Origin of the sequence: Ruegeria lacuscaerulensis, from assembly GCF_013034745.1 — a bacterium.
Lineage (GTDB): Bacteria > Pseudomonadota > Alphaproteobacteria > Rhodobacterales > Rhodobacteraceae > Ruegeria > Ruegeria lacuscaerulensis_B.
Window position 1 is genome coordinate 281,004 of record NZ_WQGP01000007.1, and the last position, 51,737, is coordinate 332,740.

The 51,737-nt window shown below is 56.0% G+C and carries 50 protein-coding genes and 1 tRNA gene (1 of these 51 only partly in view); 23 read left to right on the forward strand and 28 right to left on the reverse strand.

Annotated elements, in window-relative coordinates; all coding sequences use genetic code 11:
• Positions 1-106, forward strand: the 3' portion of a protein-coding gene (locus tag GOV79_RS15795; RefSeq protein ID WP_170790468.1) for a hypothetical protein. 3,263 nt of this gene lie to the left of the window's left edge; the window shows 106 of its 3,369 coding nt (coding positions 3,264-3,369); its start codon lies off the left edge, out of view; the stop codon is at positions 104-106.
• On the opposite strand, the gene GOV79_RS15800 is transcribed toward GOV79_RS15795, so the two are convergent.
• Genes GOV79_RS15800 through GOV79_RS15815 form a run of 4 tightly spaced genes read right to left on the reverse strand, consistent with a single transcriptional unit; the run spans position 103 to position 5,467 of the window.
• Positions 103-1,932 (reverse strand): TniQ family protein, encoded by a 1,830-nt coding sequence (locus tag GOV79_RS15800; RefSeq protein WP_170790469.1) that lies wholly within the window; start codon positions 1,930-1,932, stop codon positions 103-105. The genes GOV79_RS15795 and GOV79_RS15800 overlap by 4 nt on opposite strands.
• Positions 1,904-2,884 carry a TniB family NTP-binding protein gene (locus GOV79_RS15805; protein ID WP_170790470.1) on the reverse strand — a complete coding sequence of 327 codons (981 nt, stop codon included), beginning with the start codon at positions 2,882-2,884 and terminating at the stop codon, positions 1,904-1,906. The genes GOV79_RS15800 and GOV79_RS15805 overlap by 29 nt, the downstream gene beginning before the upstream one ends.
• Entirely contained in the window at positions 2,865-4,817 is a 1,953-nt protein-coding gene (locus GOV79_RS15810; protein ID WP_170408649.1) for a TnsB C-terminal domain-containing protein, read from the reverse strand. Before GOV79_RS15810 ends, GOV79_RS15805 begins: the two co-directional genes overlap by 20 nt.
• Positions 4,814-5,467: a hypothetical protein gene (locus GOV79_RS15815; RefSeq protein WP_170790471.1), complete on the reverse strand. Its 654-nt coding sequence runs from the start codon at positions 5,465-5,467 to the stop codon at positions 4,814-4,816. The genes GOV79_RS15810 and GOV79_RS15815 overlap by 4 nt, the downstream gene beginning before the upstream one ends.
• 121 nt (positions 5,468-5,588) lie before the next feature.
• On the opposite strand from GOV79_RS15815, the gene GOV79_RS15820 reads away from it, so the two are divergent.
• The gene (locus GOV79_RS15820; RefSeq protein WP_170408651.1) at positions 5,589-6,413 is read left to right on the forward strand and encodes a hypothetical protein; all 825 of its coding nucleotides are present in this window, start codon (positions 5,589-5,591) and stop codon (positions 6,411-6,413) included.
• 1,536 nt (positions 6,414-7,949) lie between these two features.
• On the opposite strand, the gene GOV79_RS15825 is transcribed toward GOV79_RS15820, so the two are convergent.
• Positions 7,950-9,494 (reverse strand): ShlB/FhaC/HecB family hemolysin secretion/activation protein, encoded by a 1,545-nt coding sequence (locus GOV79_RS15825; protein ID WP_170790472.1) that lies wholly within the window; start codon positions 9,492-9,494, stop codon positions 7,950-7,952.
• A 219-nt stretch (positions 9,495-9,713) separates the two neighbouring features.
• Positions 9,714-10,646: an SdiA-regulated domain-containing protein gene (locus tag GOV79_RS15830; RefSeq protein WP_170790473.1), complete on the reverse strand. Its 933-nt coding sequence runs from the start codon at positions 10,644-10,646 to the stop codon at positions 9,714-9,716.
• Between the two features lie 182 nt (positions 10,647-10,828).
• Between GOV79_RS15830 and GOV79_RS15835 the strand changes: the two genes are divergently transcribed.
• A complete protein-coding gene (locus GOV79_RS15835; protein WP_170493949.1) occupies positions 10,829-11,587 on the forward strand; it encodes a DUF4956 domain-containing protein in 759 nt (252 codons plus the stop codon).
• On the opposite strand, the gene GOV79_RS15840 is transcribed toward GOV79_RS15835, so the two are convergent.
• The 8 genes from GOV79_RS15840 to GOV79_RS15875 all read right to left on the reverse strand — a co-directional run bounded on the left by GOV79_RS15840 (position 11,588) and on the right by GOV79_RS15875 (position 16,943).
• Positions 11,588-12,457: a metallophosphoesterase family protein gene (locus GOV79_RS15840; protein WP_170790474.1), complete on the reverse strand. Its 870-nt coding sequence runs from the start codon at positions 12,455-12,457 to the stop codon at positions 11,588-11,590.
• Positions 12,458-12,518: 61 nt separating this feature from the next.
• Complete coding sequence (locus GOV79_RS15845; RefSeq protein ID WP_170790475.1) at positions 12,519-13,952, reverse strand: hypothetical protein; 1,434 nt, start codon at positions 13,950-13,952, stop codon at positions 12,519-12,521.
• Positions 13,953-13,971: 19 nt separating this feature from the next.
• On the reverse strand, positions 13,972-14,616 hold the full coding sequence (locus tag GOV79_RS15850; RefSeq protein ID WP_170418739.1) for a protein-tyrosine phosphatase family protein: 645 nt from the start codon (positions 14,614-14,616) through the stop codon (positions 13,972-13,974).
• 120 nt (positions 14,617-14,736) lie between these two features.
• Positions 14,737-14,910 carry a hypothetical protein gene (locus GOV79_RS15855; protein WP_157054209.1) on the reverse strand — a complete coding sequence of 58 codons (174 nt, stop codon included), beginning with the start codon at positions 14,908-14,910 and terminating at the stop codon, positions 14,737-14,739.
• A 42-nt stretch (positions 14,911-14,952) separates the two neighbouring features.
• Positions 14,953-15,258 carry a hypothetical protein gene (locus GOV79_RS15860; protein ID WP_170418736.1) on the reverse strand — a complete coding sequence of 102 codons (306 nt, stop codon included), beginning with the start codon at positions 15,256-15,258 and terminating at the stop codon, positions 14,953-14,955.
• Positions 15,259-15,310: 52 nt separating this feature from the next.
• Entirely contained in the window at positions 15,311-15,925 is a 615-nt protein-coding gene (locus tag GOV79_RS15865) for a hypothetical protein (RefSeq protein ID WP_157054210.1), read from the reverse strand.
• Between the two features lie 55 nt (positions 15,926-15,980).
• On the reverse strand, positions 15,981-16,343 hold the full coding sequence (locus GOV79_RS15870; RefSeq protein ID WP_170712383.1) for a hypothetical protein: 363 nt from the start codon (positions 16,341-16,343) through the stop codon (positions 15,981-15,983).
• Positions 16,344-16,643: 300 nt separating this feature from the next.
• A complete protein-coding gene (locus GOV79_RS15875; RefSeq protein ID WP_170790476.1) occupies positions 16,644-16,943 on the reverse strand; it encodes a hypothetical protein in 300 nt (99 codons plus the stop codon).
• Between the two features lie 570 nt (positions 16,944-17,513).
• Here GOV79_RS15875 and GOV79_RS15880 point away from each other — a divergent pair.
• The 3 genes from GOV79_RS15880 (at position 17,514) to GOV79_RS15890 (ending at position 19,393) form a co-directional block, all read left to right on the forward strand.
• Positions 17,514-18,029, forward strand: coding sequence for a DUF805 domain-containing protein (locus tag GOV79_RS15880; RefSeq protein WP_170790477.1), 516 nt, complete (start codon positions 17,514-17,516; stop codon positions 18,027-18,029).
• 73 nt (positions 18,030-18,102) lie between these two features.
• Positions 18,103-18,873 carry a hypothetical protein gene (locus GOV79_RS15885; protein ID WP_170790478.1) on the forward strand — a complete coding sequence of 257 codons (771 nt, stop codon included), beginning with the start codon at positions 18,103-18,105 and terminating at the stop codon, positions 18,871-18,873.
• Positions 18,857-19,393 (forward strand): hypothetical protein, encoded by a 537-nt coding sequence (locus GOV79_RS15890; protein WP_170790479.1) that lies wholly within the window; start codon positions 18,857-18,859, stop codon positions 19,391-19,393. Before GOV79_RS15885 ends, GOV79_RS15890 begins: the two co-directional genes overlap by 17 nt.
• A gap of 229 nt (positions 19,394-19,622) precedes the next feature.
• Here GOV79_RS15890 and GOV79_RS15895 read toward each other — a convergent pair whose 3' ends face one another.
• Together GOV79_RS15895 and GOV79_RS15900 are read right to left on the reverse strand one after the other, a co-directional pair.
• A complete protein-coding gene (locus GOV79_RS15895) occupies positions 19,623-19,997 on the reverse strand; it encodes a cupin domain-containing protein (RefSeq protein WP_170787451.1) in 375 nt (124 codons plus the stop codon).
• Between the two features lie 33 nt (positions 19,998-20,030).
• Positions 20,031-21,422 (reverse strand): alpha/beta fold hydrolase, encoded by a 1,392-nt coding sequence (locus GOV79_RS15900; RefSeq protein ID WP_170790480.1) that lies wholly within the window; start codon positions 21,420-21,422, stop codon positions 20,031-20,033.
• A gap of 185 nt (positions 21,423-21,607) precedes the next feature.
• On the opposite strand from GOV79_RS15900, the gene GOV79_RS15905 reads away from it, so the two are divergent.
• Entirely contained in the window at positions 21,608-22,021 is a 414-nt protein-coding gene (locus GOV79_RS15905; RefSeq protein WP_170787455.1) for a VOC family protein, read from the forward strand.
• Here GOV79_RS15905 and GOV79_RS15910 read toward each other — a convergent pair.
• Entirely contained in the window at positions 21,996-22,895 is a 900-nt protein-coding gene (locus GOV79_RS15910) for a GntR family transcriptional regulator (RefSeq protein WP_170790481.1), read from the reverse strand. The two genes, GOV79_RS15905 and GOV79_RS15910, sit on opposite strands and share 26 nt — an antisense overlap.
• Before the next feature lie 121 nt (positions 22,896-23,016).
• Here GOV79_RS15910 and mgrA point away from each other — a divergent pair, with 121 nt between their 5' ends.
• From mgrA to GOV79_RS15965, 11 genes are all read left to right on the forward strand, one after another.
• The gene (mgrA, locus tag GOV79_RS15915; RefSeq protein WP_170790482.1) at positions 23,017-24,045 is read left to right on the forward strand and encodes an L-glyceraldehyde 3-phosphate reductase; all 1,029 of its coding nucleotides are present in this window, start codon (positions 23,017-23,019) and stop codon (positions 24,043-24,045) included.
• Positions 24,021-24,974, forward strand: coding sequence for an NAD(P)-dependent oxidoreductase (locus tag GOV79_RS15920; RefSeq protein WP_331252669.1), 954 nt, complete (start codon positions 24,021-24,023; stop codon positions 24,972-24,974). The genes mgrA and GOV79_RS15920 overlap by 25 nt, the downstream gene beginning before the upstream one ends.
• Before the next feature lie 83 nt (positions 24,975-25,057).
• Positions 25,058-27,271: a hybrid sensor histidine kinase/response regulator gene (locus tag GOV79_RS15925; RefSeq protein ID WP_170790484.1), complete on the forward strand. Its 2,214-nt coding sequence runs from the start codon at positions 25,058-25,060 to the stop codon at positions 27,269-27,271.
• A 137-nt stretch (positions 27,272-27,408) separates the two neighbouring features.
• Complete coding sequence (locus tag GOV79_RS15930) at positions 27,409-28,515, forward strand: cytochrome-c peroxidase (RefSeq protein WP_237218041.1); 1,107 nt, start codon at positions 27,409-27,411, stop codon at positions 28,513-28,515.
• An 11-nt stretch (positions 28,516-28,526) separates the two neighbouring features.
• On the forward strand, positions 28,527-29,711 hold the full coding sequence (locus tag GOV79_RS15935) for a cytochrome-c peroxidase (protein WP_170790485.1): 1,185 nt from the start codon (positions 28,527-28,529) through the stop codon (positions 29,709-29,711).
• Between the two features lie 5 nt (positions 29,712-29,716).
• Entirely contained in the window at positions 29,717-30,286 is a 570-nt protein-coding gene (locus tag GOV79_RS15940; protein ID WP_170724694.1) for an arsenate reductase (azurin) small subunit, read from the forward strand.
• 17 nt (positions 30,287-30,303) lie between these two features.
• Positions 30,304-32,985 carry an arsenate reductase (azurin) large subunit gene (locus tag GOV79_RS15945; RefSeq protein WP_170790486.1) on the forward strand — a complete coding sequence of 894 codons (2,682 nt, stop codon included), beginning with the start codon at positions 30,304-30,306 and terminating at the stop codon, positions 32,983-32,985.
• Between the two features lie 144 nt (positions 32,986-33,129).
• Positions 33,130-35,334 carry a HEAT repeat domain-containing protein gene (locus tag GOV79_RS15950; RefSeq protein ID WP_170790487.1) on the forward strand — a complete coding sequence of 735 codons (2,205 nt, stop codon included), beginning with the start codon at positions 33,130-33,132 and terminating at the stop codon, positions 35,332-35,334.
• Positions 35,335-35,351: 17 nt separating this feature from the next.
• On the forward strand, positions 35,352-35,834 hold the full coding sequence (locus GOV79_RS15955; protein WP_170790488.1) for a plastocyanin/azurin family copper-binding protein: 483 nt from the start codon (positions 35,352-35,354) through the stop codon (positions 35,832-35,834).
• Entirely contained in the window at positions 35,827-37,071 is a 1,245-nt protein-coding gene (locus tag GOV79_RS15960; protein WP_170790489.1) for a molybdopterin molybdotransferase MoeA, read from the forward strand. The genes GOV79_RS15955 and GOV79_RS15960 overlap by 8 nt, the downstream gene beginning before the upstream one ends.
• Positions 37,072-37,180: 109 nt before the next feature.
• Positions 37,181-37,906, forward strand: a complete 726-nt coding sequence (locus GOV79_RS15965; RefSeq protein ID WP_170790490.1) for a response regulator — start codon at positions 37,181-37,183, stop codon at positions 37,904-37,906.
• Here the strand turns inward: GOV79_RS15965 and GOV79_RS15970 are convergent.
• From GOV79_RS15970 to GOV79_RS16000, 7 genes are all read right to left on the reverse strand, one after another.
• On the reverse strand, positions 37,903-38,421 hold the full coding sequence (locus GOV79_RS15970; RefSeq protein WP_170790491.1) for a GNAT family N-acetyltransferase: 519 nt from the start codon (positions 38,419-38,421) through the stop codon (positions 37,903-37,905). The genes GOV79_RS15965 and GOV79_RS15970 overlap by 4 nt on opposite strands.
• A complete protein-coding gene (locus tag GOV79_RS15975) occupies positions 38,418-38,972 on the reverse strand; it encodes a helix-turn-helix domain-containing protein (protein ID WP_170790492.1) in 555 nt (184 codons plus the stop codon). Before GOV79_RS15975 ends, GOV79_RS15970 begins: the two co-directional genes overlap by 4 nt.
• A gap of 114 nt (positions 38,973-39,086) precedes the next feature.
• Positions 39,087-40,103, reverse strand: coding sequence for an extracellular solute-binding protein (locus GOV79_RS15980; protein WP_170790493.1), 1,017 nt, complete (start codon positions 40,101-40,103; stop codon positions 39,087-39,089).
• A 190-nt stretch (positions 40,104-40,293) separates the two neighbouring features.
• A complete protein-coding gene (locus tag GOV79_RS15985) occupies positions 40,294-40,674 on the reverse strand; it encodes a hypothetical protein (protein ID WP_170775504.1) in 381 nt (126 codons plus the stop codon).
• 78 nt (positions 40,675-40,752) lie between these two features.
• Positions 40,753-41,154, reverse strand: coding sequence for a DM13 domain-containing protein (locus tag GOV79_RS15990; protein WP_170775506.1), 402 nt, complete (start codon positions 41,152-41,154; stop codon positions 40,753-40,755).
• A gap of 321 nt (positions 41,155-41,475) precedes the next feature.
• Positions 41,476-41,601 (reverse strand): type B 50S ribosomal protein L36, encoded by a 126-nt coding sequence (gene ykgO, locus GOV79_RS15995; RefSeq protein ID WP_005648635.1) that lies wholly within the window; start codon positions 41,599-41,601, stop codon positions 41,476-41,478.
• 90 nt (positions 41,602-41,691) lie between these two features.
• Positions 41,692-41,766, reverse strand: a tRNA-Val gene (locus GOV79_RS16000).
• 148 nt (positions 41,767-41,914) lie between these two features.
• On the opposite strand from GOV79_RS16000, the gene GOV79_RS16005 reads away from it, so the two are divergent.
• A complete protein-coding gene (locus GOV79_RS16005; RefSeq protein WP_170787480.1) occupies positions 41,915-42,775 on the forward strand; it encodes an N-formylglutamate amidohydrolase in 861 nt (286 codons plus the stop codon).
• A gap of 2 nt (positions 42,776-42,777) precedes the next feature.
• On the opposite strand, the gene GOV79_RS16010 is transcribed toward GOV79_RS16005, so the two are convergent.
• Both GOV79_RS16010 and pyrF read right to left on the reverse strand, forming a co-directional pair.
• Positions 42,778-44,031 carry a DNA polymerase IV gene (locus GOV79_RS16010; RefSeq protein WP_170790494.1) on the reverse strand — a complete coding sequence of 418 codons (1,254 nt, stop codon included), beginning with the start codon at positions 44,029-44,031 and terminating at the stop codon, positions 42,778-42,780.
• A 358-nt stretch (positions 44,032-44,389) separates the two neighbouring features.
• The gene (gene pyrF, locus GOV79_RS16015; protein WP_170790495.1) at positions 44,390-45,094 is read right to left on the reverse strand and encodes an orotidine-5'-phosphate decarboxylase; all 705 of its coding nucleotides are present in this window, start codon (positions 45,092-45,094) and stop codon (positions 44,390-44,392) included.
• Positions 45,095-45,238: 144 nt separating this feature from the next.
• Between pyrF and GOV79_RS16020 the strand changes: the two genes are divergently transcribed.
• Both GOV79_RS16020 and clpB read left to right on the forward strand, forming a co-directional pair.
• Positions 45,239-45,559 (forward strand): hypothetical protein, encoded by a 321-nt coding sequence (locus tag GOV79_RS16020; RefSeq protein ID WP_170790496.1) that lies wholly within the window; start codon positions 45,239-45,241, stop codon positions 45,557-45,559.
• Positions 45,560-45,686: 127 nt separating this feature from the next.
• Positions 45,687-48,305, forward strand: coding sequence for an ATP-dependent chaperone ClpB (gene clpB, locus GOV79_RS16025; RefSeq protein WP_170790497.1), 2,619 nt, complete (start codon positions 45,687-45,689; stop codon positions 48,303-48,305).
• A gap of 82 nt (positions 48,306-48,387) precedes the next feature.
• Here clpB and GOV79_RS16030 read toward each other — a convergent pair whose 3' ends face one another.
• Together GOV79_RS16030 and GOV79_RS16035 are read right to left on the reverse strand one after the other, a co-directional pair.
• Positions 48,388-49,203: a cyclase family protein gene (locus tag GOV79_RS16030; RefSeq protein ID WP_170790498.1), complete on the reverse strand. Its 816-nt coding sequence runs from the start codon at positions 49,201-49,203 to the stop codon at positions 48,388-48,390.
• 246 nt (positions 49,204-49,449) lie between these two features.
• On the reverse strand, positions 49,450-49,641 hold the full coding sequence (locus tag GOV79_RS16035) for a hypothetical protein (RefSeq protein WP_170775519.1): 192 nt from the start codon (positions 49,639-49,641) through the stop codon (positions 49,450-49,452).
• A gap of 331 nt (positions 49,642-49,972) precedes the next feature.
• Between GOV79_RS16035 and msrP the strand changes: the two genes are divergently transcribed.
• Both msrP and msrQ read left to right on the forward strand, forming a co-directional pair.
• Positions 49,973-50,884: a protein-methionine-sulfoxide reductase catalytic subunit MsrP gene (gene msrP, locus GOV79_RS16040; RefSeq protein WP_170787491.1), complete on the forward strand. Its 912-nt coding sequence runs from the start codon at positions 49,973-49,975 to the stop codon at positions 50,882-50,884.
• A gap of 4 nt (positions 50,885-50,888) precedes the next feature.
• Complete coding sequence (msrQ, locus tag GOV79_RS16045) at positions 50,889-51,503, forward strand: protein-methionine-sulfoxide reductase heme-binding subunit MsrQ (RefSeq protein WP_170787493.1); 615 nt, start codon at positions 50,889-50,891, stop codon at positions 51,501-51,503.
• Positions 51,504-51,737 lie beyond the last annotated feature (234 nt).

A 51,737-nucleotide genomic window follows, 5' to 3' on the forward strand; every position in this document is an offset into this window, starting at 1 on the left:
GGTCCGGGTCATCGAGGAAGCTGAACAGGTTTCACGCGACCATGAACCTGCAATTGGACAGCGCATTTCAGTGGTGTTCTTTTCGGATGGTGCAGGCGAGCACTAGGCGGCCTCAGACAGCAGCGAAGCCAGGTCACTTAGTTTTACTAGGTGCCCTCGCATCGTCTTACCTTCAATTTGCGCGCCATGTGTCTCAATCCCTTTGCTCTCAAAATCGGACAGTAGCTTTCGGGATGTTGTACCTCTTGACCTCGCCAGTGTCGCGACGGGCATGTACTCGCTTTGAAAGATCGCAAGCTGCTGTGGTCTGACCAAGAAAGACTCGCTTGGGCCGTGCGGAACTTTGCGAGATCCGAGCAGGCCCAGCTTGCACCAATGTGTCACCGCCTGAGCCTTCCAACCCGTCAACTTTGCGACATCATTTGCGGTCCAGTCTTTTGACAACCGCTGCGTCCCAAGTTCGCGGTCGATGTCGGAAACTGAAAAATGAAACTCACCAAGTCGCATGTTTTCTTCCGCAACAACAGGTTTGATAACGCCTGTGGAGATTTTCTGAAGAACATGCATCAAAGCAGCTCGATCAGTTGTGCGCCTCAGGTTGAGCTGATTGAACGGAATAGTTTCTCCCGCTTGAACTTTAGTGCAGTTTCGAATGTTTGTTGTGAGCTCTTTTAGGCTTTCACCGTCAATGCAGCCATCAACAAGTGGAGGACGGTATTCAGCAGCAACCTCGTGGATCAATTCTGACGCGCGAAGCAGATCAAATTGCTTTCTTGTAACACCAAGGTAGTCTCTGGCCTGCAACCCATCCCAATACCGCTTCCTATCCAGATAGATGTTCGAAATTTCGAAGCGTGGAATCATCGTATGCCTGTGCCCATACCCGCTACGGGCTTGCTTTCCGGCAATTTGACCTGACTGAACCTCAGCCACCAAGCGCTGTGCAGAAATTCCCAGTTCCTTGGCTGCTTGTTTAGCCGAGACCCATTCCCGAGCTTGCAACGGCGTTAGCTTTCCCAGGTAGGTTCCCTTGAACTCGGTTGAAGCAGCACGCGACACTGCATCTCTGAAAGGCTGGTACGCATCATCTTCGAACTTCATAAGTCTTTGATACCAGCTTCCGAGCATGGACGGCACAGAGTTGGATTCTGAATTTCCTGCCAGTATCAACCCTCGAACGTGTTCTTCGAACCCATTTGGCCAATGGTCAAATACAGTTGCCAACGGCTCAATCAGTTCCAACGAATCTGCAACGCTTTTGGGTGTTTGTGTTTTCCCAGACTTGCCCGTGCGGTTCTGAGCGAAACCACTCGCTAGGAAATTAATAAAAGCGCCAATGTCTTTTGGGACCTGACGCCCTTCTGCAAGGTCAAGAAACCGCTTGCCAACCGTTGAATCTCCCGCAATCAAGGCGGAAATGATCACTTCGTGGTCCTTTGCTGCCACCCGTGGGAAATTGGAGTAGCTAAAGCCACATCTGCATTTATCAAAGCCGCCGGACGTCGGACGCAATGTGGTTTTGCAGACAGGGCAAACATCTTGAAGACGCGTTTTGTGATGGTGACAGGTTGTCACCAAGTAATGACGCCAAGTTTGTTGAAAGGGTAAGCCATCGGCAAGACATGAAGGGCAAATCGGATCGCTATGATGCCGCTCGAAACGCCAGTTTAAGCTGGGTGACTCAGGTTTGGCAGAAGGGGAGATAGCAACCAACAAACCTTTCTCTAAGCCCATCTCTTGCTCAAAGTGCTCGATGTTCTCGACTAGAATTCGCCCATACTTCCGCCGGAACCGTGTCAAAAATTCAGAGACATCTCTGTATCCATTTACATGGGCTAGACGACGCAAGTATCCGATAAGGCTCTCGCCTTTCAATGGTGGTACTGCAAACAAACCCGGCACCTCAAACACCTCGCATAATCGCAAGCTCATGCGACGTCATAGGCTCTACTTCGAGACCAGCATCTGCCATGACTCTGATGTATGACCTGATCAGCTCAGTATCCGATGGTGGTTCTTCTTGAAAAAACGACTGATACGGATCTCGCTCCAGGCCTGAATCCGTCGCTGCCCTGGCAATCGTTTTGGTGCTGTATTGTGAATTTTGGGCACCCAATGCCAGGGGCGCGCGCAGCACTTCCAACGCCACTGGCACACGTCCGCCGGAAACACCGTACAATCGCCGTACCATATCGTCTTGGTCAAACTCCAAAAGGATGCCGGACTCCTCAAGACAATAGAAGGCAGCAAAGATTGCATCGCAGAACGCGATACGATCAGCCTCAACGCTCCACCAATAGGGGTTCATTCGAATGGTGTTCAAACAGCGTCCCGCAAACTGCTCGTTGCTGTCCATAACCGCTTCGAACATTGGCAACCCAGCTAAAATCAGAGTGACTGAGGTTTCATCAACAATAGTCTTGAAGTGATCAGCGGCTTGTCGACGCGAGTGCCTAGTCAGAGTTTCGGCGCAATGGTTCACTTCGTCGATAATGATTGTTTGAATGCCGTGCTCAGCTACGAGCCGAAAGAGACGTTCTCGAATTTGGGCAGGTCGCTCTCGTTCTACGAAATCAAAGCCCATGCTTCGCAAGCAGGAACCGTAATAATCCCGCTCGGAAGGCCGTGGCGCAAGTCGGCCCAGAATGACATCTGATGATACCAGAATAGCACTTGGGCCGTGGCGGTCATTTTCAACTTGTGCCTTCAAGTCCTTTGTCAGTTCTGTCTTTCCACATCTCGTCGGCCCCAAGATTGGTATGATCCGTCCACCCTCGGTTGCTGCAATATTCAAAAGACGTTTTATCTCCGAGACAGCCCATTCGTGGCGGCTATGTCGGATGAATGCACCTTGCAGAGCTCTACTAGTTGTTTGGTCCAGCATCTTTTCTTTCGACCCTTGGCAAGTTCTTTGATCTCGTAACTGCGAGCTTGTTGTGACCAACCTCTGACCGTATTTGGTCAATTAGTTGTGGTTCTTTCAAACTTCTGTTCTGCATATCAGCGGCCCGCAACTTGTCGATTTCCGCAGAGCGGTTCCTTTGCAGTTTAGTTTTTTTGCCCTGCTTATACGTCCTGCGCGCTTGGATATCTTTGTGGATCTCCAAAGCCGTTTTGATTGGTCCGTTGTGTTTCGCCTTGGGTGACCGGCATTCTCTTAGCTCACGATAAGAAAGTGCTGCCAAGTCTTTTGCTTTGTTGGACGCGCGCACCAACTCGCCTGTATGCGGATCCACGACCAAAATTTCCCTAGCATCAAGTGGAGCATAGCGTATTTCAACACGCTGGCGCGGGCCTAGTCGTCGGTACAGCCTTGCCAAGTCTTCAGAGTTGTATTGCATACTCTCGAATTCGATACCGTAGTGCCACAGAGTTCGAGATTCGGATTGGATCATCAGCGCTGCGTGATGCTCGTCCAAAGACGGGGGTTCTGGCACTATGTGTTCATCTGCCAATCTGTCCCAAGCGGCGCTAGGTGTTTCACCCCGTTTAAAGATGTCTTGGACTTTTCTCCTCGGAGTTCTTCCATATTCGTCGTAGCGCCAGCGTTGCATTATTGAATTGAACACTCTTAGCGTCAGGCGGGCTTCATCCATTGCTTTTTTGGTTCGATCCCGGTCGGGATATGCCTTTGACTTAGTCGCACCCGGAAGCTGGCTGACTTTGCTTCGTACTGCCCCGAACAAGTTTTCGATAAACGGCTTTTCCTGGGGTTTTCGAGGTTGCGCCCAATGGCCATGGACACCAGCAACTTCGATAAAAGCATCGATGGGTTCGCCCACGTTCTCTGAACCCTGATCCATTACAACCACTTTCGGCAGTGCGGCGATTTTTTTCCTGTTTACAATTTCGTGCTGTTCGAAAAAGTCTTCCTCTGGGTAGCTAATCATCTCCTTTAGAGCTTTGGCCACATGTTCTGATGATGGATCTGGTAGGAAGACCTGAAATGCGACAATCCAACTAGTAGCACAGTCAATCGCTGCACAAATCCACGGCCGACCTATTACCTCCCCGCTATCATCAACCAGCATTATGTCAGCTTTTGTGCAGTCCAATTCTATTTGATCGTAAGGTGCTGTTATATCATAGTATTTTTGGGCAATTCGCATGTGTTGGCGCGCCTCGTTACTGCCCAGTTGCCACTTTAGAACGTCAAAATGAGGGATTGTGTGCACAATCGCTTCGACTGCCTTGCGTCCGCAGCACCCAGGTTTTATGCCATTCTCATGGCAAACCAACTGGTATTGATTATAAGCGTCGCTAGACAGACTTGTTAGATTTTGTCTGTCCGACGACGTATATTGCATTTCCAATAGATCGAGCACTATCTCGTGGAAAACGCTGTCAAACCTTGGCATACGATTTCCTGAATTGCTGTGCTTGGGCAAAAGCGCGTCCGGCCCGCCGCGCCGATACAATTTGACCCAATTCTGAACAGTCGATTGCCTCGGAAAACGGTTACCCTTGATTTTGAAGGTGGGTTCTTCGGCGAACTCGCGTTGAAGTATCGGTATGCGTTTTGCCCAATGAACGCCTTCCTCCCCAAGCTTTAGTGCATTTTCCACAATGCGTAGTCTGAGCTGAGCTTCACGTGCATCTTTAGCGGTTACATTACGAGGACGTTTGTCGAAGCCTTCTTCCTTCACTAGCCCATCGTGCACATGGTCTCGATATTCTTGTCCAGATATCTCAAAAGGATCAACTTGGGAGTTCGATATCTGATATGCATCCCGCCCAGCTATCGCTCCATCGACAGCATAGGTTTCTCCCCTATATTTGATGGTTCTCTGGTGCCGCCTTTTGACAATCTGCTTCAAAATTCGATTACCTCCAGATGTCTTTGGTCGCGGTTCGCAGTATTCAGGTTCGTGGATGGCCCAAGAGCTTCACATGAAAAATCGAACACCAGATAGCCATCAAGAATAAGGCGAAGAATCTTCGCTTGGGGGATGCCAATGTTCTCTCTTAGTTCTTTGAACGTCACACGTTGCTGTTTGAGACACGCTATTTTGCTTGCAAGTTTAGGGGCGGTCTCTTCGGCTTGTCCTTGCAATAGCAGCCAAGCATTTCGATCAATCGGCCCCTGCAATAAGGACTCAGTTACAATGACAAGCGAGATTCCGACTTCGGCAAGAAGTGAAGGATAGTCCAGGTACTCAGGTTTCTTATCTATGTGAGCGCTGTGCTTGGCGTCCAAGTAGAACAAACGGCCGTCGACAAGTGTGACTTCTAGGTCTGGTGTATAAAGCTTAGGCCTGTACCGACGCCCTTCATAAGCCTCTAGCGCCGCTTCTTTGTTTGCAAATGCTCTTCCGGTTCCCATGTCGATTGTGCAAGGCTGTGGCTTAAGCGAGACCACACGAGGGTCGACCTGCATGCAACGAACCAGTGCTGCTTCCATTTGGCTTTCGAGCTGAATGACGCCTGGGAACTTGACGCCAGACATTTTGCCAGCGCGTTTTTTCATTCCGCGCTTGTGAACGCGTCGGGCCGTCGGGGGTGCGTGTCGATCTATCCTCATACGGGCTCTATACATGCATCCATTCGCATTGGCAATGGGCTCGATGCGAATAAAATGATTGCGACCGATGATGACTGAAGACGAATTTCAAGATTTGGCCAAAACTGAAAACTGGATTGCCCTCGGAGCGTGGCTGAATCGCGTTGTCCAAGACAGCCAAGCCTGCGGGTACGCGTTTCCGGACGATGCACTCCAAAGCGTTGCCGCTATTAGAGGCACAAAGCCTGCAAGCCTTCGCAATCCGATGTCCGCGGCGAAATGGTTAGAACAGAACCGACCCGATCTTTTTGAATCAAAGCCCGACTGGCTGGCCATGATGCAAGTTATTTTGCTTTCAAGGATAGATCGGTATGACCCTAGGAAATCCAAAGAGATAGCTGATGCCGTTCTTTCAGGGGAGTTATCTCAGGCGGAAACTAAGTCTATTCTTGATGAAGTTCGATTGGCGGAGAAGCCTGCGGTCGTGATTGCTAGAGGTGGTTTTGGCGGCCAGCGAAGAGCCCGAGACTTCGAAGTAAACGCAAAAATGCTTTTCAAACAGAACACTAGTGACATCTTCAATGTGGAAAATTTGACTGTTCGAGAAGGCAGAACGTTCGAGCCTCTTGCCACAGACTTAATCGTATACAAAGGCTCGGAGCCTTTTGCGGCGATTGAGATCAAAGGCCCGAGGAATAGAATTGATCCTGGCTACTTGATTGACCAACTGGCAAGAGCAGCACTTCTTTTGAGAAAGGTTCCTCAAGTACTATACGTTGTTCCTGAGCAATCTGAGTACAAACTGGGTGAACTTGTAGCGATACGAGACAAACTCGAAATCGAAGGAATTAAATTTGGGACATTGCCGGAGAAAAGTCGGCTCGCACCAAAAGATCTAAAAGTTCTGGGATGATGCACTCTCTAATGTTGGGTGTTATGCCGTGCGCGAAGGTCTGCAATGCGCAGAAAGCTGACTTTGCAAAGTTGCCGTTCAACGTTTCGCTTGCCCGACCTGACCGTCCCAGATGGTCGGAGGCTCTTCTTGGAAGTGCGGCACTTTAGATTGTTGTCCTAATTGAGGCAAATTTAGGTACAGAGCATTTTTGGGCTACGTCAGCCAACGTAAACGCCAGGGAATATGGGCAATACGAAATCCAATTATCCAGATGACAATTGACGAACTATTGGTCGACTAATCTCATTGTCCGAGCAAAACCTACCATGCGAGCTTCAGCGCTGCTTTCGTTTGACCGAAATAATGCATCCAGAATGTTTTGGATGCCTTGCAGGCACATCCCGTGCCATTGCGTCCACGTTTCCCAGGTGCCGTAACGCTCCGTTGTTCAGCAACACGCCTCGCCCAGCATCATAACGGCGCTGTCCAAATCCGCTGGCAACGCATTCCCAGTCTTCCTTGGCCGCCGCGTTGCGGAATCTCGGTAGGTCGTGCGGGTCATGTCGTCCAGGTGTTGCTGCGACGTGATCGTGTTTCTTCGCATTGCTTTGGTGCGTTAGATGGTGGGTCACTTGTGTTGTGCCAGGTTGCTGGACAGTACCGGTTGTCGGCCTCGGCTTAGGGCGCATGATTGTCACGACGCCTTGTGGCTTCGGATGCCCTGGGACTGCCACGTGAGTTGCCGTCGGTTTTGGTGTCAACTGTGGAACCTGGCCAGGAACCGCCGTGGGAACCTGATTGGGGGTTGCGGTTGGGACAAGCGGTGGTGTCGCCGTAGTACCGCTGAGTTGCGGAACACGGCCGGGCACTGCGACCGGAATCTGGTTTGGTGTTGCAGTTGGGACGAGCGGTGGCACAGCAGTTTGTCCAGTGGGCTGAGGTGGGACCTGACCAGGAACTGCGACTGGTATTTGGTTTGGTGTTGCGGTGGGCACAAGTGGCGGCACCGCTGTTGGGCCGGTGGGTTGAGGCGGAACCTGGCCAGGGGTAGCGACCGGAACTTGATTGGGAGTTGCAGTCGGAACTTGCGACGGCACCGCGGTAGGACCGGCGACCAATGGTGGAACCTGATTGGGAACGGCTGTCGGAACCCGGTTTGGTGTCGCGTTTGGTGCCAAAGGCGGAGCTAGAGTTGGCGCTACTACCGGCGTGGGAACCTGACCAGGAACCGCTATCGGTGTCGCAATAGGAACCTGACCGGGAATTGCGTTCGGGACCGCGCCCGGCGCAAGGACTGGAACAGTAACGGACGTGGGCGTTTGCTGCGTTCCCTTAGGCGGCAACTGATTTGCCACCGGCTGAGTTGGGCCAGTAACTTGATTACCTGCCCCTTGCCCACCAGCCTGCCCGCACCCTTGGCTCGACTGGTGTGGGTTCCCTACACCTCGGCACCACCCGTAGTGATTTCCGCGGGCAAAGACCTGAGTAACGGCCAGTTCTGTAATTAGACAAGTTGCGGTAAGTACAGCAATTCGGTTCAGTTTCATAACATTCTCACCAACTTGTTGTCAGAGCAAGATACGCGCCAGGATCGCCAGAGTCGGTCAAAGGGCCGTCTCTCAAAGGGACACCGACATATCCGGACAGAAATAGATTTTTCTTAAACTCAATGTCCAAACCCAGACCTGTCGACGCCAGTGTAGCATTATCAACTTCGAAACTCGCAGGGTCATTGTTCGAGATGTAACCCACGTCGAAAAAGGCAAAGGGCGTTAAGCGATGTATGCTCTGGGAACTGGGGAAGTAGGAATGAGACACTTCGAAAATCGCGGAAATCCCGGAATCGCCATCCACTTCGTCAAAACGATATCCGCGCAAAGCATAACGATCACCAAGGAAGTACTCTTCGACCGAGGGCAGCCGGTCTGTTGTGTACTGCCCCCAGATCTCGGTTCGCCAAGCTGTGTTGGGAGACAAGCCCGTTAGCGGGCTTTCGTATCCGACGCCGCCTCGTAGATGCCAGAACGAAGAGTCCCCGTCGTCAAAATTCGCGTCTGTCGTGTCGTTGTCATTGTCACCAAAAGATAAGGTTAGCCCCGCTTCCAGAGCTTGTCCCTTTGGATAGTTTTGCCCGTAAAGATATGTAAGGCCAACGACACTCGCGTCACTGGATAGTGGAACGCCACCACTGACTGAGTCCGCTTTTGAAAGGCGATAGTCCAACAGAAGATACCCATAACGGGCCACATCGCGGATCACGGGGTAACCCATCGCGACTGTGAAGTTCTCGCCGTCAATATCTGTTCTCGCAAAGTCCCCCGAGAGGTCACGTTTTGCGTTTATGTTCCCGTAGAAGATCTCACCGTACAGACCATTGCTGTTCAGCGGCGTGCGATAGGTAAGAGCGCCCCATAAAGAGTGTTCATCGTCTTTGTCCCAATTGTAATTGCCTGATCCCTCAAATCGCAGCAAATCCCCGACGGTCAGCGTTGAATAAAACTCTTGTACGACATAGAAGCTGAGCGCTTCTCCAAGCTCACGCGGAGGGTTGTCGAGTGTCGCACTACCGGCTTGTTTGCGCAGTGGTTCTCCCAATACCCTCAGCCGAGCACCAGCCTGATCCGGGTAATCAAGTTCGGTCGACACGTCCAAATCGGGTATGTCCTCGGTTAGCATAACCGCCCGCTCAAATCGTTTGAGAGTTATTGGATATGCGGTGGTGAGGGGCTGAAAAATCTTCTCTAGTGTTTTGAACGTGCGAGTATCTACGCCTTCAATTTCGATGGTTTGAATGCGCCCTTCATCAACAACTATGCTCTGCCCATCGGGACCAGGCCACGCCTCAGCCAAGAAGTAGCCGTCTTCTCGGTAGATCTGAGTGATCGTTGATGCGACCTCCACCGCTGTAATGCGCCCTGATCGATCAAAGGCCAACTGACCGGCAAAAGTTAACAGCTCATCCGCATCATACACCGTTACGCCGCTGACCGAGTGCTGGGATGCGATGTCCCAGGTTTGGGCAATGCTACTTCTTGGAACTGATGCAGTGGCCACAAGAGTGCAAATGATCGCAAAAACAACTGATCTGAATACGCGCATTTTTGACAACCTTAAAGTGACTGAGCATGTTGAAGTCCAATGTTATTATGTGGTTCGCATGTGTGAACCTGACGCTACTCGAATGTATTGATGGGTGATGTTTTTAAGAAACACAGTGAACAGAACGCAGATTTACTTATTACGCCGCACATACGACGGCGCTGAATTACACAAACCGGCTTTTCAACAAGTTAGAGTAGAGAACTAGTAGGACAGTCCTCACAATTCCGGTTGCTCAAAAACATAAAGCCGCGATTTCTTGGCATCGTCTGTTAGGACATAGAGAAGCCCTTTGGTCTCATCGAGAGCGATTCCTTCGGGATGTTTAACTTCCTTTTGTTTGCCATCTTCTGTGAACGTCAAACTGATAGACTTTACGGACTTGGACTCTGGATTGTAGACGAAGATTTGACGGCCTTTGTCACTTACAATCCAAAGAGAACGTGAGGACGGGGACCATGCTAGGCCGCTCAAATCCAGTTCATCATCATCTACACGCTCGGAGATAAAACCTGCATCGCGGGCTAAAGGAATGATCTCAACAATTTCGTCTAGCGCTGGTGATACGACCATTAACAACCTTGGTTGTCCTTCAATGCCAATGAAGACCCGCCCCGATTCCGGGTCAACAGCGATACCTTCGGGTCCCTTGTTTAATGGGTTGCCAACGAGTAATTCAGCGGCGGCCGAGTAACCTTTAAGAGATGTGAGAGGTATTGTTGTCAATTGAATGGGTTCGGTTGGGTGAACGACTAGAATTGATCGGTCAGTTTCCTGAAGCACCAAAACAGACCCATCCTTTCGAGGTGCAACACCCTCCAAATCTGATCCTGCCAATGCTGGCAACTTGAAAGAGTTTCCTAATACCCCGTCGACTCTGAGTAGGTGCAGTTTAGGTTCGGCATCACTTACAGACCACAAGAAGCCTTCAGCGTTAGACATTGCCAAACCGGAAGGCTCTGAAAATCCCTCTGATTTGTCTGCCACCTTGAATTTATCGACCAGAACCAAACCAGCACTTTCGGCGTAGGCAAAATTGGTCCAAGGCAAGAAGGCTGCCGCAACCGAGCTGGCCGTAAAAGCGAGTCGTCTAAGTTTGCAGAAACACCGTGAAATTTCAGCTTTTGACGAAAACACTCTGTTTTCTGTCATTGGATTCTCTCGCGCTTGGACCACATCCCTGTATCAGCGTTCGTATCACAGTCCGGATACGATGTCCGAAGAATGCACTGTAATCTCTTTACCTGATCCCGCCTGTTGCGATTGAATTGAATAGGGCACGATGTGCCTTTGGTTAAGCGTAAGCCTTTGGCGTGAGCAGGGAGGAAGACAAGTTGAATACGACCCTCACATTTGTGACCGTGTTGTTGATGCTGCTGTTGCCAGGTGCTGCGGTGTCACAAGTCGACCCTGCGACGATGCTGGCCGGGGCTTCGGGGTCGGAAATCGTTATCGAACGCCGGTGGACGCAGTTTCGTGGCAAACAGGAACTGTATTTCTTTACTCTCGATGTGATCGTCACGATCATTCTGGCTGGCTTGATCGTATATCATCCGGTGAGACGTAAAGCCCGTAGAAGCGTCCGCGACATAGTTATGCCAAGGCTTTTCTTCCTGTATGCGCTTATCGGCATGGCGGTTGGTTTCCTGGTGGTTCAGCACGGGTCAATGATCGGTTTCGTTATCTTTGGTATCGGAGCGTTGCTCAGGTTCCGCTCCAATCTCGATGATCCGGTGGACACTGTCGAAATGATAATCGTGACTGTTCTTGGTCTTGCGGTCGGTTTGGGCTTGCCGCTGATGGCCACACTAGTGGCGGTTGTTTGTTGGTGTTTCATTTGGCTCGGAGGGCGAAACAAGGGTGTGGAAATTTCGCTCAAAGCTTCGGACGAAGAGCACTCATTGAAAGTCACCGGAGCCATTGAAGCCATGGCCACAGAGGCTGGCTGGAAGCTGGTCAGAAAACACCACGTCCCCGGAAAATCTCGGGTTTCATTGCTTTTCATCACCTCGGGTGGACTGACGGAAGCCCGGATCGAAGAGATGATAAATGATCTGGTCCCTGAAAAAGTCGAACTGAAACTCAACCTCTAGTCATTTCACAAGGTCTAAGCGTTTCAACACCGCATTCGGGGATCTGATCTCTTTCGGGAGCGACTTGAAGTTTACCGACCTTTCGAAGTCAGGGCCTCGATATACGGCTATCTCAAACTCTCCGTTCGGCTGGAACGTAACATGAGTGAAGCTGTGAGGTGATCTGGCGCTATCGCCAATAAGCCGCCGCGGACCACCTCCCAAACAAGCTTGAGAGACATAAGCCACACCGTCTTTCCAACCGGGGTAGAAGGCATGATGGTGGCCTGAAAGATGCAGAACAACACCGCTTTCCAGATAGATTTTTTCAAGTGTTGGGTCACCGATGATTTCGCGTTCGCGCTGGATCGCGAACGGCCAAAGTGGGAGGTGACTGAAAGTGACAATCGGGTCTCCGTCTGCACCCAATTCCTGTAACCGGTCCTGCTGGTCACCGGATAGGGGTCCTAGGGTCGTTGCATCCAAAGACGCAAACGTAATGCCCTGCATCTCAAATGCGTAGAAGAACGGGTAGTCATCTGAAACCAGGAAGTCGACGCCTGGTTTTCTCGGCGTCCATTCCTCTGCGTATATTTTCCTTTCACGCTCGAACCCTCGGTAGGCGGAGGCATCATGGTTTCCAGGTGTGACCGCAAATGGAATGCCGGCAGCCTCTAATGGATCTGATACGACCTCGTGAAACGCATTCCACATATCCCTGACCTGTTTGTCGGACAAGTTGGGAATGCGCTGTCCCGCAACCATATCTCCGGTCGAAATAACCAGATCTGGATCAAACTCGATTATGCGCTCAATCGCCTTGTCGACGCGGGCATCGTATCTTACCGAACCATAGCTTCCATTCAGATCCGATATGACGATGACATCCAATGCCGCCGCTTTGCAGGCGAGCAGAGCGGTCCAAATACACACCGCAATAAGAGCAGAACACCTACGGTACATAACAGTCCACAGCCTCTACCTCGGTGCCGTTTCTCAAAAAGAATGCGACAGGATCCAAGTCGAACATCAAATCGCCATTTGAGCAATTGCTCTGGAGAATGGACGTTGCCAGCGCAGTATTTTTGACAACTTGTGCAATCTGACTGTCTGACAAACCAAAGCTTTGCGATAGCCAGTCATAGACTGGGCCTTGGGATTGAAGGTCACTATTCAATGCAACCAAGCGCCGATACGTGCTTGGAGAGAAGTGGCGAATTTTCTCCAGCATTTGAGTAGATTTCGCGAAGTTGGCGTATTCGACACGCCCACCAGCATCGTTGTCGTTTAGATTGCTGCGACGGATCAATAATGCGTCGTCGGGAACGTCTCCATCGTTTGGCTCATGGTGCTTGGCTTTCTTATGCTTCAGCTTTCCGTCTTCGACCCAATACCAATAGGGTGTGAAGTCTATGTTTCCTACGCGGTCCTGCTGGCTAAAGATGAAATCGAGGAGTACAATCTCGGTAAGTTCTTGCATCCAAAATGCCATCTGTTGGTCGCTGACATCGGGACCGAGATCCTTGTTGATCATCCGGTCTCTTCGACCTTCTCCAACGCCCTCTACAATGGCCTCTGGCAAGGGTTTTGAAGAACGCAAAGCCAAGAAAGCAGGAGTTTCCTGAAAATCGCGGTTCTGACCTTTCCCCCAACCAGATTTACGGGTGCCGTTGATTTCCGAGCCGTATCGATGCCCAGGGCTATCAAGCAGCGCACCGTATATTTGCGTTCGATCTGCGGTGAACAGATCGTCGGTTGGCTGGTACGAGTTCGGGTCGGCATCCGCAGCCGCGAAGACCCGCCAGCCTTCGTGGTTCATGCGCCCACCATGAGAGCCGCCAGAAATCGCAAGGCCGGGCTCTGCGACCTCGGAAAAGTGCGCCTGGGCGTCCATGCTACGCCAAACGGCGACTGGAACTTTTACAGTCGTGTCGAAATATCTGGAGAAATGATAGTAAAGCAGCGACGAGGTGGAAAAGGTTCCACTGGTGCCCTTTTGGTTCATGGTGGATTTGAATTTGGCCACCCTGTCCTTGGCCAGATCTTTCGCCGCCTTCCCCTCTTTGCAAGCGTTTCTCTCGAACTCAGTACGGTTCCCTGTGTAGGGTCCTTCCGAAATATCGTACACGGCCATTCCTGGGCTGGTGCTCCAGGTTTTTGGGCAAATAGCAATTTCGGAGGCATAGAAATCGATCTCGCAATAGGCCGTTTCTTCCTCAAGATCGCTTTTCTTATACTCGCCCGTTGAAACTTTTTCGATCCGAATACAGCGTTCAGTAACGCCGTTGGGACTATCAAATGTCGTGGCTTCACCGAGAACATCGTCGTTCGCCCACAAGACAGTGGGTGCAATTAAAGCAAGTGACCCCAGAAGATTGAACTTCATTTGGATAGTCCTCCCAATATCATTTGGGGCAAATCGCTGCCTGTTGCTCGTTGGAGATCTTCAATTTTGGGTCGACACTGAAGTTGGAAAATTTTGAGTCAATCCACTGGTCGCACCCGCCTGAACAAGGGGCTCCGTTTCGGGCATCATTCCAATATTCCTTGGCCCTTTCTTCTGTCCAACCGCAAAACTGAACGAGCGCCATCGCCGACAATGCACCTGAGGAATGAACGCCCCACATGCAGTGCACCAGAACAGGGCCCTTTCCAGGGTTTTTAATCACCTCGTGTATGGACGCCATGACAGCATCGGGTCGAGAGGATCTGGCGCTCTGATAGTCAAAGGATCCGTTTCCGCAGCTGGTGCGACCGTATTCAGTGTTTTTGCCGAAGTCGGCGTAAAACCCGGTTGAAAACCCTTCGCCGCACAGAGTTTCGCGTTGACCTTCACTTAGGCCAGTTCGATCCTTGTCGCCGCCCTTGAAACCGGATCGATACAACACTCCGCTTAAGACTGGGCGAAAGAAAGCGACACCATCAATGCCTCCGTCACCACCCTTTGAAAGCATTTGACTGTTGCTTGGACCGCCATTTCGACTGGTCACGTCAGAATTCGCAGCGGTTGCGAGAACACCAATGAATATGAGGGACGCCAAAAACCGCATGCCAAATCCTTTCTATTCTTGAACCTTTAATGCTCAAACTCTTGCGACCTGATAGTCTCTCGGAAAGGCTAGTTCATGACAACCATATCAAGTGGGCAAATAGCTTTCCGCTGTGAAACTTTAGATGGGCCACACGAGATTGATGATAACGACGACTACGAAGTAGGCTAGAACAACTTTCCAGTTCCATTGGTGCTTGTTTTCTTCGTTGATCACGCCAGCCGATTTCAATGCCAGGTTAGTGATGATTAAGGCGACAACGATGACCGCCGCGTGTGCCAGGTCGAATTGCAAGTTTGGGCTCCTTCTCTTGGATTTGGGATTGATGGAAATTTGTCAGCAGTCACCTGATGGCAGCATAGCTACATCTGAGTACCTTCCCTCAGACGTCGTGATCTGAGCACATGCACCTGTATCCTTGTTAAACCAGTACGAGGTCAGCCCTTCGCTTCGGATGAGTTCAAATCCGAGACTTTGGATGCCCATTTCAGCTTGGCCCGCTCTTGCCCCTTCAAATGGCGAAAGATCGCTAGAGCTGCCCACAGTTGGTGCACTTGCATCCACCGATCCGCCACTCTCTTCGCATGCTGCAAGTGCAGAAATACATACCGCGCCGATCACCATTAGGACATTGGTTCTCATGTGTTTTTCCTGGCTGTTTTGGGAACGTGTTCAAGGGCTTCTGGTCGATCACCTATTCAATTCCGAAAATTACGTTGTAGCCGACGGAAGAGTTGCTGCGATTGATAACCTCCACAACATGATCACCAGATTGCCAAAGCTGCCCTCGATACTCCTTGTCCGCCGACATTAATCCCAACAGTTCAGAACCATCGGGGTTACGAATAACGTAGTCTAAGGAGCCATTTCGCGGAGCAACGCGGACGTAAAGAAACTGTTCGTTTTTTGCCCCGAGAACATATTGCTGTGACGCTCCTGGCGCGAGTTCACCAACGAGTTCGGCGCCGGTGGAACCAGCATCGAATTTGACACGTTGGCTACCAGTAGACCCGGCGGCGCCTGCCATGGCTCCACCGCCATCATCCATCGCTTCGACAACCGACATCTCGCCGATGCTACCATCCTTGTACGCGATGCAGCGCCAAAGTGTTCCGCCTGCATCTCGTAGCATGACGAGCGTACCAGCTTCCGAGAACTGAGAGCTTTCAATCGTTCCGGATTGACCGTCTGGTCCACCAACCTGCCGCAAATGGTCGATACACGCGTCGTCGGCTTCTGATATTGCAAAAGCAGCTGTGCCCGCGATTGCGAACATGGGTGTGAGGAGCTTGAGTAAAACGAGTTTCATCAGATGGTTCCCTGTTGGCTTGTCCTTACTGTTTTGTTCCGTGCAAAGCGAAACCTCACTTCGCGTCTCTTAACTTTGACAGAAATTCATCGCATGCCTGTGCGCTGCCGACGATCTCGCCCGTCGTTTCAATTCCTTGCAGTGACGCCATTTCGGAATTTACGCGGTTGAGGATCTGGTCCGCTTGCTCGGCGGTGATCAGGTTCTCGGCTTGTGCTCCTTTCAATGTTGTGCAGACACCGGCGGACAAGCCTGTCGCAACGCCAACACCCACCGCGGCCCCGCCACCCAAGGTCATAGCCCCAACCACGCCGAGGACGAGCCCGATCACAACACCCAAGATCACTTTTCCCATGTTTTCCTCCCTATTGGTGAGAAAGAGTTCAGTCTTCACTATTGGCGCAAACTGCGTGCCCATCTACAAATCAAGACCAGCGCTAACAGGTTGAGCACAGGCGCAGTCGCCGCGAACCACGGCTTGGCGGACTCCGAAATTAAGTCCGCTACAAGTATCCAAGGCAATCCCAACGGTAGCAGGAACACTCCGGACAAAGGGTCTCGTTCCTGTCCCAACCAGCCAAATGTGCCCGTCAAAAATGCAACCATCGCCAACAGGTACAGGACCGCGAATACGATGATGGTGGTTCTACAAAGCATGTCGAGCCTCAGCAGATCAAGCTAGTGCTGCGCAGCCGTTTTCAGCTACGCAGCAGACAGGTCACAATGCGCCTTCGTCGCCCAGGAACTCGATACCAGCTGTCGTGCCATCACTGTAAGCAATGCAATTCCAAGGAGCACGATCCTCGCCAACGCCTACAGTGACCTGTGTTCCTGCCTCGCTAAACGCGGATGAGAGCACCACGACTTGCGAATTGTTCGTTGTGCTGGCTACGTCTCGCAAACACGCCTGCTGAGCCGGCGTGAGTTCGGCGGACGCGTTTGATGTACTCGTCTCGTCGCAGGCTGCAAGCAATGCGAAACAAGTTGCGCCTGCAATCATCACCATCTTGTTGGACATTTTCTTCTCCCTCTTGTTCCCATGAAATTATTGAAATTGGATGCGCTTGTTAGAATCTCTGGCGACTGGACAGCCAATAAAACATGCCTTGATCCTGTGACTACCTTGCCCAAAACCCGCAGCTTGCTGGCTTGGTCAGCGGATCGATACTTTGTTGATTGCCAAGACGGCCAACAACGCATGATGGCCAAATGACGTCACAGGCAAAAGCTAGAGCGAGCTTTGGAGAGAGTGATCTCTTGTTGAAATTGAGCATCGCGTCCTCCTAAGCACGATCACTTTAGAAAGTCTTCCAACCGCCAGCACTCACTCTAGCGGCTGGAAGGGCCCGGCATCGCGAGCAACAACGACAACAACGGAGGTAAAATGAAAGTTGTGTCGAATTCGCATGTTTGAATCTATTTTTTAATAAATCAACATTTTTTCCGCGCGTAAACTTCTTTACGCTCTCGTACGATAGGCCTTCGTCTTCAAATAAAAAAGGTTCGTGGGCGCATCCTTAGAGGCGCGTGAGTAATTCTGAGCGGCGAAGCGTTTTCGGCGCAATGAAAGTCAAAAAGGGAGTGAAAAATGGGATTTGGTGAATCCGTTAAAACGTGTTTTTCGAAATACTTCCAGTTTTCCGGTCGGGCTTTACGCTCAGAATACTGGTGGTTCTTCTTGTTTGTGGTTCTCGTGAGTGCCGCTTTAGCAATGTTGGATTCGATCCTTTTTGGAACCAACCCCGACACGGGCCAAGGCTCTCAGGTTCTGTCCTCAGTTTTCCAACTGGCCGTCATAATACCAATGCTCGCCGTCGGTTGGAGAAGGCTGCACGATACAGGGCGACCTGGCTGGTACTTGCTGTTGCCGATGGCACTCAGCATTACAACGCTTTTTGTTTTGCTGGGTGGGGTGGCGTTCTTTTCGGTATTGGAGCAAGGGACCGAAAATCCCGATGCATTGCGAGGACCTGCGGCAGTTTTGGGTGTGACCGGTATCGTTGTTGTCTCAATCCTTCAGTTCGTTCTGTCCATTCTGATGATCTGGTGGCTGACACGACCTTCCCAAGAAGGCGCAAACGAATACGGCGAATCTGTTTCCTGACCTTGTTTTCCGGGAAACAAGCCGGGAACCCTGCTGGGTGAAAGTCCGAACCGCAACACCATGGAGAGTGAAAATGAGTTTCAAAACGATTTCCATTGGAGCGTTGATGATGGCAATGGCGACCACTGCATCGGCGGAGTGGTCGTTCAGTTCCGGGCCTAATCCCAATGCATTTATTCAAACCGGAAACATGACGCTGGAACTTCAGTGTGACCGTATCCGCTTTGCTCCGGCTGGATACGAGGACAGCCAGGACATTGTGCAGAAGCAAGGGCTTTCCATTCGGTTTTTTAAGAGCGGCACCACCGAAGTTGGGGCTTTTCAGGTTGGCGCAGAAAACGCTGCTTTGCAGATCGTCGACAACTATCCCGTCGAGGCCAGTTTCAACAGTCAGCAGGATTATGATTTTGTACTGGACCAGCTTGCAGCAAATGCATCGGTTAATCTGTCCATGATTGATCAAGACGTCAGCTATGGAATCTTTGACTTGAAGGGTTCCAGCGCGGCAATTCGATCCCTTCGTTCTGCGTGCAACTCGAATGTTAGCCAGGAGGCCTCCTACGAAGCACCCGAAGGCATCGTCTATTGTGGTGGCGGAGCGATAAAACGCGTGATCGAACCCGTAATTTTGGACAACCCGGACGGAGAGTGGGACGCGCGAGTAACGGTTAACGGCGAGACGATCAGAGCCATGACGGCCTACAGTTACTTCGGAAACTCTGAGCCGCCGGCCGGATTTGTCGTTGCCCTGCTTGGGGAAGACAGGTCCGAGTTTTTGATTTTTAGCGAAGGCTCGGCAAACTGGCTGGAGTACGGGGACTATAGGTATGATCAATGTAACTGACGCCACCCTCCAACCTGCTTCCCCAAAAGTGCGCCTGTTGAAAGGGCTGGCATCAGGGATTGTGCTGGTTTCGGGCCTATTTTGGACCTCACCAGCTGTCGCTGCTGATGTTTCACAACTTCCGCCCGGTTTTCAGGCGAAGGTTGATCTGGCGGCACAGGCTTGCGCGGAGTTCAACGACGGTCAGTTTGATTTAGATTGGGGTGCGGTCGAGAGAGTGGATCTCGACGGGGATCTACAACGCGACTGGGTTCTGAACGAATCTGGTTTCGCGTGCTCGAGCGCCGCATCTCTTTTTTGCGGAACTGGCGGATGCATGTCGCACTTCTTGATTGAAGAGGAGGTTCACTCCTTGCTTAACCGAGGCTGGACGGTCGTTGACTTCGGGCGTCATCGCATTGTCCTTGCGGATGTCCACGGAAGCAATTGTGACGGAATAAACCCGACGCCTTGCGCATCAGCCAGTGTTTGGGATGCGGAAGCTAAGACGTGGCGTTCATCGGCTGGTGATTGGCAGTAAACTGCAATTAGGCACTGCAGATAAGCCTGAGAGCCTGTTTGTTCGATGAGTTCTCTGCAGCATGCAAACTTATGGGCAAATCGTACAAAGCTATGCGCAAATACCGCGTAAAGGTTTACGCAAAGTTCCAAGATTTTCTTTAGTCAAACCAACGTCGGCAATGCAGCGTTATGCGCAGACCTACAGGAAATCGCCGGAGGCATTTTCGCCATCGGCATTCCCGCTTCCGTCAGTCGAACCCGCCCGGTTTATGCCCGAAGAAGACCTTGGTGACATCCTCGATGATGTTCCACGTCACGCGGCTGCCGTCCCGGACGAAATAGCTATCTCCTACATCCAGATCGGTGGTGTGTCCTGTACTGTGGTCGATTATTTGGCAACGGCCAGACAGGATAGTCATCAGCTCATCCCCCTGTTCGGTGCATTCAAACGCGCCTTTGGTGCAGCGCCAGATGCCGGTGCGTGTTGCATGTCCGGGGCCGCCGTCGTCCATCCGGCCAGAGGCTTTGGGCTGACCTTCCAATATCTTGTAGTCGCTGCTGGGGTTGTCGAAAGGCCAGACCTCCAAGGGGCCGATTTCATCCAGCGTCGTGTATTTCCGCATAGTCGCTCTTTCATCTCTGTTTTGCGGGGCAGGTTAGCCGCCATGCTGCCGCAGGAAAGGGCCAATCTCCTGAAAAAACTCGTCAAAGCCCGCGTGCCCTCGGATCATGCAGTGATTGGCGCCCGGAAGTTCGACGAATTCGGCGGTTGGAACTTCACGCGCGGTTTCGCGGCCTTCGCTGATCGGGGCAGCCATGTCATCTCTGACATGCAACACCAATGTCGGCACGTTTAGCCGTTGTGCATCCGCGCGGGCATCCACATAAGCGTTCATCTCCATGATCCGCAGCGCCGTTTCGGGGCTGGCCGAGATACGCTGCATCTCATCAAAGCTTGCACCTTCTTCCGGAGTGGCGTCTGGCATATAAGATGAGGTGAAGAAATGGCGATAGACCGGATTGGGTGAGCCCCACCCGGCGGATACCATCGCGCGGGAGGCCTGATAGAATTGTTCGGCTTCGGCGTCGCCCCGCATCATGCGACCCCGGACATAGCCGCCCAGTAGGATCAGAAACTTGACGCGATCGGGGTATGTGGCCGCAAACCGGATCGAAAAGGCCGAGCCCTGGCTGATCCCGAACAGGCCGAATTGATCCAGCCCCGCTGCATCGGCGACGGCGATCATGTCGTCGATCATCCTATCCTCTGAAATATCACCCACATCCCAGTCCGAAAGCCCATTGCCGCGCTGATCGAACCGCACCAGATGGCAAAGCTTGGACATCTCGGACAGGAAATCGCCCCAGACGGGGCTGGTCCATTCATACTCGATATGGTTCAGCCAGTTCGGCGCTTTGAGCACGGGCGTCCCTTGTCCGGTCGAGGCCCAGGCCAGATTGACCCCGTCCGCCGATTTGCAGAACCTTACCCGCTGTTGCAGCGAGATATCGGGTGCCACGCGCCGGGGGGCGGCCTGCGGTGACCAGTGCCAGACCCGGATCGGTCGGCTGATATTCTTGACGCGCTGCCCGCCCATATCCCGAAACGGCGTATCGACACGATCCTGCACGGCCTGATGCACAATGTCTGAGACGCAAACTCCGCCAGGCTCTGCCAGCCCCTCCAGTCTTGCGGCGACGTTGACACCGTCGCCAAAGATGTCGCCCTCATCGAAAATCACATCACCCAGATTGATGCCGACGCGGAAGCGGATCCTCTGATCATCTTCAAGATCTGTTTCATTCAGGTTCATCGCTTTTTGGATGTTCACGGCGCAGCGCACTGCGTCCTGAACGGATTCGAAGGTGGCCAACATGCCATCGCCAGTGGTTTTCACAATGCTGCCGCGGCTGCGCTCGATTTCGGGGTCGATCAGTTCGCGTCGGTATTTCTTTTGCCGGGACAAAACGCCCAGTTCGTCCAGTTCCATCAGCCGGGAATACCCGACCATGTCAGCCGCCAGAATAGCCGAGAGCCGCTGTTCCATTCCCCCCTCCGTCTGCTGCACCTGTCTGGCGCTTAGGGGTCAGTATACGGGAAAGTGGCGGTCTTGTCGCAATAGCAAAGACATATCCTTGAATTTGCGGTTTCGCGGCGATGCGGAATGCGTAATCTTCGGGGCAAACCGAATGATTGCAGCCCATCGGATCAACGTCAGGATACGCACGGATCATGAAACTGGAATTCCACCACATCAACTATGTCTCGCAGGACGTGGAGCGCCTGCATCATTTCTACACGCACGTCCTCGGGCTGGACGACATCCCGATCGAGAACTTCCCCCGACCTGATGAGACCGAAGACAGCGGCTATAGCGGCAAGATCCGTTTTGCCACAGATGGTCATATGCAGATGCATCTGGCCGAGAAAGATCTTGGTGTGGCATTCAAACACAGTGAGTCCATCAATCCGGTTGAACGCGGGCATATTGCCTTCAGAACCGATGATATTGCGGCTTTCAAGAAATTGTTGGACGACAACGGCATCCCCTATTCCGACTATGGGACAGCCTTCGCCAAGGAATGGCACCAGGTGTTCTTTCAAGACCCAGAGGGCAACATCATCGAGGTTCATCAGGCGGTTTAGCAGTCGCTTGGGCAAAGCGGCGGCGGGTGGTGTCCAGATGCGCGGCCATCGCGGCCCGGGCCTTGCGCTTGTCCCGTCTTTCGATGCTGTCGATGATGGCAAGGTGATCGGCGGTGGCTGTCAGGTGATGGTCGAGCTGGTTTTCTAGCGGCCACAGGTAGTGGTGGTTAAAGATCATCGCAATCGCGTCCTGAAAGCCGACGATCAACCGGTTTCCCGCGTGATCATTCAGGAAGCGGTGAAACTTGGTGTCCAATGCCGGGAAATCCAACGTGGAAAGATCGGCGCTGGCGGTCACAGCCTGATGCTCTTGCCGCAACCGTGCCAGACCACCCCAGAACGGATGCTGCTCCGGCAGGCAGCACAGGTTTTCCACCGCGCGGCTTTCGAACATGACGCGAACCTCGTGCAGCTCCAACGCATATTGGCGGGTGACGCCCTCCAGCACCCAGCGCCTGTGGTGATCCTTGCGCACAAATCCAAACCGGCTGAGGCCGATCAGAAACTCGCGGATAGTTTGAACCGAGACATCCAACTGCCGCGCCAGTTGCCCTTCGTTCAGCCGCGTTCCGGGGCCCAGATCTTGATTGCGGATCATCTGCATGAACGCGGCTTCAAGCGCGTCGCGTGTGTCCATCGTTTGGGCGGCTGAAAAGTAATCGGCCTGTTCTGGCAGGCGCTGCACGTCATAGCCCCGTCCTTGTCGGGCAAGCAAACCCCTTTTTTCCAGATAGGACAGAACGGCCCGCACTGTAGTGCGGCTGACCCCCAAATGACGCGCCAATTGCGAGATATTGGTGACCTCTGCCCCGGCCATCAGCCTGTCCAGCATGGCGTTGCAGGCGCTTTTGAAAACTCGGTCCGGGCGCGGCAAACTTGTGGTCCTTGATGTTCATTACGCTGTATTAAATGGGGTTAAAGACATTTGAGGGCAAGGGGCCGGACCCATATCATAGCGCCAACTCCGATCTGCTATATCGTCAGGATTTTCCCCAATGCCATATGTCCCCAGTGCCACCCGCTACGATAAAATGATTTATAACTCTTGCGGAAGCAGCGGGCTGAAACTGCCTGCTATCTCGTTGGGGTTGTGGCATAATTTCGGGCATGATCGCCCCCATCAGTTGAAGCAGGAGCTGTGCCGCACGGCCTTTGATCTGGGGATCACGCATTTCGATCTGGCAAACAATTATGGCCCGCCGCCAGGCAGCGCCGAAGAGGCGTTTGGCGAGATTTTGAAAACCGATTTCGCCGCATACCGTGATGAATTGGTCATCTCATCCAAGGCCGGGTATGGGATGTGGCCCGGCCCCTACGGCGAATGGGGCAGCCGAAAATACTTGATCGCCTCTTGTGACCAAAGCTTGAAACGGATGGGGCTCGACTATGTCGATATCTTTTATTCCCACCGGTTCGACCCGAAAACACCGCTCGAGGAAACGATGGGCGCGTTGGATCGGATCGTGCGCTCTGGCAAGGCACTGTATGTCGGCATTTCGTCCTATAACTCGCAACGCACGCGCGAGGCTGCGGCTATTCTAAAGGATCTGGGTACGCCCTGTATCATCCATCAGCCCAGCTACAATATGATCAACCGTTGGGTGGAAACGGATGGGTTGAAAGCCACGCTGAAAGAGCTGGGGATCGGGTCCATCGCCTTCACGCCGCTGGCGCAAGGAATGCTGACCGGAAAATACCTGAATGGCCTGCCGGAAGGTAGTCGCGCCACCGAGGACAAGTCCCTCAACCCCGACCTGCTGACCGAAGCCACCATGCAGAATTTGCGCAACCTTGATGCCATCGCCAATCGGCGCGGTCAGACGCTGGCGCAGATGGCAATTGCCTGGGTGCTGCGCGAGGGCGGGATCACAACTGCTTTGATTGGGGCATCGCGGACGGAACAGATCGTTGACTGTGTCGGCGCGCTGAAGAACATTGAATTCACGTCCGAAGAACTGGCCGAGATCGACCTCTATTCCTCCAATGGCGAGGTCAATCTGTGGACCCAGTCCTCGGACGCCTGAGCCGCGACAGCAACAAAGGAAATCCCATGAACAAACCCGTAATCGGTTTTATCGGCGTTGGCCTGATGGGCCATGGCATGGCCAAGAACATCGTGGAAAACGGCTATCCGCTGATGGTGATGGCGCATCGTAATCGCCAACCGGTCGAAGACCTGTTGCATCGCGGCGCGACCGAGGTTCATTCGGCTCGTGAGATGGCCGAGGCCTGCGACATCATCCACCTCTGTGTCTCAGGCAGTCCACAAGTGGAACAGCTGGTGCGGGCCCCCGACGGGATCATCGCCGCAGGAAAAAAGGGTTTGATCGTTGTGGATTGTTCCACCTCGGACCCGGTTTCGACCCTGCAGCTGGCCGAGGAACTCCGTGGCGCAGGCATGGACCTGGCCGACGCTCCGCTGGGGCGCACCCCGAAAGAGGCCGAGGCCGGAACGCTGGATGCCATGGTTGGCGCGTCGCCCGAGACTTTTGCGCGCATCAAGCCGGTGATTGACTGCTGGGCCGGGCTGGTTGTCCACATGGGTGAGGTCGGATTGGGCCACAAAATGAAGCTGATCAACAACTTCGTCGCCTTGGGCTATGCGGTCCTGTATTCCGAGGCGCTGGCCGTGGCCCGAAAGTCGGGTCTGAGCGCGGAACAGGTGGATTCCGTTCTGCGCCCCGGTCGTTTGTCGAACGGGTTCTACGAGACCTTTATGAAATGGACGCTGGAGCGAGACGAAAACGCCCATCGTTTTGCCATCACCAACGCGCATAAGGACATGCGGTACCTTTCGAACCTGGCCAACAGCATCGGTGCGGTCACGCCGGTTCAGGCGACTCTGCGCAATGCCTTCGCGGCCATGGAGGCTGCGGGCCGTGGTGAGGATTACGTTCCCATGATGGCCGATTTCATCGCGGAAGCAAACGGGCTCGACGACTCCAAAGCGTAGATATGCCGCGCCCGCAGCCATAGCGTGCGCGTATAAAACGTGACACACCTTTTCCTGTTGATCCAATTGGGAAGGGTGCAGGCATGAGCGACAGTCCCGACGTGATAAGCGGGTCTCTGAAGCGACCCTTGGCGGTGGCCTTTGCAATTGGCCTTGCGCTCGTGATCATCCTGTCTGTGTTTCTTTACATGTCACGCGAGACCGGTGCGCGCATTGGTGAAATGCGGGTGGCGTGGCAGGAATACTCAGCCGAGACCACGCCGCGTGGTTATTGGATTTCAGATATCCGCGAGGATTTCGGCTATGGCGGCCTGATTCACAATTTCAAGAACTACGTCTTGCGACATGACCCGGACTTGGGGCCGCGTCTGCGGCGGCAATCGCAAAGTTTGCTCGGGACGATTGCGGCCTATCGCGCCTCGAACCCGTCTCCGACTGAACTGGAGGCCCTTCAACAGATTGAGGCCGTGGCGCTGGAATATACTGGCAATATTCCCCTGATTGAGGATGGCATTGCCGCCGGTCTAAGCGCCGAACAAATCGATGCCTTGGTCCGTGTCGATGACAATGATGCTTTGGCAGCGCTGGCAACGCTTGAAACCCTGTGGGTGCAGGAGCGTGACAGAAGCTTGTCCGGTATGGTGCGTGCCTTTTCGGATGGCGAACGTCTGGTGCGCAACTTCTCGGTCCTGTTGATCGGGCTGATCGTTCTGGTCGGGTTCATTGCCATCCTCACGACGTTTCTGATCACCAACATCCTGCGCGCCAACCGTCGTCTGAAGGCCGAACTGGCGCTGCGTGAACAGGTTGAGCTGGCCGAGCGCAAGCTGGCGCGTGCGGTCGAACAAAGCCCGGCCTCGATCATCATCACGGATACTGATCTGAAGATCGAATATGCCAACCGCAAGTTCTTTGAACTCAGCGGCTATGGTCCGTCAGAGGTTTATGGCCATTCGCCCAAAATGCTGCAATCGGGACATTCGGGGCAGGGGGTTTACGGCGACCTGAAGGCCAAGCTGAGAAACGGTCAAAGCTGGTATGGTGTGTTTCGCAACCTGCGCAAAGATGGGACGCATTACTGGGTCTCGACCGCGATTTTCCCGCTGGTCGATCAGAATGGCAGCATCACCCACTATATCGGTATCGGCGAGGACATGACCGAGTCCCGCCGCACGCGCGAGCAATTCGCACAAGTGCAGAAGATGGAGGCCGTGGGCATTCTGGCCGGGTCAGTGGCGCATGATTTCAACAACGTGTTGATGAGCGTGATCGGCAATGCCGAGCTGATCGAACTGGACGCCGAAGATAACGAGGACATTCAGACCTCGGTCGATCACATCCGCATCGCGGCACGTCGGGCGCAGGCGCTGGTTCGCAAGATGCTAACCTTTGCCCGCCAACGGCCCCGCAACCCTCAGCGCGGCGATATGGTCAAAGCCACGCAAGAGGCGCTGGACCTGATCAAGGTCGCCGCCCCACCTAGTATCGAGACCCGCTTTGACGTCGACATAGATCAGGCCTTTGCGGAGTTTGACGGCACACTGTTTTTCCAGACATTGCTGAACCTGTGCCACAACGCGTTCGAGGCGATCGGCGATCACCCCGGCACAGTTGTGTTGCGCATCAGCCAAGCCGAAGACACTGCGTTGGACGACCTGCCGGACGATGCGATTGGCGTAATCCGGTTGGACGTAACCGATGACGGGCCGGGAATGACGCCCGAAGTACAGGACAAGCTATTCGAACCCTTCTTCTCGACCAAACCTGTGGGCAAGGGCACTGGTCTGGGCATGGCCATCGTCCGCAACAGTGTCGAGGAATGCCGCGGTCGGGTCGAATTGCATTCGGAACCCGACAAGGGAACTCGGTTCAGCCTCTTCTATCCGATGATGCCGGTTCTAAGCGCGCAACAACAGGAAGAGGCGCGCGCCGTCACGGGGGATGAGCACATCCTGCTGGTCGATGACGACGAAAACATCCTCTATGTCACGCGCCGGTTGCTGACGCGCTATGGCTACCGGGTCGAGGCCTATTCCGAGCCGATGCGCGCGCTGGATGCCTTTAGGGCGGCCCCGGACAGCTATGACGTAATTGTGTCGGATTTGATGATGCCGGGGCTGATGGGGACCGATCTCATCGCGTCTGCACGGGCTGTTCGACCGAATGTTCCGACGATTCTGGTCAGCAGTTATTTTGATGATGCAGAAAGCCCGGCTGAAGGCGATACGACGGTACGAGTACAGAAACCCTTTGATGTTCAAAGTCTTGCGCGGATTGTACGATCTCTTGTTCCCTGACGCCTGTTACATTTCTTAACATCTTTTCACGTCTTTTCATCGCGTCCAAATCAGTACGACACAACTGCCCTCTAAGGTTCGCCGTGCCGGTCCTCGGCCAAACCGAGTGATCGGAATAGCGATAAAGGGGCTTTTAGATGACAACCAAAGCCAGAACATGGTTCTCGGCGCTGTCGACAGTTTCGCTGCTGACGATGAGTGCTGCGTTCCCGGTTCACCAGGCCCTGGCGGACCAGCCGGGCCCGGTAGAAGCCATAGAGTTCGATCCAGCCAAGGCGGCCCTTGGCAAACGACTTTTCTTTGATCCGCGCCTGTCCGGCGACGCTGCGCTGTCCTGTTCCAGTTGCCACCAGCCGGAAAACGGTTTTACCGACGGGCAGGCCCTGTCGGATGCCTATACGGGCAACCTGCATTTCCGCAACGTGCCAACGCTGATCAACAGCGCCAAGCGCGAGGCATGGTTCCATGACGGGCGGATAGGCACCAACCTGAATGACGTGACCCGCGAAAGCATCACCGAGACCTATTCCATGAACATGGACATGCGTCTTATGCAGGAACGCATCAAGCAGGACCCGGTCTATGTCGAGATGTTCGAAGCCGCCGGATTTGGTGAGCCTTCGAACGGTGGCGTGCGTAACGCGATCCCGGAATATCTGAAAACGCTGATCTCGCGCGGTGCGCCCTTCGACACCGGCGAGATGTCGGACGAGGCCAAAGCGGGGTATGAGCTGTTCAACGCCAGCGGCTGTAGCTCGTGCCACTCGGGCGAGCGATTCACTGACGATCTGCCGCACAATATCGGCGTTGGCGACAACCCTGACATCTGGGCGGACCCGACACGGCACATCACCTTTGTGACCATGATGAAGTTCCTCGGCGTCGAGAACTACATGAACCTGCGTGCTGACCCCGGAGCATATATCCGCACACACACCGCTGACACGTTCGGCACCTTCATGACCCCCACGCTGCGCGAGCTGACCTATACCGCGCCGTATATGCACAACGGCACGATGGAAACGCTCGAAGATGTGGTGGCCTTCTACAACGCCGGTGGCGGTGACGATGAAAACAAGGATCCGCGCATCAAGCCGTTGAACCTTTCCGAGACCGAACAAGCGCAGCTGGTGGCCTTCCTGAAGGCACTGTCCGGCGAGCCGCTGACCGGGCCCGAATTCGTCGCCGAAGAGATCGATACGGATTATGCGCCGATCGAAAACTGGCGTGAAACAACAAACTGAGGAGTGGACCCATGAAAGACCTTAAGTCTTACCTTTCAGGCACAATCGCCACCGCTGCCTTGTTTGCTGCCATCGGATCGCAAGCGTTTGCTGCGGACAGTATCGCGATCGAGGCCGGTATCGGCGGCGCAGACCCCGACCCCGATGCGCCGCTGGTGGCGCTGGGCGAGCCGCCCATCCCGCTGGACAACCCGCAGACCGAGGCCAAGATCGAACTGGGCAAGATGCTGTTCTTCGATCCGCGGCTGGGCGGGAACGAGACAACGCCATGTTCGGCCTGTCACCTGCCGGATGTGGGCTGGGACGTCGAAGCGCCGATCTCGTTCGGTTATCCCGGCACGACTCACTGGCGCAACAGCCAGACCATCGTGAACTCGGCTTACTACGGCAAGCTGTTCTGGGCGGGATCAAGTAAGAGCCTTGAAAGCCAGGCCAAATCCGCTGCAGGCGGTGCAGTCGCCGGCAACGGCGAGGCCGACATGATGGAGGCCCGTCTGGCTTTTGTGCCCGAGTACGTTGAACGCTTTAATGACGTCTTCGGCGATCAGTGGCCGCGTATCAGCAACGCATGGCGCGCAATCGCTGCGTTTGAACGCACCATCGTTCAGACCGACACACCCTTCGACAACTATCTGCGCGGGGATGATGCGGCGCTGAGTGACGAACAGAAACGCGGGTTGGAGCTGTTCACCGGCAAGGCGCAATGTTCCGAATGCCACAACGGCGCGCTGCTGTCGGATGAGAAATACTACAACACCGGCGTTCCACCTTATAGCGGCTGGGAAGATGACGGTCTGGCGCAAGTGACCTTCCGGTATGAGCTTTACTCCAAAGGCTCGACCGAGGATTTCTATCGCCACACCAAGGACGACCCCGGCTTTTATTTCCGCACCAAGGAAAAGGCCGATCTGGGCAAGTTCCGCACACCGAGCCTGCGCTACACCCTCTACACCGAACCCTACATGCATAACGGCATGTTGGAGACGCTTGAGGACGTAGTCGAGTTCTACAACCAGGGCGGCGGCGAGAATGAATTCGCAGCAACCAAATCCGATCTGATCCAGCCGCTTGGCCTGAACGATCAGGAGAAAGCGGATCTGGTCGCCTTCCTGAAATCCCTGTCCGGTGACGAGATTCTGGTCGAAGAACCCGATCTGCCGGATTACCAGCCGCTTCCCGCGGCAGCAGAGGAGTAAGCGTCATGAAAGATCATAACGCAACCGGATGCAGCTGTTCGGGTGAGGCCAAGAAGGCCTGCACCGTGAACCGCCGCCAGTTCCTGTTCGCCTCGGGCGCAACAACCTTTGCCGTGATGGTGGCCATGCCCACTCGCCACGGTCAGGCAGAACAGGTGCCCGCATTGGTATCCACCTATCCGCGCAAGTTGATCGGCAAACTGTCCGAGCTGGAACAGGATGTCCCGGTCGAGTTCTATTACCCCGACGAGGGCGACTACTCGGACTCGATTCTGGTCAAGACCGGCGTGGAAAGTGGCGGTGGCATCGGTCCGCAAAAGGACGTTGTGGCCTTCAACCTCACCTGCACCCACCAGGGCGGGTCGATGTATGACAGCTACAAGCCTGAACATAAGGTGCTGGGCCCGTGCCCGCTGCACCTGTCCACCTATGACGTGACACGGCACGGCATCCTCGTTTCGGGGCAAGCCTATCAGTCGCTGCCGCAGGTCCTTTTGGAACTGGACGGTGATGACATCTACGCCGTCGGCATGTTCGGCCTGATCTACGGCCGCTACGACAACCTGATTGCATAAGGGAAGGGGATACTCACATGGCAACCCCGTATTACGTACCCGAAACCAACGTCCCACTGCCGCCCAAAGGCGCCGAGGTCATCTCGACCGCCTGCGACTACTGCATCGTGGCCTGTGGCTACAAAGTCTACCGCTGGCCTGTGACGGCCAAGCCGGGTGGGCCTACAGCGGACGAAAACGCCTTTGGCGAGGATTTCCCTGTTGCACCCTTGGGTGCATGGGTCGCGCCGAACCAGCACAATATCGTTCTGCACAAAGGTCAGCCGCACCACGTGGTGATCATCCCTGACAAGGACACGCAATACGTCAACACCGACGGCGACAGTTCCTTGCGGGGCGGGTGTATTGCGCAGAAATGCTATAACCCGCAGACACCGACTCGTGACCGCCTGAAGACACCGCTGATGCGGATCTATGGCACGCTGATGCCGGTTCCGTGGGATCTGGCGCTGGATGTGGCGGCCGAGGTGGGCAACCACGTCATCGCCAAGCACGGCACCAATGCCTATGGCGTGAAAACCTTCAGCTATCAGTATATCGAGAACACCTATGCGATCTCGAAATACGCGCTGCGCCATATCAACACCGCGAACTTCACCTTCCACGACACGCCGTCCGACGTGACCTCGACCCCCGGTTTCCGGGATGCGGGGTTTGACAACTTCGGCCCGTCCTACGAGGACTGGCGCGATGCGGAAACCCTTCTGGTTTGCGGTACTGACCCGTATGAGACCAAGACCATCCTCTATACCCAGTGGATGATGAAGGGGATGCAGAACGGTCAGAAAGAGATCTATCTGATCCCGCGCAGCTCGGCCGGTGTGGCCCATGCGGTCAAGATGGGCGGCCTGCACATCGACGTTCTGCCCGGCACCGACCTACTGGTCGTCAACGCCATTGCCCGCGTCATCGTGGAAAATGGCTGGGAAGACAGCGACTGGATCAAGAAATGGGTCAACAACAAGTGGGAAAGCTCGTCCGGCTTCGGTCAGGGCACCCGCAACACGCCATGGCAGTGGCGGACAACATGGGGCAAGTTCCAGACCAAAGGCTTTGAAGACTGGAAAGAGTGGCTTCTGTCGCAGGACGAGTTCTCGCCCGAGACCGCTGCCGCCATGGCCGAAATCGACGTGCAGAAAATCTATACTGCCGCCGAATGGCTGGCCAAACCCAAGGCGGATGGCACACGGCCCAAAACCTCGGTCATGATCGAGAAAGGGTTCTACTGGTCCAACAACACCGGCAACACACAGGCGATTTCCGCGCTGGGCATCATCTGTGGCTGCGGCGGTCGTCCGGGTCAGGTCATTGGCCGGGCCGGTGGTCACCAGCGGGGTGGCGTGAAGGGCGGGAAATACCCGCGCAACAAATCGCCCGAGAAACTGCCCGGTCGTCGTCGCCGCGCCATGGATACCGACCGGTATCTGATCGCAGGTCATACCCGTATGGCCCATGTGATCGGCACTACCTGGATCCAGTCCATGTGCGGCAGCCAGCAACTGGCCGACAAGTTCGAGGAGCTGACCGTCCGCAACCCGCACCAGATTGCCTCTTTCGACAAGCAAGAGATGATCGATACGCTGAAGGCCCGCGCCGACAGCGGCGGTATGGTGGTGATCAACCAGGACATCTATCTGCAGGACCCGATCGGCAATCGCTATGCCGACATCGTGTTCCCCGCAGCGACCTGGGGTGAAGAGGACTTTTTGCGCGCCAATGGCGAACGCCGTCTGCGTCTGTACCAGAAGTTCTATGATGCGCCCGGTGCGGCGAAACCCGACTGGTGGATCATTGCGCAACTGGCACAGCGGATGGGCTTTGACGGGTTCGACTGGCAGAACTCGAACGAGGTTGCCGAAGAGGCCGTGCGCTTTACCCGCGGGTCGCGCAAGGACTTCCACGCGGTGTTCCGTCTGGCCAAGGCCGAAGGTAAGGGCCTGCACCAGAAGGTCCGTGAATTCGGAACGGATGGGGTGCAATGCCCGGTCATGCTGGATACCGATGGGGTCACGCTGATTGAAACCAAGCGTCTGCACGACACAACCCGCGAACTGCCCGATACCGGTGCAGCTGGTGCGGATGTGTTCAACAAGAAGCTGACGCATTTCAACAGCCAGACCGGCAAGTGCAACATCCAGAAATCGCCTTGGGGCCTGTTCTCGGACTATTGGGAATGGCTTAAACCCAACAAGGAAGAAGGCGAGCTTTGGGCGACCTCCGGTCGGATCAACGAACGCTGGCAGTCTGGCTTTGATGACCGTCGCCGCCCGTATATCGTGCAGCGCTGGCCGGAAAACTGGGTCGAAATCCACCCCGACGATGCGGCTGAACGCGGCATCGAAAGCGGCGACTACGTGATGGTCTACTCGGAACGCGTTCCGGGCAACAAGACCACGCTGCTGGGTGTGGAAGGCGATGACTTCCAGTTCTCGAAACTGATGGAGAACGGGCATATCGAACTGACCAAAGCGGCGATCACCGCCGTGGCCATGGTCACGCCCGCCATCAAGAAAAGCGTGGTCTACATGGACTTCCTGCACATGCAGCAGCCCGCGAACGCGCTTGAGGGCCGGATCGTCGACTGGATCAGTGGCAACTACAACTACAAGATGGGCGTTGCCAAGCTGCGCAAACTGGGGCCGAGCCCCTACAAAACCTCGTTCCGTACGATGTCCTTCGCACCGCGCGACATCGCCTGACGTGTTTCCGGGGGGCGGTCGCCATGCTGCCCCTCGGGTCTGGTCCCACTGCAGAAGGGACCACCTGGAAGGCAGGTATCGGTTGGGAAACCTGCCTTCCACTTTCACCCAACCTCTCCCAACGCAAAACATGGCAGACCCGATATGAACATGCATTCCGATACCGCCCTGCGAGATGAGGCCACCAGCCTGTTCTCGGACTACGCAAAATCCGACTATGACGTGATCCGCCTGCGCGCAATTCAGGCCCTGAGTGCCATTGGCGCCGCCAACAGCCCGGCCTTGGTCGAGGCGCTTTTGGACGATGACGAAGACGTCCGCCAGGACGCAGCCCATGCACTGGGCGCGCTGGGCGTTCAGGACGCAGCACCGCAACTGCTGGAAAACCTGATCCACGATCCCTGTGGCGAGGTCAAACTGGCCTGCGTCACCGCTCTGGCCGAGTTGAAATCCGTAGACGCCGCGCCTTACCTACGCACCCTTGTCGCCGGGCGCGGCGAGGAGATCACATGGGACGAGGACGAGCTGCACCAGGACGAATGGGACGATTGGCTGGACACCCAGATCGCCTCGATCAAAGCGTTGGGCCGGATGGGCGATGTGGCGGCGATCGAACCAATCGTCATGGCCCTGATGGACGAAGACGGGCAGGAACTGGGCGATGTGGCCTGCGAGGCGCTGGGCCGGATTGGTGAGGCTTCCGTGCCGACGCTGGGCGTGTTCACCCAATCCTCGAACCGCCGCCTGCGCCACCGTGCCCTGCGCACTCTGGCCACCATCGGCGGGGCCGAAGCCGAAGCGATCCTACGCAAAGCCACCAACGACAAGGACGGGGCCGTGCGTCTGATCGCCTATGAGGCGCTGATGCCAAACGACCCGGAACTGGTCGAACAGGCCCTGACGGATGCGGTCGAAGATATCCGCATAGCAGCGCTGAACCAGTCTGGCTTTTCGGAACTCGAACTGCTGGATCGCATGATGCGTGATCCTGGTGCCAAGGTGCAGCTGGCGCTGCTCGACCGGCTGGATCGCACCTCGCCGATTCCCGATCAGGACGATCTGCGCTGGCAGGTGCTGGATTTCCTTGCCACCGGTCAACAGCCCGAAGTGTCCGCACAGGCACTGGGCCTGCTGGCGGCGCTGGCCCCGGAACTGGTGGCGGATCGGCTGAACGCGCTGTTCTTGGTCGAGGCTGATGACCTCAAAGCCGAGCGCCTGCAATGGGCCATTGTCGATGCGCTGGCGACCTCGCCTCTGCGTGAGGCGGCGGAATGGCTGCAACGTGCGTGCCGGTCTCCGTTCCGGTCGGTGCGGCTCAAGGCGGTGGCATCGCTGGCGATGATCGTCACGGATGCCGATCGTCCACATGTGAACCAGCAGCAAGGGCGCGAGTTGCTGCTGTCCTTTGCTCTGGCCCCGATGCCTGTGGCCGCAGACGAGGAACCCGCAGAGACCCCGCAAACCGACATCGCCGCGCTGGAAGAGGCCGGTCTGGACGTCTCCGAAGGCGGTGAGAACGGCCCGACCTCAAGCCTTGGAGCGATTCTGGGGCATGACGCGATTGCCGCCGAGATGACTCAGGAAGCGCAAGAGGATGAGGTCCAACCCCTCACCCCCCGCGAACAGGCGCTGCTGGCCAAGGCGACCCGCCACCCCAAACGCCGCCGCGTGGCGCTGGACGACGATGCGGTTGCGTTGCAGCGCGAAACCCGCATGTCCGCCATCCGCCTGCTGGGCGAGGTCAAAGGGATGCAGGTCATGCTGGCCCAGATTGCCCAAGACCCGGAAACCGAGATCGCGCAGCAGGCGTTTGCCGCGCTGGGCGTGGCCGTCGCTCGCCATGGTGCGGAATTGGATCAAGACCAGCTGGTCGATTTGATCACCAAGGGGTTGTCGCACACAGATTCCGCCCTGTCCCAGCAGGCGCTGAAGCTGCTGCAACAGGCTGATCTGCCACCGCAGGATAGCTTGCGCGGCAAACTGCGTGCGATGGTGAAAACCGGCGATACTGCTTTCCGCATCGACGCGATGCATATCCTGACCCGATGGGATGGCACCCCAGACGTGGCGCGCAGCCTGCTGGATGATATCTCGGCCCCCGTGCGGCAGGCGGCCATGCGGCTCTTGTCGGAAACCGCGCCCGATCAGGCGGGGGCGGCCATCGTGCCCTTCCTGTTGGCCAACCCCGAGCAGCGGATTGTGACCTATGTCAAGGACAGCACCCCTGCGATCGTATCCATTGGCCGCGAACTGCTGGCCGAGCTGCGCGACGAAGACCGCCGCGCGCAATGGCCGGTGATGATCAGCGCGCTGGCTGACCTGCTGGGAGAACCCTCACAGGCGGCCTGAAAGGCCCGGAGGGACAGATGACATCATCGCTGAAACTAGGTGCAGCGATATTGGCAGGCGCACTGGCTGTTGCGCCTGCTTGGGCCGAGGATATCCCCGAAATCGCTGTGGTCCACCAGATCATCGACCCGAATGCCGATACCCCGGACCATGCGTTTAGGTTTGAACCCAAGCTGCTGCATGTCCAAGCGGGCGCGACGGTGCGGTTCAAAGGATCGACAGGGCGTCACACGGTCACGTCAATCCTTCGCATGATCCCTGTGGGTGCCCGCGCGTTCGAGATCCGGGGAAAACCCGAATTGGACCTGACCTTCGACAAAGAAGGCGTCTACGGCATCCGCTGCCGCGTGCATGGCCGTCACGGAATGGTCATGCTGCTGGTGGTCGGCGACCCCGACGCGAACCTTGAGGAGGCCAAGGCCCATCTGTCCGAGCTGGGCGAGGCCGAGCGGTCAGGTTTCGAAGAACTCTTTGCTGAAATGGAGGCTCAAAATGGCTGATGGATGCGCCTGCGACCGCCACGCCCATATGTACCTGACTGTTGAGGATGCGCTGCGGCGTGGTCTGTCGGTGGCCGATCCACTGACGGATACCGAAACCCTGCCGCTGATCGACGCCATTGGGCGCGTTCTGGCGCAAGATTGTACCAGCAAGGTGGATATGCCCGCCTTCGACAATTCGGCCATGGATGGCTACGCAGTGCGGACATGTGATCTGGGCAACGGCCCGTTGTTCGAGCTGCCGCTTGCTGGGCGAATCGCGGCAGGAGACAGCGGCGCGCACGACGCGCCTGCGGGCAGCGCCCTGCGGATATTCACTGGTGCGCCGGTTCCGCCGGATTTCGACGCCGTGGTGATGCAGGAAGATTGCGACGCTCTGATCGACGGTATCCGCTTTTCCCGCCGACCCAAGCCGGGCCAGCATATCCGCCGCGCGGGTGAAGACCTGAAAGCGGACGCGCCTATCCTTCGCCGCGGCTGTGAGATCACCGCGCGCGAGGTCGCCGCGCTGGCCTCGGCCGGATACGGAGAGGTTACGGTTTATCGCAAGCTGAAAGTCGCAATCTTTTCCACCGGTAGCGAATTGAAACAACCCGGCGAGACGTTGGGACCGGGGCAGATTTACAATTCGAACCGCTATATGCTGCGGGCGCTGTTGGACAAACCTTGGATCGCATTGACTGACAAGGGCCCGGTCGAGGACAATCCTGCCAAGCTTGAACAAGTGCTGCGCGAGGCCTGCGACAGTGCCGATCTGATCATCACCACGGGTGGCGTTTCGGTCGGTGACGAAGATCACATGCCCCGTGTGTTCGGGGAAATCGGCGGTCAGGTCGATGTGATGAAAGTGGCGATGAAGCCGGGTAAACCGATCATGTTCGGGCGGCGCGGGAACGCGCTTTATGTGGGTCTGCCGGGTAATCCGGTTTCGGCTTATGTGACATGGCAGATCATCGGATCGCAAATGATGGCCCGCCGTGCCGGACTGCACCATGCCTCGCAAACACCCCAGCAGGCCGTTCTGGCCGAACCGCTGCGCCGGCGTGCCGGACGTCAGGAATACCGCCCTGTCACCATCGAGGGCCGGACGCCCGACGGCACGCCACGCCTGCGGCTGATGGCGCCGTCCTACAGCGGCCGGGTGGCGCTGTTGGCGCAGGCAGACGGTCTGGCCGTGATCCCTGCTGAGACAGAGGAATTGTCGGAAGGTCATGGACTTACCTTCCTGAGGTTCTAGTTCCCATCGCCATACGCCAGCGTTCCGCCCCTGCTGGCTTGCATGTGGCGGAACGCTGTGACTAAAACATTGGCGCGCAAGCTCAACTCGCCCGCACCGGACTGGAAATATGGTTCAAGAACATATCCTTGTGGTCGACGACGACCCGCAGATCAGGTCTTTCCTGCAACGCTACCTTGAGAAGCAGGGATGTCAGGTCACGTGCGCTGCGGATGGCGATGCGATGGATGCGGTTCTGACCAAGTCCAGCGTCGATCTGATCCTGCTGGATATCGGCCTGCCCGGACGCAACGGTTTTGACATCACGCGCGAGTTGCGGGTGAATTCCAACATCCCCATCATTGTCCTCTCGGGCCGGGATGAGATTTTCGACCGCGTGGTCGGACTGGAATTCGGGGCCGACGACTATATAACCAAACCGTTCGAGGCGCGCGAGGTTCTGGCCCGTATCCGCACTGTTCTGCGCCGGGCAAAGCCTGACGAAAAACTCGCCAACGGCGCGGATGCGCCCTTGATCTCGTTCGGGGATTGGGTGCTGAACGTGAACGAACGGACCCTGACCGCAGGCGGCGACGGCGCTGCGGCGGACCTGACGACAACCGAGTTCGACGTGTTGCACGCTTTTGTCTCGAACCCGCATATGGTGTTTTCCCGCGACCAGTTGCTGGACAAGGCGCGCGGACGTGAAACCGTTGTCGGCGACCGGACCATCGACGTCCACGTCATGCGTCTGCGCAAAAAGATCGAACCCGATCCCGCTGCGCCGACCTATATCAAGACCGTGCACGGGATCGGCTACTGCTTTGCGGCGAATGTCCGCAAGACCAACGCTTAGGACAGATCCTTGAACATGTAGGTCGTGGGCTCCAGCCGATCCTCGAACGGGTTGCGGCAATAGTTCGGAATTTCGCCCGCGATCTGAAAGCCGAGGCTTTGATACAACACGCGCGAGGGATCTGAGCTGCGCGTATCCAGAACCAGCATCGTCCGCCCGATCTGCGCGGCACGCTGCTCCAGCGCGATCATCAACGCCCGACCCAGCCCACGCCGACGGGCATCGGGATGTACAAGCAATTTGGCCACGTCTGCGCGATGAGGCTGGTTTGGCATCAAAGCAGGGGCCATTTGTACCGTTCCCAGGATGCGCCCGTCCTGCCGCGCGACGAACAAGTCCAGCGTATTTACCGCGACGCCGGGCCAGACGTGGTCGTGCCAATAGGCTCGGGCCTGTTCGGGGGGGAAGGGTAAGACAAAGCCGACGCTGGCCCCGTCCTGCACACAGGCGTGCAGAATGTCCGTCAGGTCGCCGAGCGCGCTTTCAAGTTCCGGTTCTGTCAGTCGGGCGATCATATCAGCACCAGTAGGTATCGTGCACCGCGCGTGTTTGGCGTTGCAAACCGGGTGGGGCCGGACAAGTGATAGCGCAGGCAGTCCCCGCCCGTCAGGTCGTGTGCGACGTCATCGACGGTCAGGGTCAAGGCGCCGTCCAACATGATCAGGTGGTGCTCCTGCCCTGGTTTCGGCGGTGCGTCATAGCTGATCACCGTTGCGGGTGGCAGGTGGCCCTCAAGGACCTCACCGCTCAACCCGTTGGCGGGGGGTGAGACCGAACGGCGGGTAAATCCGGTCTCGGGGTCGTGCCATTCCGGTTGCCTTTCAAAAGGTACACGCGGGGCAAAACTGTCTTCGACCATCATCAACAGTCGGGACATCGGCAAGCTGTAAGCAGCGCATAGCCGACCAAGCGTTTCGGCCGTCGGGCTGACGTCCCCTTTCTCCATCCGGGACAGGGTGGCGCGGCTGATACCGCTGTGATCTGCCAACTGATCCAGTGACCAGCCCCGCGTGCGGCGCAGTTCGTTCAGACGGTTGGCTAGTCGGTTTGACAGGTCATCCAGCATGTTTCAAATATGAGAATCATTTCCGATTATGAGATAATCGGTTTAAAATGCGGCTATGTAAATAGAAAAGAGCGCAGAAAACCGCGCTCTTCCCTCACTCGCCGGATTGAAGGATTATTTCCAGCCGACTTCGTTGAAGATCTTCTGTGCCTCCGGGATGTTCTTGGCGACCTCGGACAGGTTCACTTCGTCCGCTTTGAACTCGCCCAGCGAAGCGACGTTGTCGGCCAGCGCCACGCCTTCGACGGCGGGGAATTCATCATTGCCGTTCGAGAAATAGACCTGCGCCTGTTCACTGGCGAGGTATTCCAGGAATTTCACCGCGTTCTCTTTGTTTGGGGCATGGGCAGCAACACCTGCGCCCGACAGATTCATATGAGCACCTTCCGCGTCTTGTGCGGGGAACTGAATGCCGATCATGTCGATATCTGCGCTCAGGCCCTTCACGTCCTTACGCAGCGCGCGAGCAAAGTAGTACGAGTTCGAAACGGCAATTTCGCACTCGCCCGAAACGATCCCGCGCAGCTGGTCAGTGTCTCCGCCCTGCGGGTCACGCGCCATGTTGGCGACAACGCCTTCGGCCCAAGTTTTGGCGGCCTCGGCACCGTGGTTGGTGATGATCGAGGCCAGCAGAGTCTGGTTATAGGTGTTGCTGGACGACCGGATGCAGATCAGACCTTTGTATTCGGGTTTGGCCAGATCCAGATAGCTGGCGGGCGGGGTTGCCACGTCGGCCTTATCAAAGAAAATGATCCGCGCGCGCTGCGAGAAACCGTACCACTGATTGTCTTCGTCTTGCAGGTTGGCCGGGATGCGATCTTCCAGAACCACGCTGTCGATGGCTTGCAGGATGCCTGCATTCTTGGCGCGCGCTAGACGCGAAGTGTCAACGGTCAGCAGGATATCGGCGGGAGAGTTCGCGCCTTCTGCTTCCATACGTGCAATCAATTCGTCGGCCTTGCCTTCGATGCGGTTGATTGTGATGCCTGTGGCCTCTTCAAAATCGGAATAGAGGCGTTCGTCCGTGTCGTAGTGGCGCGAAGAATAAAGGTTCAGCTCTCCCTCGGCAGCAGCAGAGGTGGCAATCAGGGCCGTCAGCGCGACGGCGATACAGGTAGAGGATTTCAGCATCATATGTCCCAACTTTAAATGTCGTGGCGGGTGATAACCCGACTGATTTGGTCAATTAAACGATTCTGACTGGGATGCAAGGAATTCCGACTAAATTAGTTGGTCAAATGGTCGCTGGCAAAGTGCGGCCTGATTCTGATTATTGAGTGTAGTGTTTCGGGCGGGGGCCGGTTTCTATTTCCACAACCCTTTAGATGGATCGCGAGCGCGGAAGGGTAGCTGCCAGAATGATTGCCCAACCGAGGATTCCCTGGCCATGCGAGCTGAGGGTGCTCTGATACGAGAAGAGCAGCATCTGCAGCGGTTTAACCGGGTCTCGTAGTGGCCAGATGACCCATTGAAGGGGCAAGTCCGGAATGATCATGCGGTAATACATGTAGTAGATTTGCGGCGAAACCCACACGAACAGCCAAAAGAGGATCATAGCCCCGGACATCCTTGCCCAAAAAGGAAATCGATACAAACCACGCCGGGTCAGATACACCATCAGGACAAACAGAATGAGGCTGAGCAACGCAAGCCCCACCTGTCCCCTTGTCGATAAATCAAAGAAGGAATCCTGACTATACACGTCTACCCTCGGTGACTTGGGCAAAAAGAAATCCGCCCACATGTGCAGGCGGATCTCGAAAAAAAGCGTGTACGTGGCTTAGCTGAGCGGTGCAACTGCCAGAATCACAGTGAACTTTTCGCAGTAGATGTAAAGTTCGTTGTATTTCGAAACGTCGATTCCAGCCGGGATCTTGAACGATGCTTCGCCCTTTTTCACGGTCAGTTTGTCGTGGATCTTCGAGCCCTTTGCGTATTTCTCACCATTGCCGAAGCCGATCTTGATATCCGGCGGGTTCTTGTTGGGGTCGAACACATAATCGCTCTTGAGGGTGACGGTGTCGCCGGATACGGAAACTGTTCCCTTCACCTTATAGCCGCTGCGACCGGAGAGGCTGCCGGTGCGTTCCTTATCCCCGGCGAATGCAGACGGCGTTCCCAGTGCGACTGCGGTAGCCGAAGCCAGCCCCAGTTTCACGAATTGGCGGCGTTTGATTGTCATGGCGAATTTCCTATCTCGTTCAACGACTGCAAGATGCTGCGCAGACTAAGTGGGCGCTGCCAATTCACATCGCGTCGAGGGAATGTGAGCATCTGAAACAAAAACACCCCAATACATCAATAGAGCGGCCCGCGGGGTGTGAGAGAACCCGCGAAAAATAAAGCTGTATCAGAGGGATCGCAGAGATGCGGTGTCGCGGCGTTTGGTGTTTCAGCACGCGCGGACGGGAATTGAGCAAAATTACCAATTTCCGAGTTTTCACGCGCCAACAAAAAAACCGCACCCAAAGGCGCGGTTTTTTCAAATCGGTTCGTGCCGTTCTTAGCCCTGGCGAGCTTTGAACTTGCGCTGCGTCTTGTTGATCACGTAGACGCGGCCTTTGCGACGCACAACCCGGCAATCGCGGTGCCGGTTCTTGAGCGAGCGGAGCGAGTTCTTGACCTTCATGGGTCTGTCTCCAATCTGCGGCGCCTTCATCAAGGACGTGGCCAGCGCCTGGGTTAGCGGGTGTCCCGGAAAACCGGAACAGTGAAATCATGGTGGGCGGTACAAGGATCGAACTTGTGACCCCTTCGATGTCAACGAAGTGCTCTACCGCTGAGCTAACCGCCCACTTTCCCTTTGCGTGCCCTGCCCCATAACGAAATGGGGCGCGGATCCCCGCGCCGGTAGCGGGGTCTATAAAAGGAGTCGCAAAGGGGTTCAAGGGGTTTGGTTGAACTATTTTCCGGTCTATGTTCAGTCCGAACAAGGAGTCACCATGCAGAACGCCGCCTATGTACTGGATATGCCCGCCAAGCGCACGTCTTGTGTGGTGTTTTCGTCTCCGCATAGCGGGCGGAACTATCCCGAAAGCCTGCTGAAACGCACGGTTTTGAACCGCAATGCGATTCGGTCCTCGGAAGATGCGTTTGTCGATCAGCTGTTCTCGCCGGTGGCAGATTTCGGGGCACCGCTGATATCGGCCACGAAACCAAGGGCGTATCTGGACCTCAACCGCAGTTCAGAGGAACTGGATCCTGCGCTGATCCAAGGTGCGCGGCGGCAAGGGCACAATCCGCGTGTTGCCTCGGGCCTGGGCGTGATTCCCCGCGTAGTGGCAAATGGGCGCGCGATTTACCGTGGCAAGCTGACGATGGACGAGGCGCGGCTGCGGATTGACACGTGCTGGCGTCCCTATCACGCCCGCCTGAAATCACTTTTGGCCGAATCGCATGCCAAGTTCGGGCAGGCGGTTTTGATTGATTGCCACTCGATGCCGCACGAGGCGGTTGCCATGGCCAGTGGCCCCAAAGCCAAACGGCCGCAAGTTGTGCTCGGCGACCGGTTTGGTGCGTCAGCCTCAACCGAGGTGGTTGACCGGATCGAAGCGGCCTTTGTCGCCGCCGGCCTGACGGTCGTGCGCAACGCTCCGTTTGCGGGGGCCTATGTGACCCAAACCTATGGACGCCCCGCGCGCAACCAACATGCGGTTCAGATCGAGATCGACCGCGCGCTATATATGGATGAGGACCGGATCGAACCTAACGGCAATTTCGCCGAGTTCCGCACACTGTTGCGGCAGGTCATCCGCGATGTCGTCCAGATCGGCGAAGAGCCCCTGCGTCTGGCGGCCGAATAAGATTAGCGCAGCGCCCGTCCTTTCACGATAGCGTCGGTCCCGAAGCGGCGGCGAATTTCGTCCGTGGCACGCTCGGCCTGTGATCTTTGGGCGGCGCCAGGATCCAGCAGATCGCCCGAGATATCGGCCTGATGTTCCGGGCACAAATCCGACAGACCACAGCCCAGCAACCGGTATGGCCCCTGTTCCCCAACCTGATCGAATAGCGCGCGCGCCGTGCGATATATACGATCAGCAATCTGGGTTGGGTCCCGCAGGGATACCCGTCGCGTGATGATCTTGTGGTTGGCTCGTTTCAGTTTAAGGGTCACGACCCGCCCCGCTAGCCCTTTGGCCTTGGCCCTGTCGGCGACCTTTTCCGACATGCGCCAAAGATGTCCGTCCAGAATGTCGAGGCTGGCGGTGTCTTCGAAAAAGGTCGTCTCATTGCTGATGGATTTCATAGGTTCATGGGCCGAAACGCGGCGTTTGTCCTGACCGCGGGCCAGATGCCACAGCCGATAGCCCATCGCGCCAAATCTGGCCGTCAACGCCTCCTGATCCCAGCGCAACAGGTCCGAGAAACTGCGAATACCGGCACGGTCCAGCGATTCCTGCGCGGCGGGGCCGATACCCCAGATCAGGCGCACTGGTTTGTCATGCAGAAACTCTGCCGTCTCAGCCCGGCCAATCACTGAAAACCCGCGTGGCTTGTCCAGATCCGAGGCTACCTTGGCCAGAAACTTGTTGTGCGAAAGCCCGATTGACCCGGTCACGCCCAGCTCGTCTTTCATGCGCTTGACCAAACGCGCCAGCATCACCGCCGGTGGCGCTCCGTGCAGGCGTTCGGTGCCAGAGAGGTCCATGAAGGCCTCGTCCAGCGACAGGGGTTCAACTACCGGGGTCAGTTCATCCATCATCTTGCGGATATCGCGCGAAACCTCAGCGTAGACGGACATGCGTGGTTTGATCACCACCGCATCGGGGCAGAGTTGCAGCGCCTTGAACATGGGCATGGCCGAGCGCACGCCGCGAATACGGGCCACATAGCACGCCGTGGACACAACCCCGCGCTTACCGCCACCGATGATGACCGGCCTATCGGCCAGTTCTGGGTTGTCCCGTTTTTCGACCGAGGCATAGAAGGCGTCGCAATCCATATGCGCAATTGTCAGGTCGAACAGCTCTGGATGCGACTTGATCCGCGGGCTGCCACACGCGGGGCAGCGCCTGTCATCGGTGACTGTGGTCAGGCAATCTCGGCAAAGACCGGGCATGGATGTCTTCCCGCCTTCAAAGCGATCGGTTCATGAGCGCGACTATACCAACCCCACCGCCACGCAAAAGCCCAAGGCCGGATTCCAGGTGCGATCTGGTGGAAAAGAAGACCCCCCGCGCGTTGCGGGGGGAGGTGACGGACCTCAGGAAGAGACGGTCCGCGGGGAGTATCACGAGACCAGATTCGCTGAAAAACAGAGGTTTCGATAGGATCGAGTTCACACAAGGAAAACAGGCAGTTTTCATGTGTGTTTTCGGGCACAGGGACGATTTGGCGCGGTTTTCATTAAAAGTGACGTTAGGTCAACTGCTTGGCAGCCAGAAACCGGTGTTTTTGGCGGTTTCTAACGTCCGCGTTTAGTGCCGTGTCAAGGAATTTAACTCGGCAAGAACCGCTTGGGCGGCGGCTTTCGGGTCCTCTGCCTGATAGATCGGGCGGCCCACAACGATGTGGTCTGCGCCATCTGCAATAGCACTGGCTGGGGTGGCAACGCGTTTCTGATCGCCAAGCGCAGCCCCTGCCGGACGAACGCCGGGGGTGACGATCAATCGACCTTCGGCCTGAGGCAGGGCGCGGATCAGCGCAGCCTCTTGCGGGCTGGCGATGACGCCATCTGCCCCGGCCTCAAGCGCCTTGGCTGCGCGTTCCACCACCAACTCCTGGACATCGCCCGCCTTCAACAAACTGGCGTCCAGATCGTCGCGATTCAGCGACGTCAGGATGGTTACAGCCAGGATTTTCAGATCCTTGCCCGAGGCGCCCTCTTTCGCGGCGCGCACCACGTGGGGATCGCCATGAACTGTGAGGAAATCCAGATCGAACTGCGCCAACCCACGCACCGCGTTTTCGACCGTGTTGCCGATGTCGAACAGCTTCATGTCCAAAAAGATGCGCTTGCCGTGATCCTGTTTCAGCTCATTGGCCAGCGCCAACCCGCCGCCCGTTAGCATGCCAAGCCCGATCTTATAGAAGGAAACGCTGTCTCCCAACCGCTCGGCCATGGCCAGACCTTGCAGGGCGTTCGGGACATCTAGGGCTACGATCAGGCGGTCGTCGGACATGGGGGTGCTCCGTTTTTTGGCAAACGTCTGCGTCCTAGCGGGTTTGGGGGTCTGTGTCCATGTGGGATGGGTAGGTGATTCAGATCACGGCAGCGCATTCAGGCTGTGCTATACTATTCGCACATTGAAGGAACGGATTTGCAAATGAAACAACTTGCGCCCACCGCGTTTGCTCTGGTGCTGGCAGGATGTCAGGACATGCCGCTGGAAACCGAGGCTGCCGATACAGTGGTCAGAACGCCCACCAACGAAAACCTGCGTCTGGTGCGAGGGTATCGTTCGACCGATGACGATTGTCAGATCACGGGTGAAACGGCCTTTACCGTCGACTTTCTGGACGATGCGGCGGACCTTGTGTCTTGCCCCGAAGGCGGCAGTGCGGCTCAGTCTCTGGTCGACATGTACGGCGCGCGACAGGTGGCGGAAACGGGGGGCTATGCGGTCTATTCCGTGCCGCGCAGATAGGGGTCGAATATACGCCTCCGCCTCTTGAACCGGGACAGATATTTCCCAGATTGAATGTGAGGCCCAAAACCGACGCGTGCCGCCAGGCGGGCGCATCAAAACAGGGCGCTTGGAAAAGGAGAATAAAATGGACTTGAACAAGTTCACCGAGCGGGCACGGGGTTTCGTGCAAGCGGCGCAGACTATTGCGATGCGGGAAGAGCATCAGCGTCTGACGCCCGAACATTTGCTGAAAGCATTGATGGATGACGATCAGGGGCTGGCCAGCAACCTGATCACGCGGGCCGGTGGTGCGCCCAGCCGTGTGGTGAATGCGCTGGACGCTTCGATGGCGCGCATTCCAAAGGTCAAAGGCGACACAGGTCAGGTCTATCTGGACGGCCAGACCGCAAAGGTTCTTGCCGAGGCCGAAAAGATTGCAACCAAGGCGGGCGACAGTTTTGTCCCTGTCGAACGCATTCTGATGGCGCTGTGCATGGTGAAATCCAAGGCTAAAGAGGCTTTGGAAGATGGTGCCGTGACCGCGCAGAAACTGAATGAGGCGATCAACGATATCCGCAAGGGGCGCACAGCCGATACCGCGTCGGCGGAAGAAGGCTATGACGCACTCAAGAAATATGCGCGCGATCTGACCGAGGCTGCGGCCGAAGGCAAGATCGATCCGATCATTGGGCGGGATGAGGAAATCCGCCGCTCGATGCAGGTTCTGTCGCGTCGAACCAAGAACAACCCGGTTCTGATCGGTGAGCCCGGCGTGGGTAAAACCGCGATCGCCGAGGGCATGGCCCTGCGCATCATTAACGGTGACGTGCCAGAATCGCTGAAGGACAAGAAGCTGCTTGCGCTCGACATGGGAGCGCTGATTGCCGGTGCGAAGTACCGTGGTGAGTTCGAAGAACGCCTCAAGGCCGTGCTGACCGAAGTGACCGAAGCGGCGGGTGAGATCATCTTGTTCATTGATGAGATGCACACGCTGGTCGGCGCTGGTAAATCCGACGGCGCGATGGATGCGGCAAACCTGATCAAACCTGCATTGGCACGTGGTGAGCTGCATTGCATCGGCGCGACAACGCTGGATGAATACCGCAAATACGTCGAAAAAGACGCGGCCCTTGCACGCCGGTTCCAGCCCGTGATGGTACAGGAGCCGACGGTCGAGGACACGATCAGCATCCTGCGCGGCATCAAGGAAAAGTACGAACTGCACCATGGTGTGCGCATATCGGACTCGGCACTGGTGTCGGCAGCGACGCTGTCGCATCGCTATATCACCGATCGGTTCCTGCCCGACAAAGCGATCGACCTTGTCGATGAAGCCGCGTCGCGTCTGCGTATGGAGGTCGATTCGAAGCCCGAAGAACTGGACCAGTTGGATCGCCAGATCCTGCAAATGCAGATCGAGGAAGAGGCGCTGAAACTGGAAGATGATGCGGCCTCGAAGGATCGTCTGGAAACCTTGCAAAAGGATCTGGCCGATTTGCAGGAGAAATCCGCCGAGATGACCGCCCAGTGGCAGGCCGAGCGTGATAAGCTCGCGGGTGCGCGTGATCTGAAAGAACAGCTCGACAAGGCCCGGGCTGATCTTGAGATTGCCAAGCGCGAAGGCAACCTCGCCAAGGCGGGTGAGTTGTCCTATGGCGTTATTCCCCAGCTTGAAAATCAGTTGGCCGACGCTGAGAACAGCGAAAGCAACGCGATGACGGCGGAAGAAACAGTGCGCCCCGAGCAAATCGCTTCGGTCGTTGAACGCTGGACCGGTATCCCGACAGCCAAGATGCTGGAAGGCGAGCGCGAGAAACTGCTGCGGATGGAAGACGACCTGCATTCCCGCGTGATCGGTCAGGATGCCGCCGTCACCGCCGTCGCCAACGCCGTGCGCCGTGCGCGGGCTGGCCTGAATGACGAGAACCGCCCCTTGGGTTCGTTCCTGTTCCTCGGCCCGACCGGTGTGGGTAAGACCGAGCTGACCAAGGCCGTGGCGAACTTTCTGTTCGACGACGACAACGCGATGGTGCGCATCGACATGTCCGAGTTCATGGAGAAGCATGCGGTCGCCCGTCTGATCGGTGCCCCTCCGGGCTATGTAGGGTATGACGAAGGTGGCGTGCTGACCGAGGCCGTGCGGCGCAGGCCCTATCAGGTCGTGCTGTTTGACGAGGTCGAAAAGGCGCACCCGGATGTGTTCAACGTGCTGTTGCAGGTTCTCGATGATGGTGTGCTGACCGATGGTCAGGGCCGCACCGTGGACTTTAAACAGACGCTGATCATCCTGACGTCGAACCTTGGGTCGCAGGCGCTTAGCCAGTTGCCCGAAGGAGCCGACAGTGCGCAGGCGCGGCGGGATGTGATGGATGCGGTCCGGGCCCATTTCCGGCCCGAATTCCTCAACCGTCTGGATGAGACCATCATCTTTGACCGGCTCAAGCGGGCCGATATGGATGGCATCGTCGATATCCAGATGGCACGTCTGCAGAAACGACTGGCCGCCCGCAAGATCGAGCTGGCGCTGGATGATGGTGCCAAGCAATGGTTGGCCGATGAAGGCTATGACCCGGTCTTTGGCGCGCGTCCGCTGAAACGCGTGATCCAACGCGCGCTTCAGAACCCGCTGGCCGAGGCGTTGCTGGCCGGTGAAATCAAGGATGGTGAAACCGTCCCTGTCTCGGCAGGTTCGGATGGCCTGATCATCGGCGACCGCCTGGGCACCTCGGACCGCCCAAGGCCAAATGACGCGGTCGTGCACTGAGGCAAAAGGAAGAACCCGCCTTCACGGCGGGTTTTTCTGTTTCGTAGAGCTCTTTCCACTGGCTATCGTTTGACAGAACTTGTCAAACCATCGCAAAAATGCGCGCGGGTCCGCCGGTTCCGCCCGCATGTGTCGGCGCGCCGACGACGAGCGTTGCGCCAGAGGCCGGAATGCGGTCCAGCCCGGCGATATTTTCGATCCCGAAACGACCGGTGGATAACCACGCATAGTGCGTATCAAAGGTTGCCGAGGGGCCGTGGTCCAGTGACAGCGTGTCCGAGGCGATTGAGCGTGCACCAGTTTCCTCGATCAACATCTGTGCCGCCTCGACGTGGAAACCGGGATAGTGCTGTGCCTGCCCGTCAAACCCGCGATAGGCGTCGCTGTCGACCTTGGCGGCCCAGCCAGAATACAGGGCCACACAGGCCCCGCCCGGAATATCGCCGTGACTGGCCATCCATGCCTTTAGGTCATCGGGTGTCAGCAGCGTATCTGCGTCCTCAGCCGCGCGGGCGGCAATATCGACCACACATAGTGGGGCGATCAGGTCAGAGACCGGAATTTCATCCACCGACGCCCCATCCGCCGAGAAATGCAGTGGCGCATCGACATGGGTGCCGGTATGTTCGTTCACTGTGATCCGCTGAAGATTGAAGCCGTGTTCGCCGAAGTTGTAGATTTGTTCGGCGGAATAGCCCGGCTCTCCGAAATAGGTCGGGAAATCGGGGCTGATTGTGTGGGTCATATCCTCGACCTTGCCATGCCCTGAGGCCATAGCGGCCGGTGCGGTGACCCCTCCGGCGGCAACGGCCACACCCGACGCAGCGGCGGCCTTGAAGAAACTGCGCCGTGAAAGCATTCGGTCCTTGACCGCATTCATTACACAGATGTCGCACATATTCGTCTTCTCCCTGTCCAGCGTTCGATCCGGGGGCTGATCATTCGAATTTTCAGCGTACCCGGCAATCAGAGTGCAAGGCTGGGAAATGGCCTGTAAAGGCTTAATCTGTTATATTTAAAATTCATATTATTGAATTAAAAGGATATTTTGGGAAAAACTGATGGGCTGAAAACGAATAACCCGCCGATGAATGGCGGGTTATTGTGCGAACATCGACGTGTTCGGTTTTTAGATCATGCGTGATCAGGTGCCCGACGGAAGGGCGTTCAGATCCTGAGCGTTGCTTTCGTCCAGGCCAGTGTCGTCGCCGATTTCCTCGCAGGTTACGGGGAATGTTTCATTCGAATCGCAGCCGCTGATGGGATATGTTTCATTCTCAGCGCAGGCAGCGATGAACAGCACCAGCGACAAGCCCGCAAGCATTTTCGTTTTCATGTCTCGTCCTTTCCGATCGTATTCTCGTCGTTTCCCTTGGCGCCAACTGCGATGCCAGCCATATACGGCAGCCTACTCTGTCCCTTCGCGCCCTTAGAAAACTTACGCTTCCGGATTGGGCATTGGCTAGCGGGAATATCAACCTTGACGCTAAGTCTTATTGGTCAAAACGCTCGAAATCGCGCGAATCTGTACCGTTATCTCTCAATATGAGTTTCCCGAGTGGCGGATACATTACAGCCTCTTCTCCCAATCGTGACGCATGTTGCCTTGGTCCTGTGCTATGAGCGCACTAATTGGACTCTAATACAGAACGATCACGGAGACGCAGATGGCGCATCGCTGGACCAATAATTTGACACGTGCAGACGTTACCCCGCGGGCGGCGTTTATGAACCGGCGGCAGGTGATGGCCGGGCTTGCAGGTGTCGGCTTGGCAGGGATGGCGCAGAAAGGTGCGGCCGAAGAGGCGGCCGAGGATCTGGTGCCCAACACCTGGGAAGAGATCACGTCTTACAACAACTATTATGAGTTCGGTACGCGCAAGGATGATCCTGCGAAATACGCCCACACGCTGGTAACGGAACCCTGGAGTGTGCAGATCGATGGATTGGTCGACCGTCCCGGCGAATATGATTTCAAGGACATCATGTCTGAGATGACGGTCGAAGAACGCATCTATCGTTTTCGCTGCGTCGAGGCCTGGTCAATGGTGGTGCCCTGGAACGGGTTTGAGCTGGCCGATCTGCTGAACATGGCCGGAGTGCAGGAAGGAGCCAAGTTTGTTGCCTTCGAAACCGCATACCGTCCTGATGAGATGCCCGGCGTGCAATACCCGGTGCTCGATTGGCCCTATCGCGAAGGATTGCGGTTGGATGAGGCGATGCACCCGCTTACGATCATGGCGACAGGCATCTATGATCGTCCAATTCCGAACCAAAACGGCGCACCTCTTCGACTCGTCGTGCCGTGGAAATATGGCTTCAAGTCGATCAAGTCGATTGTTCGGATTACCCTGACGGACGTTGAGCCTCCGACAAGCTGGAACATGGCCAATCCGCGCGAATATGGCTTCTATAGTAATGTGAACCCGAATGTGGATCACCCGCGCTGGTCTCAGGCGTCGGAACGTACCATCGGGGGCGGGCTGTTCTCGAAACGTATTCCGACACTGATGTTCAACGGCTACGAGGCCGAAGTCGCCGGTCTTTACGAAGGCATGGATCTGTCGGAATACTATTAGGCGCATGCAGACCGTGAACCAGATACTCCGCCGAGTGCCTGTTTGGGCTGTCTACCTGCTGGGCCTGATCCCGGCACCGTGGCTGTTCTATCAGGGTTTGACCGGAGGGCTGGGTATTGATCCGATTGAGGCGCTGGAACATCGCTATGGCGAGTTGGCGTTACAGCTGTTGATTGTCGTGCTTGCGGTGTCCCCGTTGCGGCGGTTTTCGGGACTGAACCTGACGAAGTTCCGTCGCGCTTTGGGGGTGCTGACCTTCGTCTATGTTAGTCTGCATCTGTTGGTATGGTTGGTTTTGGATGTGCAACTGCCGAGCCAGATCTGGGCCGACATCCTCAAACGTCCCTATATCACGGTGGGCATGGCCGGATTTCTTCTGCTGCTGCCCCTGGCTGTGACTTCAAATAATCTGTCGGTGCGCCGTTTGGGTCCACGCTGGCGCGTTCTACAACGTCTGGTCTATCCAGCTGCGATTTTGGGCGGGCTGCATTACGTGATGCTGGCGAAAGGGTTCCAGATCGAGCCACTGATCTATCTGAGCGTGATTCTGGGCCTTCTGGCCCTGCGTCTGCCGCTGTCGAACCCACTCAACCGATTCCGACAGGTCGATTCCGCCTGAGTCTGTGGGTAAGCCTGTGCAAAACCTGGGATGCACGTCGAAACGGTGGCCTGGGGTGTTCGTTTTGGGAAGGGAATTTTCGGTAAGTAACTGTAAATATGTTGAAAATTTTTCAAACAGAGTTTTTTCCGATTTTTCCAGATTTTCTGCTTGCGGCTTTCCGGGGTAAACCTTAGAACCCCCTTCACCGGCGCTGCTGAGGCGGTGCTGGGGCGCTGGAGACGGTGCTGACGG

Excerpts from the sequence above, each read along its gene's own strand:
- GOV79_RS15800 (WP_170790469.1), bottom strand. The coding sequence starts at position 1,932 with ATGAGCTTGCGATTATGCGAGGTGTTTGAGGTGCCGGGTTTGTTTGCA.
- GOV79_RS15805 (WP_170790470.1), bottom strand. The coding sequence starts at position 2,884 with ATGCTGGACCAAACAACTAGTAGAGCTCTGCAAGGTGCATTCATCCGA.
- GOV79_RS15815 (WP_170790471.1), bottom strand. The coding sequence starts at position 5,467 with ATGAAAAAACGCGCTGGCAAAATGTCTGGCGTCAAGTTCCCAGGCGTC.
- GOV79_RS15820 (WP_170408651.1), top strand. The coding sequence starts at position 5,589 with ATGATGACTGAAGACGAATTTCAAGATTTGGCCAAAACTGAAAACTGG.
- GOV79_RS15825 (WP_170790472.1), bottom strand. The coding sequence starts at position 9,494 with ATGCGCGTATTCAGATCAGTTGTTTTTGCGATCATTTGCACTCTTGTG.
- GOV79_RS15830 (WP_170790473.1), bottom strand. The coding sequence starts at position 10,646 with ATGACAGAAAACAGAGTGTTTTCGTCAAAAGCTGAAATTTCACGGTGT.
- GOV79_RS15845 (WP_170790475.1), bottom strand. The coding sequence starts at position 13,952 with ATGAAGTTCAATCTTCTGGGGTCACTTGCTTTAATTGCACCCACTGTC.
- GOV79_RS15850 (WP_170418739.1), bottom strand. The coding sequence starts at position 14,616 with ATGCGGTTTTTGGCGTCCCTCATATTCATTGGTGTTCTCGCAACCGCT.
- GOV79_RS15860 (WP_170418736.1), bottom strand. The coding sequence starts at position 15,258 with ATGAGAACCAATGTCCTAATGGTGATCGGCGCGGTATGTATTTCTGCA.
- GOV79_RS15865 (WP_157054210.1), bottom strand. The coding sequence starts at position 15,925 with ATGAAACTCGTTTTACTCAAGCTCCTCACACCCATGTTCGCAATCGCG.
- GOV79_RS15870 (WP_170712383.1), bottom strand. The coding sequence starts at position 16,343 with ATGGGCACGCAGTTTGCGCCAATAGTGAAGACTGAACTCTTTCTCACC.
- GOV79_RS15875 (WP_170790476.1), bottom strand. The coding sequence starts at position 16,943 with ATGTCCAACAAGATGGTGATGATTGCAGGCGCAACTTGTTTCGCATTG.
- GOV79_RS15880 (WP_170790477.1), top strand. The coding sequence starts at position 17,514 with ATGGGATTTGGTGAATCCGTTAAAACGTGTTTTTCGAAATACTTCCAG.
- GOV79_RS15885 (WP_170790478.1), top strand. The coding sequence starts at position 18,103 with ATGAGTTTCAAAACGATTTCCATTGGAGCGTTGATGATGGCAATGGCG.
- GOV79_RS15890 (WP_170790479.1), top strand. The coding sequence starts at position 18,857 with ATGATCAATGTAACTGACGCCACCCTCCAACCTGCTTCCCCAAAAGTG.
- GOV79_RS15895 (WP_170787451.1), bottom strand. The coding sequence starts at position 19,997 with ATGCGGAAATACACGACGCTGGATGAAATCGGCCCCTTGGAGGTCTGG.
- GOV79_RS15900 (WP_170790480.1), bottom strand. The coding sequence starts at position 21,422 with ATGGAACAGCGGCTCTCGGCTATTCTGGCGGCTGACATGGTCGGGTAT.
- GOV79_RS15905 (WP_170787455.1), top strand. The coding sequence starts at position 21,608 with ATGAAACTGGAATTCCACCACATCAACTATGTCTCGCAGGACGTGGAG.
- mgrA (WP_170790482.1), top strand. The coding sequence starts at position 23,017 with ATGCCATATGTCCCCAGTGCCACCCGCTACGATAAAATGATTTATAAC.
- GOV79_RS15925 (WP_170790484.1), top strand. The coding sequence starts at position 25,058 with ATGAGCGACAGTCCCGACGTGATAAGCGGGTCTCTGAAGCGACCCTTG.
- GOV79_RS15930 (WP_237218041.1), top strand. The coding sequence starts at position 27,409 with ATGACAACCAAAGCCAGAACATGGTTCTCGGCGCTGTCGACAGTTTCG.
- GOV79_RS15935 (WP_170790485.1), top strand. The coding sequence starts at position 28,527 with ATGAAAGACCTTAAGTCTTACCTTTCAGGCACAATCGCCACCGCTGCC.
- GOV79_RS15940 (WP_170724694.1), top strand. The coding sequence starts at position 29,717 with ATGAAAGATCATAACGCAACCGGATGCAGCTGTTCGGGTGAGGCCAAG.
- GOV79_RS15945 (WP_170790486.1), top strand. The coding sequence starts at position 30,304 with ATGGCAACCCCGTATTACGTACCCGAAACCAACGTCCCACTGCCGCCC.
- GOV79_RS15950 (WP_170790487.1), top strand. The coding sequence starts at position 33,130 with ATGAACATGCATTCCGATACCGCCCTGCGAGATGAGGCCACCAGCCTG.
- GOV79_RS15955 (WP_170790488.1), top strand. The coding sequence starts at position 35,352 with ATGACATCATCGCTGAAACTAGGTGCAGCGATATTGGCAGGCGCACTG.
- GOV79_RS15960 (WP_170790489.1), top strand. The coding sequence starts at position 35,827 with ATGGCTGATGGATGCGCCTGCGACCGCCACGCCCATATGTACCTGACT.
- GOV79_RS15965 (WP_170790490.1), top strand. The coding sequence starts at position 37,181 with ATGGTTCAAGAACATATCCTTGTGGTCGACGACGACCCGCAGATCAGG.
- GOV79_RS15970 (WP_170790491.1), bottom strand. The coding sequence starts at position 38,421 with ATGATCGCCCGACTGACAGAACCGGAACTTGAAAGCGCGCTCGGCGAC.
- GOV79_RS15975 (WP_170790492.1), bottom strand. The coding sequence starts at position 38,972 with ATGCTGGATGACCTGTCAAACCGACTAGCCAACCGTCTGAACGAACTG.
- GOV79_RS15980 (WP_170790493.1), bottom strand. The coding sequence starts at position 40,103 with ATGCTGAAATCCTCTACCTGTATCGCCGTCGCGCTGACGGCCCTGATT.
- GOV79_RS15990 (WP_170775506.1), bottom strand. The coding sequence starts at position 41,154 with ATGACAATCAAACGCCGCCAATTCGTGAAACTGGGGCTGGCTTCGGCT.
- ykgO (WP_005648635.1), bottom strand. The coding sequence starts at position 41,601 with ATGAAGGTCAAGAACTCGCTCCGCTCGCTCAAGAACCGGCACCGCGAT.
- GOV79_RS16005 (WP_170787480.1), top strand. The coding sequence starts at position 41,915 with ATGCAGAACGCCGCCTATGTACTGGATATGCCCGCCAAGCGCACGTCT.
- GOV79_RS16010 (WP_170790494.1), bottom strand. The coding sequence starts at position 44,031 with ATGCCCGGTCTTTGCCGAGATTGCCTGACCACAGTCACCGATGACAGG.
- pyrF (WP_170790495.1), bottom strand. The coding sequence starts at position 45,094 with ATGTCCGACGACCGCCTGATCGTAGCCCTAGATGTCCCGAACGCCCTG.
- GOV79_RS16020 (WP_170790496.1), top strand. The coding sequence starts at position 45,239 with ATGAAACAACTTGCGCCCACCGCGTTTGCTCTGGTGCTGGCAGGATGT.
- clpB (WP_170790497.1), top strand. The coding sequence starts at position 45,687 with ATGGACTTGAACAAGTTCACCGAGCGGGCACGGGGTTTCGTGCAAGCG.
- GOV79_RS16030 (WP_170790498.1), bottom strand. The coding sequence starts at position 49,203 with ATGTGCGACATCTGTGTAATGAATGCGGTCAAGGACCGAATGCTTTCA.
- GOV79_RS16035 (WP_170775519.1), bottom strand. The coding sequence starts at position 49,641 with ATGAAAACGAAAATGCTTGCGGGCTTGTCGCTGGTGCTGTTCATCGCT.
- msrP (WP_170787491.1), top strand. The coding sequence starts at position 49,973 with ATGGCGCATCGCTGGACCAATAATTTGACACGTGCAGACGTTACCCCG.
- msrQ (WP_170787493.1), top strand. The coding sequence starts at position 50,889 with ATGCAGACCGTGAACCAGATACTCCGCCGAGTGCCTGTTTGGGCTGTC.